The sequence below is a fragment of the Dyella sp. genome, from assembly GCF_035503745.1.
Taxonomy (GTDB): domain Bacteria; phylum Pseudomonadota; class Gammaproteobacteria; order Xanthomonadales; family Rhodanobacteraceae; genus Dyella_B.
Genome location: NZ_DATJTC010000042.1, coordinates 57672 through 115342 on the forward strand (window position 1 = coordinate 57672; position 57671 = coordinate 115342).

The window sequence follows — 57671 nt, forward strand, 5'->3', positions numbered from 1 at the left end:
CTGGTCATTTGCCGAAGTGCCCGCCGCGGACAGCCCGATCACCCAGGACCTGATCGCCCAGGGGCTGGTCACGCCGCACGATATTGCGACGTTCGATGACAGCAGCCCGGCCTGGCGCGACCAGCTCTGGACCGACGCCGCGATCGACATCCTGACCCGCCACACGCCGAACCTGCTGCTGTTCCATCTGTTGCAGACCGACACGCTGCAGCACCAGTACGGGGCGCTCTCGCCCGCCGCGTACGCGGCGTACGCCTACGCCGACAGCTGCCTCGCGCGCCTGATCGAGGCGGCGCGCGAGGCGGGGCTGCTGGACCGCATCACCTTCATCGTCGCCTCCGACCATGGCTTCACCGACTACACGCACATCATCCATGCCAATGCCGCGCTGGTGCAGCAAGGCCTGTTGCGCATGCACGATGGACGCTACGAAGGCAACGTATGGATCCAGCCGGAAGGTGGCGAGGCTTCGCTGTACGTACACGCTGCCGCGCAGCGCGCAACGCTGGTGCCCAAGCTCAAGGCGTATTTCGAACAACAGCCCGGCGTGGCGGCGGTCTATACCAACGAAGAGGCGCGCAAGTTCGGCATCCCCTCGACCGCCTCGACCGACCAGGCACCCGATCTTTACCTGGTGGCCAAGCCCGGCTACGCCTTCATGGATGGCACCGATCAGCCGGTGGTCGAAAAGGTGAACCCGGCGCGCGGCGCGCACGGCTACCTCAACAGCGATCCGGACATGCAGGCGCTTTTCGTCGCTTCCGGAGCGCACGTGCGCGCGGGCGTGGACCTGGGCACCATCAGCAATTTGCGCGTAGCCCCGACTATCGCGCGGATTCTTGGCGTCTCGCTGCCGGCCGCCAAACAGCCGGCGCTGACCGACATGCTGCAATAGTGCGGCCTGTGTTACAGATTTTTTGCCCGAAGTCGATAGCCTTGCATATTCCTTTTCACATTCGATTTCCAGTTAAACCGGCAGGTCTTGGTGTCGATTGCCCTCCAGGGTGTTAGTGCTCATGCAGAAGAAAACGCAGTTCTCCAACGTCCTGGCCCTGGCAGGACGCCGTCTCGCAAAAATCGTCGTGTGGGGTATCGGCATCGCGGCGATCGGCCTGGGCGGCCATGTTTCGCCCGCCCATGCCGACCAGATCCCCGCGCCCGCGGGCTGGACGCTGCAGTGGAGCGACAATTTCGACGGTCCCGCCGGCTCCCTGCCCTCCAGCAAGCGGTGGCGCTTCGACACCGGCCATTCGTACCCCAATGGTGCGCCCAACTGGGGCACTTCCGAGACCCAGTCGTATACCGACGACCCGCACAACATCCATCTGGATGGCCAGGGGCATCTGCTGATCATTCCCCAGCGCAACGCCGAGGGCCAGTGGACTTCCGCGCGCATCGAGAGCGTGCAGGACGACTTCAGCGCCCCCGACGGCGGCATGCTGCGCATCGAGGCACGCATCCAGATGCCCAACGTGGCAGGCGACCAGGCACTGGGCTACTGGCCTGCGTTCTGGGCGCTGGGCAGCAGCTTCCGCAACACCATGGCGTGGCCGCAAGCCGGCGAATTCGACATCATGGAGAGCGTCAACGGCCTGGACAGCGTGTGGGGCATCCTGCATTGCGGTGTCAATCCGGGCGGCCCCTGCGCGGAGCCCCAGGGCATCGGCAGCCGTCTGCCCTGCCCGCACATCTCCTGCACCGGCGCATTCCACACCTACACGTTCGAATGGAATCGCGGTGTCATACCCGAGCGCATGCGCTGGTTCGTCGACGGCGTGCAGATCAACCAGGTTACCGAGAACCAGCTTTCGCCCAGCGTCTGGCACAACCTGACCACCCAGCACGGCTATTTCGTGTTGCTTGATGTGGCCATGGGCGGCGGATTTTCGTTCGTGATGGCCGGCTGGCACCCCACGCCCACGGTGACCACCGAACCCGGACACGCGATGACGGTGGGCTACGTCGCGGTATGGACGCGCCCCGGCAACGGCAAGAAAGTGCCCGCCGCGCCGGAAATGACCGCCGGCAACGCCGAAACCGGCCCGACCAAGGCCACGCGAGCCACCGCGCCGCGTTGATGCTGCAGCGCGGTTCGATGAATACTCCGACGTCGCCACCGCCACGCACGGCCATGACCGAGTTACTTTCACCCGACGCACTCGCCCCGCAGCAACTCGACCGCGCACTGGCGCTGTCCGCCCGGTTCTATACCGATGCGCGCATGCCTTCGCTCGACGCCAGCGCCATCTTCACGCGCAGCTGGCAGCTGGTATGCCATCAGTCGCAGCTGGCCGGCGTCGGCGACCATGTGGTGACGGAGATCGCCGGCCTGCCGTTGCTGGTCGTGCGCAGCGATGCCTCCAGCATCCGCGCCTTCCACAACGTATGCCGGCACCGCGCAGGCCCCATCGCGACCTGCGACGGGCACGGCGCGCAGAGCCTGCGCTGCCGCTATCACGGCTGGACCTACGGGCTGGATGGCGTGCTGCGCGGCGCGCCGGAAATGGGCCGTACGCCCGATTTCAATCCTGCCGATATACGCCTGCCGCAGGTGCGCGTGCACGTATGGCAAGGGCTGGTGTTCGTCGCCATCGGCGATGCGCCGCCGTTCGAGGCGTTCGTGGCAGGGATCGATGCGCGCCTGGGACCGGGCCGTTCGCTGCATGACTACCAATGGCATCATCGCGTCAGCTACGACGTGGCGTGCAACTGGAAGGTCTACGTGGATAACTACCTGGAGGGTTACCACGTGCCGCACATCCATCCGGGCCTGAACGCCCTGCTTGATTACCGCAGCTACATCACCGAAACCGCCGAGTGGTATTCGTTTCAATTCAGCCCGCTGGAAAGCGGCGACGATCTCTACGGCAGCGGCGAAGCGCTGTATTACTTCCTGTATCCGAACGCGATGCTCAACATTCTGCCCGGCCGGCTGCAGACCAATCGCGTGCTGCCGCAAGGCGTGGATCGCTGCCGGGTCGAATTCGATTTTTATTACGCGCCCGACGAGAGCGCCCAGGCCCAGGCACGGCGCGCGAAAGACATCCAGTTCAGCGATGAAGTGCAGGACGAGGACGTCGCCATCTGCGAAGACGTGCAGCGCGGCCTGGCATCCGGTTCTTACGAAGCCGGCCGGCTGAATCCACTGCGCGAAAATGCCGTGCACCACTTCCATGAAATGGTGCGGCGGGCTTATCGCGACTTGCCGAGTCGTTCCTGACCGCAGCCGCATTGCATCGGGCCGCCATCGCGCGCCCGGATGCCGCTACCAGATTTTCACCCGCTGATCGGGCGACAAATAAAGCTTCTCGCCCGGCTCGACGTGGAAAGGCGCATACCAGCCGTCGATATTGCGTACGGCCTGGGCACGGATGTTGTCGGGCGCATGCACATCCGTCGCCAGCCGCTGGCGCAATTCCTCATCGCGAATTTTCACGCGCCAGCTTTGCGCATAGGCGAGAAAGAAGCGCTGGTCGCCCGTAAGGCCATCGATCACCGGCGCCGGCTTGCCGTTGAGCGAACGATGATAGGCGGCATACGCCACTGCGAGGCCGGCCACGTCGGCGATGTTTTCGCCCAGCGTCTGCTGGCCGTTCACGTACAGGCCGGGCAGCACCTCGTAATGGTTGTACTGATCGACCAGTTTCTGCGTGGTCGCCTTGAAATGCGCGGCATCCTGCGGCGTCCACCAGTTTTCCAGCTTGCCCTGCGCATTGAATTGAGCGCCGAGATTGTCGAACGAGTGGCTGATTTCGTGACCGATGGTCGCGCCCGTGGCACCATAGTTCACCGCGGCGTCGCCATTGGGAAAAAAGAACGGCGGCTGCAGCACGGCGGCAGGAAAATTCAGCGCGTTTTGCACCGGCAGGTTCACCGCATCCACCGTCTGCGGTGTCATCCACCACTCGTCGCGGTCGACCGGCCGGCCCAGTTTGGCCAGCTGATAGCGGTAGCGATAGGCCATGGCGCGCTCGTGATTGCCCCATGCATCGTCCGGCCTGATTGCCAGCGTGCTGTAGTCGCGCCACCGATCGGGATAACCCACACCCACGCGTAACGAAGCGAGTTTTTCCTTGGCCTTCGCGCGCGTGGCAGGCGCCATCCAGGCGAGCGTATCGAGCCGTTCGTCGAAGGTGGCGATAAGGTTTTTCACCATCGCCTGCACTTGCGCCTTGGCCTCTGGCGGAAAGTACTTTTTCACGTAGACCTGTCCCACCGCGTAGTCCAGATCGTCGCTGGTAGCATCGACCGCGCGCTTCCAGCGTTGCGGTTGCGCGGGCACGCCTTGCAACGTACCGGAATAGAAACCGAAACTGAGATCGGCGAATGCCTTGGGCAACAGCGGTGCCGCCGCGTCGATGGCGTGATAGCGCAGCAGTTGTTTCCACGCCTGGATCGGCTCGCTGCCCACCAGTTTGGCGATCGCCGTGGTCGCGACCGGTTGCCACGGACCGATCGCCTTCTGTCCGCCAAGCCCGGCCGCTTTGAAATACACCGGCCAGTTCATGCCCGGCGCCTTCGCCGCGAAATCGCGCATGCTCCACACTTGATTGGCCTTGTGGATGTCCTCGCTATCGACCAGGCTTTCCTGCGCCTGCGCGATCTTGGTTTCCAGCGCCACGATCGTGCGGGCCTGCGCATCGGCATCGGGCGTGCCGGCCAATTTCAGCAAGGCACTTACGTAGGCCAGGTATTTGATGCGAAACGCGGCCATCTGCGGATCTTGCGAGAGGTAATAGTCGCGGCTGGGCATCCCCAGGCCGCCCTGCAGGATGTACGCCATGTTGTGCGAGGGATCTTCCAGCGCCTGCGCCACGAACAGGCCAAACAGGTTTTCGGTCTGGAAGTTGGTGGCGTTGATCGGATCGACATCCGCACGCTGTTCGCTGCCAAGCACGCGCGCCAGATCGTCGCGCGTCTTGATCGCATCGATACGTGCAAGTTCGGGTTTAAGCGGATCGAGGCCGCGTTTTTCGGTACGTGCCTCGTCCATATAGGCAGCGTAGTAGTCAGCGATTTTGCGCTCATTGCTGCCCAAGGCAGGATGCGTCTTGGCCATGTTCTGGATCAGGTCCGCCGTGCGCCGGGCGGTGAGGTCTTCCAGCTCCTGCGTGGGGCCGGTACTGGAGCGATCGGCGGGAATCTGCGCCGTTTTCACCCACGCGCCATTGGCATAGCTGAAAAAGTCGTCGCCCGGCTTCACCGTATGGTCGATATAGGACAGATCGATGCCCACGTTCGCATCGCCGGCCGGCGCCGATGGGCCTGCGCCCCACGCCGCCGGGGTCGCGGCCAGGACCATGCCGGCACCGAGCATGGCCAAGCTAAGCGAATATCGCATGGTGGGCATGGGGCATCCTTGGGGTGAAGTGACCGAAGAAAGATAATCCGCCATGGCCTAGCTGCGCGCGTGGCTTTCGGGCTAGCGCGGCGCGGCATCCGCGTTACCCGATACCGCAACGCAACATGCACGCCCGGAAAAAAAGTCCCCCATCGCGGCCGTATTTAGGTAAAGTTCGCTCGTTCGGGCGCAATGGTCTGACCTGCGCCTTACGGTACTGCAACGCGGCACATGGCGTCTTCGCTTGACCGATCCGAACACTTGAAGGGAGGGACCATGTCGATACTGGTGCACATCCTTTCCACGACAGCACGCATGCTGCCGCGACGTAGCGGCTTTGGTCGCGCGCCCGCTCTTCACCTTCCATTGACGTAACCGCTCGGCTCACGGCCCGGCGGATGCCTCGGCCTGCGTTGCCGTGGCCATGGCGTTTGTCGGCACGAACGAGCAAATAAACCGCAAAAGCATGCAAGACATGGCTCGGATTGGCGTTGAGAATAGAAAGAGATAACCCGCCACGGACGACGCAGATGAGTTAGTCCATCTCACTTCGGGGAGGTTCTGCCATGAGCAACGATGAGGCTGTTGCGCGATTCTCCAATCCGGCCCCGCTGGGCCTGGCGGGTTTCGCGCTGACGACGTGGCTGTTGAGCATGATCAACGCCGGCTGGTTCAGCGCCGATGCGATGAACATGGTGCTGGCGGTGGCGCTGACTTACGGCGGCACCGCGCAGATCATCGCCGGCGTGATGGAGCTGCCGCGCGGCAACACCTTCGGTGCGACGGCGTTTGTGAGTTACGGCGCATTCTGGTGGTCGTTCGCCTTGTTCGTGTTGTTTCTGCACGACAAAGTACCCGGCGCTTTCGTGGGTTGGTATCTGTTTATGTGGGGCGTGTTCACGTTTTACATGTGGATCGCCTCGCTGCGGGCGCCTCGCGCGCTGCAGCTGATTTTTCTCGCCCTGTGGATCACCTTCTTCCTGCTGGCCGCGGGCGAATGGACCGGCATGAGCGGGTTGCACGTCGCCGGCGGCTATATGGGCTTGATCACCGCGCTGTTGGCGTTTTACCTGTCCGCGGCGGAGGTGATCAACCAGACGCACCAAAAGCGCGTGCTTCCCATCGGCGCACCTTGACGACATACGGCTTCAGCAAGGGAGTCTTCCATGAAACGACAAGCTCTGTTTCTAGCCCTCGCCACGCTTGGCCTGGCGTTCAGCGCTCCGGTACTTGCGCAATCGAGCACTTCATCGGACAGCCGGGATGCGCAGATCAAGGCGCTCAAAGCGCTGGTGGAAAAGCAGCAACAGCAACTCAACCAGCAACAGCAAGACTTGGCGTCCATGCACGCTGCGTTGACCCAGCTGCAAAACCAGCAGGCGCAACAGCAGACGCAGATCCAGCAAACGCAACAGGCGCAAGCCACGCTGGCCGCAACGCCACCGCCGGCGCAAGCGCCGGTCTTCACCACCTCGCCGGGCCTGTCGGTGGCGTTCCACGGCTTCATCGATGCCACCGCCTTCTCGCAGACCAAGAGCTACACCTACGGCAACGGCCAGAATGCGGAGTATCCGATCCCCGGTTCGAGCGGCGACCTCAGCGGCGTGGACGTACGCAACACGCGCTTCATGTTCGATCTGACCGGCGCGAAGATCGCCGGCGACTGGACCGGCGGCGCGCACCTGGAAATGGACTTCTTCGGCGGCAACAACGGCACCGGCGCGTATTCGCAGCAGCAGCCCCTGCCCCGGCTGCGCCAGGCCTACATGGTGCTGGACAATCCGGTCAGCGGCAGCACCATCAAGATCGGCCAGATGTGGGACCTCATATTCCCGCTCGACGACCTGCCCCAGTCGCTCAGCCACATTGCGTTTCCGTTGGGCTATGGCTCGGGCGTCATCGGCTGGCGTTACCCGGGCATCATTTATTCGCAAGCGCTCAACAAGGGTTCGGATGGTCCGCTGTGGCGCCTGGACCTGGGCGCCTTCTCGGGCAACTGGGACGGCCCGGGCAGCACCACCAACTACCTGACCGCCGGCAGCGCGGGCTTTCGTCCGCAGATCGAAGCCAAGCTGCACGTAGAGGTGGAGAAGGAGTGGCTTGCCTTCCTCGCCGCGCACTACTCCCAGATCAACCTGACCGGCGTAGGCGGCATCGAGCCGGCGCCGATCAAGAAGCAGTTCCAGAGCGTGGCCTATGAACTGGGCGGCGCCTGGACGCCCGGTCCATGGGTGTTCCGCAGCGTGGCCTACACCGGCAAGGGGATCGGCCAGATCTTCGGCGATCTTTCGCAGTTCGGCGATATCCGCGACAAGGGCGGCTACGTGCAGGGCGGCTACAAATTCACGCCGCACTGGAGCGCCAACTTGTTCTACAGCATCAGCGAACCCAATTCGCATGACGTCATTCGCTGGACAGGCAATGGCGCCACGGGACTGCTGAAGGTGGATTCGTATGCGTCGGACGTGGAATATTCGGTCGGCAGCTACGCGTTCGCGCTGGAATGGATCCATGCCGTGCTGGACAGCACCACCAACGGCACCAACCGCAAGACCACCAGTGGCAACCAGGTCAACTTGAGCGCGTTTTACAAGTTCTAGGGACTATCCACATCGCAGGCTGGGGTCCATACGCCCCAGCCTGACCATGGTTGCGTGCTCGACAACGTGCGCAGTCAGTGCGCGCGGGTCGAAGCCTGTGCACGGGTGGATGCATCGGCACCGTAACCGCCGCCCAGGGCGTCGATAAGCCGGATCGACAGATCCGCCTGCTGGCTTTCCAGCGTGGCCAGGCGCTGATCGGCGAGCAGCAACTGCTGGCGGCTGGCCAGTGGCGTCAGCGGGCCGCTCACGCCGGCCTTGTAGGCGGTCATCGCGTCCTGCCAGCTCTTCTGCGCATCCTGTTTGGCGCGTTTCTCCCATGTGATCTGCGTGCGGGTCCAATTCAATGCCGAGACCAGGTCCGACACCTCGTTGACCGCGCCGATCAGCAGGCTGTTGTAGTGCGCAACGGCTTCGTCGTAGCGCGCATCGGCGCCGGCCAGGTTGGAGCGGCGCTGGCCGCCGTCGAAGATCGGCAAGCTCAGCGCCGGCCCCACGCTATACGTACGCGCAGGCAGCTGGAACACGTTGGTGCTGTCGCCAACGGCCACGACACCCGCCATCGCGCTGAGACTGATGTTGGGCAGGAACTGTGTTTTGGCGGCCTTGATGTCCTTGGACGCCGCCTCGACCTGCCAACGCGCGGCCACCAGGTCGGCGCGCCGTCCGAGCAGATCCACGTTGAGCCGATCGGGGAGCGCCACCAGGCTTGATGGAAGCATGTGCGGACGCGTGATGCTCAGGCCACGATCGGGGCCCTGCCCCAGCAACACCGCAAGGCTGCTGCGCGCGGCGTCAATATCGCGATCGGCCTGCGCCTTCTGTTGCTCTGCGCTGGCGACTTCCGCGTCGGCAAATTCCAGTTGCTGCGAGGTGCCCAGGCCGCCCTGGAACAAGCGGCGCGTGAGGGTCAGGGTCTGGCTTGAGCGTTGCAGCTCGCCATCGGCGACATCGCGCAGCGCGAAGGCGTACCCCAGATGCACATACGCGCGCGCCACGTTCACCGACAATTCGATGCGCGCGGCGTACGCGTCGATATCGGCGGCACGGCTGCGTCCCAGCGCGGCTTCCCAGGCGTCGCGTTTGCCGCCCCAGATGTCCAGGTCCCACGAGAAATTGGCCGTCACGGCCTTGGCCCACGCAAACGAACCCAGCGCGTAGCTGGGATAGAGCGGATCCTTGTTGGAAAGCCGCGCGCCCTCGGCGAGTGCATCCAGCTCCGCCTGCGGCGCGCGCGCCGCATCCACGCTGTCGGCGACCGCCTGTGCCTGCTTCGCGCGCGCCTGGGCCTGGGCCAGGGTGGGATTATTCTGCAACGCCTCGTCGATCAGCTGGGTCAATTGCTGATCGCCCAAGCCGATCCACCAATCCTGCGCCGGCCATGCCGTAGGGCTCAGCGCGACACCGGCCAGGCTTTGCTGACTTTTGAGGCTGCGCGCGTCGAGCATGCTGCCGGTGGGATGCAGGCCGCCCGATGTCGCACATCCGGCCAGCAACACGCAAAAGGCCAGCGTGGGGGTCCCGATCAAAACCGGCTTGGAAAATTTGAGGGATCGCATCGCCATTTACCGTGAGGCCTGGACCGGCTGGCCGTGCTCGTGCGGGTGCACAATCAAGGTTGCGGTCTGCCCCGCCACCAGCACCGTCCCCGCCGGCATATGCGCGAAATCGATGCGCACGCGCACCGGCACGCGCTGCGCCAGCCGCACCCAGTTGAAGGTCGGGTTGATATTGGCCAGAAGGTCCGTGCTGGTCGGATTGGTGGCCTCGGCGATCGCGCGCGCGATGCCTTCCACCGTGCCATGCAAGTGCACGCCGCCGCTCATCAGCCGGATATCCACATCATCGCCGACATGCACCTGCGGCAGCTTCGTTTCTTCGAAATAGCCGTCTATCCAAAACGAATGGCTATCGATCAACGCGAGCCGTGGCGCACCCGCGGTGGCATAGTCGCCCACCCGCACGAGCAGGTTGGTGACATAGCCATCGACCGTCGCGCGCACTTCGGTGCGTTCGACATTGAGCTGGGCCGTGGCCAACGCCGCCTCGGCCTGTTTCTGGGCGGCCTCGGCCTGCTGCTGCGCCGCGGCAGCCTGTTCCTGGCCGGCCTGCGCCTTGCTCAAGGCAGCACGCGCCGCATCGGCGGTGGCCTGGGCGTTGGCGCGGTCCTCGCTGGAAACCACGTCGGCCAGGGCCTGACGGCGCTTGGACTGCGCGGCATACATGTCGTAGTTGGACCTGCTTTGCGCGATGCCCGCCTTGGCCGCATCCAGGTTGGCCCCGGCCGCCACCACCGCCGCCCGCGCCGCGGCCAGATTGGCCTTGGCCTGCCCGAGGGCGTCGACATAACGTGCACGATCGATCACGAACAAAACCTCGCCCTTCTTCACGACCTGGTTGTCGACCACGTTCACCTGGGTCACCAGGCCCGAGACGTCCGGCGCGATGCGTACCACATCGGCGCGCACCGTCCCGTCGCGTGTCCAGGGCGAGTACATGTAGTGCTTCCACAGCGCGCGAGCCAGCAACACGGCAATCAGCACAATGATGATTGTCAGGGCAACGCGGATATACAGGGCAGTTTTCATAACAGTCTCTGTTGAAGCATGCGCGATCAGTAGAACAGCAGCCCGACGCTGCTGAAAATGCAGACAAACAACGCGATCCGGAACAATGCCGGATGCCACACGAAGCGATACAGGCCAAAGCGTCCGATCGCGACGTCGATCAGCAGCAGCAGCGCCAGCGACAGCACGAACCAGACCAGCAACCCGGGGATCAGCGCGTCGCCGAAGGCGATTTCACGAGGCATGGGCACCCCCCGCAGACGGGCGTTTGGGCATGTATTGGGCCATCACCGATTCCTCGTCCAGCAGCGCCATGCGCAACAGATTCAACTGCACCAGCAAGGGCAATGTCGCATCCTCCTGCCCAAGCCGCTCGATCGCCGCAAACAGCGCATCGCGCGCCCGCACGTAGCCGTCGGCGCTGGGCTGCTCGTACAGGCGCGCGAGCGCGGCGACCGCCGGTTCAACCGCGCTGCGGATGTCGTCGGGCCAGGTGCGCCTTGCCATGGCGCTGCGCAGTTCGATCAGCGCACGTCCGCTCTCGTTCACCGCCAGCGCCCATGCCACCAGTGCCTTCGAATCCTGGCTGCCACGTGTGGTCTGCGCCACGATCTGGCCGAAAAGATCGTGATTGACGCTTTCAAAACGATGATGCAGGCCCGGCAGCGGCGCTTGCGCAGCCACACTGACCTGCCGGCGCAGCAACTCGAACTGATGGCGGCGGAACCATGGACTGCCGAACGTCGGCGGCACGAGCACGAAGGCAACGGCCGACCAGCCCAAGCCGATGAAGTCGGCGAGCGTATCGTTGGCGAAATGGACGATGTCGAACACCATCTGGTTTTTCGCCGCGAACGTAATGGCAAAACCCAGCGAGTAGCCCAGGCCTACCGGCATCAGGGCCGGCCACATGATCAACACCAGCCCCGGCATCAGGAACGGCGCGCTGCCCGCCACGAAAAGGCCGTAGCCGTCCATCTTCGTCAGCACGAAAAACTGGCACAGAAAGCTGGCCCAGGCGCCGAAGAAAAAGCCCACGACGTTCGCCCCGATCGCTTTGGTGGGATTGGGCGCCGCCGCGAACAGGCCGGCGAACACCGTGGCGATCAGCATGGCCGAGGTACCATACGGCCATTCCGACGTAATCCAGAATACGGACAACACGCCCATGGTCATGGACGTGCGCAACATGGCAAGCCCGGCGCTGTAGAAATCGTTGCCGCGCGTAAAACGCACCCTTTCCACCACGCCCGGCACGCCGCCCAGCGGCGACAGCAGCGCCGAGGTGGCGACGTAGTCACGCAACTCCTGGGTAAACCGATGCAGCAGGCCGGCACCGGTATCGAAATCGCGGACATCATCCCCAGGCGTCAGGCCGCCTCGCAACACCTGTGCGTGCGCGTCCATGCTGCGTTGCGCCGCATCCAGGCGCGGCATCACGGTACTGGCCGCGGTGGCCGGCTCCATGGGCACATCCAACGCGACTGCGATCGCCACATACAGCTCGATCAACGCATCGGCCGGCACCTTGCGGCCGTCGCGCTTCAAGCGATTGATCAGATGGTGCAGCGACTGCAGGCTGGTCGAGGCCGCCATGAACTGCTGGTTCATCAGCAGCATGTGGCCGCTGCGCGCGCGCGCCTCGGGATTTTCGAAGATGACGGAACTGCGCATGTCCTCCAGCGTCACCGCATCGCGCACAAAGCGCAGATGCGCAGCTTCGATGTCGCTGCGCGCCATGCGCCCGCACATGGCTTTGTGCACGAACTGGATGAAATGCACGAACTGCTCGCGCGCCGTGCGGCGCAGCACTTCGCGGATCTGCACCGGAAACACCGCATCGCTGACCACTGCCGAGACCAGGATCGCCAGCAGCACCTCGCTCACGCGCGCCACCGCGCTTTGGAACACGTCCGGCGGATGGTTGATCACGGGCAGCGCAACGATCGCCGCGGTGTAGCCGCCCAGTACGAAGCCGTAGGACTTGAAATTGCGGTAAAGCGACGCGCCCGCCGAGCACAGCCCCACCCACAGCGACAGCGCCGCCAGAAACAGTACGCGCTCCTGCGGAAACAACGCCACGATCAGAAGCGCCGCGGCGGCGCCGCCCAGCGTGCCCATGGCGCGATAAAAGCTCTTGGCCAGCACCATGCCGGACTGACGGTTGGCGACGATGATGGTGGTGATCATTACCGTCGAGGGCTGCGGCAGCGCCAGGCGCATGGCCAGCCAGCCGGCAATGAAGAACGACAGCAGCGTCTTGGCCACGAACAGCCAGGTATCGGCTTCGGCCCGCAGCCCGGCGATGACGACTTCGCGCGTGGAGGGTACCGCTGCATGGATGTCGGTTACGGACATGACCGCGATAACCTCAGTTTGCCAATCCGCTCAGGAACTTCTTCAACAGCTTATCGAGCTGGGTCTGCTCGGCCGCCGTCAGGTCGCGGACCTGGCGTACCAGCAAACTGCAAATATCCGGCAGCAAACGTTCGATCAAGGCCAGTCCTTTTGGCGTGAGACTCACATTCAGCTTGCGGCGGTCATCGGCGCTCGCGGCGCGGGCGATCAAGCCCTTGTCGCTAAGTTCGTTGGTGAGGCGCGTGATGTTGGCCGACTTTTCCCCGGCCGCATCGGCAAGCTCCGACGGTGACATGGTACCGCTGGGCGTACCGTACAGCATCATCAGAAGGTTGTACTCCGGATGGTTGAGACCGTAGGGTTTGAGCGTCGCGTTCGCGGCGTCGTGAACCAGCTTGTGGATGTGCCTGACCAGCCTCACCAGCGTCAGTGAACGCCGTGGGAGATCAGGATACCGGCGGCAGGTTACCGCCAATCGTTGTTCGGCGGAGGCAAAATCGGCCATGGCGCGCCCCATCTCGTTCAAGTCTATATATTATATTTATGTAATATATAGAAGTAAATAAATAGCCCCGCCGCCCCTCCTCAGGCGCCCGATCCAACGTTACCCGGTTTTACGAGCCGGCTTTCGCCAGCTCGTCGCGAGCCAGGGCCGCCAGTTCGAACGACCGCTTGCGCGCCGCGTGATCGAACACGTTGGCGGTGAGCATGAGCTCGTCGGGGCGATGCCGCGCCAGGAAGGCCGACAGCCCTTCCCTCACCGTCTGCGGACCACCCACGATGGCGCAGGCCAGCGCCTGTTCCACGCCGTATTTCTCGGTGACGGTCCAGTAGCTTTCGATGTCCTCGATCGGGGGCGGAATCAGCCCGGGCCGGCCCCGGCGAAGATTGACGAAGCTTTGCTGCTGGGTGGTGAACAGGCGTTGCGCCTCGCGGTCGCTCTGGGCGGCGACCAGGTTGACGCCAAGCATCGCGTACGGCTGCGCCAGGCGCGCGGAAGGCTTGAAGTCCCGGCGATAGATCATCAAGGCCTCATCCATCGCATCGGGCGCGAAGTGCGAAGCAAAGGCGAACGGCAGGCCCAGCTGCGCGGCGAGCCGGGCGCTGAACAGGCTCGAGCCCAGCAACCACACCGGCACTTCGATGCCCGCGCCGGGCACGGCGCGCACGGCTTGTCCCGGTGTCGCCGGCGCGAAGAACGCGAGCAGCTCGCGCACGTCGTCAGGAAACGTTTCCGCACCTTCGTAGTAACGCCGCAAGGCGCGCGCGGTCGCCTGATCGGTGCCCGGTGCGCGGCCCAGTCCCAGGTCGATGCGGCCGGGGTGCAGCGACGCCAGCGTGCCGAACTGCTCAGCCACCTGCAGTGGCGCATGATTGGGCAGCATGATGCCGCCCGCACCTACCCGGATGGTCGATGTCCCCGCGGCGATGTGCCCGATCAACACCGCCGTGGCCGCGCTGGCGATACCCGGCATATTGTGGTGCTCAGCCAGCCAGTAGCGCGCATAGCCAAGGCCTTGGGCCCATTGCGCCAGATCGAGCGAGTTGGCGAAGGCCTGCGCGGGCGTGCTGCCCTCGGTAACGGGGGCCAGGTCGAGTACGGAAAAGGGAATCATGCGGGAGCCTCGATGACAAGGCTCCCTATCTGGGGATTGCCGGCGCGATTCCCAGCCGCGTAGAGGTTAGAACCCCTGTTGCTGCGGATAGCTGCCGGTGAAGTCGTTGTCCCAGCGGAAATTGGTGAACGACACGGTCACCGAAACATCCAGCGCTTCCACGAAATGCCACCAACCCACGGGCAGGAACAGCACTTGGCCTGGATGAAGCACGCAAGACAGCATCTGCACATCGGCCATGCGCGGATAACGCGCCAGATCGACCTGCCTGCCGTCCACGTGCGTGAAGCAATGTTCGTGGTTATAAACCTGCGCCAGCTCGCAGGCCGGCATCAGCAGCACACGCTTGCGCCCCATCACCTGGGCCATGAAGTTGTTGGTGAGGTCGTGATGGAACGGCGTGATGGTGCCCGTCGGCCCAAACCACAGAAACCCCTGGGTGGATCCCGCGCCATCCAGATACTCGGGAATCTGCACGATGTCCTGCCATAGATCGGCCAGTGCCGTGCGATTCATGCCTTCGTTGTACGCGGTCATGTAGAAGTTGTTGCTTAGCCCCGCGTTGCGCACCAGCTCCACGTAATCGCCGAACAACATCGTTTTGCGATGCGCCGTCTTGCGCAACTCGTAGTGCTGGTCGGCGTCGCGGTTGAACTGAATTTCCACCTCGCGCTCGCCGCACCGTTGCTTGAAGTAGTCGAAATTCCAGCGTGTCATCGCCGGCCAGTCGTCCATCATGCCGGTGATGATCACGGGGCGGCCGGCGGTGTAGTAGCTATCGAAAAATTCATCGCGCGGGAGCTGGTGCCGCTGCGGCACGTGGCTATCACGCAGGCGGTTCATGCGGCACTGGGTGTCCAGGACCCAGTCGCGCTTGGCCAGGCGGTTTTTCAGCCGTTGTGCGCCGAGCAGGTAGGGGCTGGCCATGGCCTGCTGCAGTTCGAGCACGGCTTCTTCATGCGCAATGCCGGCGCGCAGCATCTGCTCATAGATGGCCTGCGGCAGCCCGTCCAGCAGCAGGTTTTCGGCAATCCAGCGGCGCCATTCGTTGTCGACATGGACGACCGGACGCAACTCGACATGAGCCATGACCTTCCCCCCTCGCCACGCTGCCAGCCAGATAGTGAGGGGCCGAGCTTAACGCATGCGCCGGCATGGAAATGCATACGCGGTCGCCAGGCCGGCGGTCGGCCTCGCCGCAGTGGCAGGCGGCGCATCCAAACCGGAAAAATATTTAAGAAGTCATCATAATTTATTGATTAAAATGGACAAAATTAGCCAGAAAGCGCCGCATCCACGATCTGCTGCGCCTCGCGCAGGATCTCCTTGAGGTGATCCTCGCCCTTGAAGCTCTCGCCGTAGATCTTGTAGATCTCCTCCGTACCTGACGGACGGGCGGCGAACCAGCCGTTGGCCGTTATCACCTTGATCCCGCCGATGGCGGCCTGGTTGCCAGGCGCGCGGTCCAGCACCTGCTCGATCGCCTCGCCCGCCAACTCGGTGCTTTGCAACTGCTGCGGCGACAGTTTGGAAAGCCGCGCCTTCTGCTCGGCGTTGGCGGCAGCTTCCACGCGATCGGAATAGGGCCTGCCAAGCGACTGGGTCAATGCCACGAACAGTTCGCCCGGATCCTTGCCGCTGCGGGCGGTCATTTCGGCCGATAGCAATGCGGGCGCGATGCCGTCCTTGTCGGTAGCCCAGACGCGTCCGTCATGGCGCAACAGCGATGCGCCCGCGCTCTCTTCGCAGCCGAAGCCGAGCGAACCGTCGAACAAGCCATCGGCAAACCACTTGAAGCCCACGGGCGATTCGTAAAGTCTGCGGCCAAGGCGCTTGGTCACGCGGTCGATCAGCGAACTGCTGACCACGGTCTTGCCCACGCCGGCCCGCTCGCTCCATTGCGGCCGATGGCGAAACAGGTCATCGACGAGCACTGCAAGATAGTTGTTGGGCAGCATCAAGCCACTGCTGCGCGTCACGATGCCGTGGCGATCATGGTCCGGATCGCAGGCGAAGGCGACGTCGTAGCGATCCTTCAACCCGATCAGGCGCTGCATGGCGTAGGGCGAAGACGGATCCATGCGGATCTTGCCGTCCCAATCGACGCTCATGAAGCGGAAGGTCGGATCGACGTCTTCGTTGACGACGGTCAGGTCGATGCCATAGCGCCTGGCGATCGGCTCCCAGTAATGCACGCCCGCGCCGCCGAGCGGATCGACCGCCATATGCACGCCGGCGCTTCGAATCACGTCGAAGTCGACGATGTTCTGCAGATCCTCGACATAAGTGTTGATGTAGTCGTGCTCGTGCACCAGGTTCGAGCGTCGCGCCTGCGCATAACTTATGCGTTTGACCCCATCCAGCCGGCCCTGCAAGTACGCATTGGCGCGCTGCTGGATCCAATGCGTGACGTCGGTGTCGGCAGGGCCGCCGTTGGGCGGGTTGTACTTGAAACCGCCGTTGTCGGGCGGATTGTGCGACGGGGTGATGACGATGCCGTCGGCCACGCTATCGCGATGATCGCGGTTGTGCACGAGGATGGCATGCGAGATGGCAGGCGTCGGGGTGTAGGCGTCGCCCGCGGAAATCGCGACGGGTACTTCGTTGGCGACCAATACTTCCAGCGCGCTCTGGAACGCGGGCCTGGACAGCGCGTGCGTGTCAAAGCCGATGAACAACGGACCGCCGATGCCCTTGTGCCGGCGGTAATCGCAAATGGCCTGGCTGATGGCCAGCACGTGCCATTCGTTGAAGCTGCGTTCGAAGGAGCTGCCGCGATGGCCGGAGGTACCGAACGACACCCTTTGCGATGCTTCGCCTGGATCGGGCTGCAACGCCGCGTAGGCATCCAGCAGCCTGGACACGTCCACCAGCAAGCTTTCAGGTGCCGGTTTGCCGGCGTATTCATGGATTTTCGCACTCACCCGCCGATGCCCTCGATAGTCGATGTCGGCGCATTATCGCAACGGCACGTCGATGGCAGGTACAAAAAACCGTAAGCGGACGGTTGTAGTCGCCGTCCGTTCAGGACACCGATTCAGTGCGCGCGCGCATCAGTTCATCGGCAAGCCGCGGCAGGTCGCCGATCCGCTCGATGCTGTAATCGGGTGCCGGCTCGATACTGGCCAGGTCGGCCTTGGCGGCGTAATGGCCTTGGCGCACGAATACGGTGGTGAGCTTGTCGCCGAGCACGCGCTTCATGGCCGCCAGCAGGTTGGGCTTGTCGTCCACCATCACGTAATGATCGGCCGGATAACGCGCCTGCATCGCTTCCAGCGAACGCTCCTTGTGCACGAAGATCAGCACGCGGCCGCCCAGCGCGCCATAGATGCCGGCCGATTCGACCTTGTACGGCTGAAGCACGATGTCGCCGTCGGAAAGAATCACCGCCGAACCAAGCTTGTTCAGATGTTTGATCGTTGCCAGTGCATCGTCGAACAACAGGTTCTCGAACGGATAGTTGAGCAGCCACGCCGACATGGCGAGCAGACCGGGGCGGGCATCGCTCTCCAGCCGGAAATGCTGCAAGGCGCCCAGGTAATCGGCATAGCCAACCGTATCGCGCAGCTGTTCGTAGACCGACCAGTAGCGATCGCATTCGGCCTGCCCGAACTGGTAGGTCAGGCAGGTACGCAGGTCGGCGGCGAAACGGTCGTTGTCGAGCAGTGTGTTGTCGACGTCCAACAGGAATACGGTAGAGGCTGTCGCTGTCACTTCGTTCACGAAATAATGTCCACATCGTGCAGGCATGGCCACCGTCAGTGGACGCCACGCCCGTCATGTTGCCGCAACATAAAACCCGGTCTCCGGCCGGCCCGGGCAGTGTAATCGCTTTCAGCCGGGAATTCCGGCCGACGCCCCGGCGCTTTTCGCTTTTGCCTCAGGCCACCCCGGCCGGACTTGCGCCAAGCCCTTGGGTGGACTGAATATCGGCCTGGAGATCGACATCACGGCGCGCAGCAATCTAGGGGAATACCTATGCGATGGTTCCGTCTGTTGGGATGTTTAGCATCTTTCGTTCTAGCCGGTGCGTGGCTTCACGCACCTGTGGTTTCCACGGCGTGGGCCTCACCGGGCCATGCTGCACACAACGCGTCGCCAGCGGCGGACGACACCCTGGCAACCATTCAAAAGCATGGCGTGATCCGCGTCGGCGTGGCACTCAACGCGCCATGGGCGCTGCGCGACAAGAACAACCAGTGGCTGGGATTGGACGTCGATTTGGTCCAGCAGCTTGCGCAGGACATGCGCTGGAAGATCGAGCTGGTGCCCACCACCTGGGCCACCGCCATCGACGACCTGCGCGCAAACCGTTTCGACGTGCTCGCAGCAGGGCTCAGCGTCACGCCCCAACGCGCGCTGCTGGTGAAATTCAGCCGGCCTTACGGCACGTATGCGCTGGGCCTGGTGGTCAATCGCAAAGCCTTGGGCAAGGACGACCTGCTGACCCTGGAAACAGGTAGCGGCAAGCACAGCATCGCCGTGCTGGCAGGCACGGTGACTGCCGCGACGGCCAAGGAACATCTGGGCAATAGCGACCTGATCCAGATCAACGATGAAAGCCAGGCCATCCAGGATCTTCGCGCCGGCAAGCTGGACGGTTTTCTCGCCGAACAGCCCCTGCCTACCGCCCTCGCCCATTCCTATCCGGACCAGTTGCAGATGCTGGACGTGAGCACCTACGGCAAGACCGCACATGCCTTGGCCGTGCGCCGCGGCGACCAGGATCTGCTGGACGTGATCAACGCCTGGCTGATCTATCAAGATGCCGCCGGCTGGATCCAGCAGCGTGAACAGTTCTGGATCCACAGCCCGGCATGGATAGAGTTGATGTGAAGAACGGCGATCGGCAACCCAAAGCCCCAACCGGGCGGTGAACCGCACCCCAGGAACTGGACGGATGTCCAACTGCTGGGGGCGGTTCAACGGCCGGGGCTTTTCAAACGCTTCGCGCGAACGCCCACCGCGCTATAGATGTCCCTGGGTCAGCTCGTCGGCCAGACGCGGCAGCTTGTAGACCTTGCGCACCGCTTCCACCAACGCGGCGGTGTCGACCGCAACGGCGCGGTTGTTGCTGCCGTCGTAGACGAAGTCACCTCCGATCGAGTGGATGTTGCCGTCGAAGATCAAGCCCACCGCGTGTCCCTGGCGATCGATCACAGGACTGCCGGAATTGCCGCCGATGATGTCGTTGTCGGTGACAAAGTCCATCGGCGTGGACGGGTTCAATGCGCTCTGCGCCTTGATCCAACTATCGGGAAGCTTGAATGGATCGGCGCCCGTGGCGCGCTTGTAAAGGCCCTCGAAATGCGTAAACGGCGGCACCGGTTCGCCGTTTTCGTTCCAGCCGATCACTTTGCCGTAGGACAGGCGCAGGGTGAAGGTCGCGTCCGGATAGCTGGACGTCCCATCGCGATCGAAACGCGCCCTCGCGATGGTTTCATTGGCCTTGTCGGTGGGCGCCTTGACCTCGTCTTCATAGGCCTTGCGGATCGTGCGCGACTGCGCATCGACCTTGCGAGCGAGCACGATCATCGGATCGTTCGACGCTTCGATGGCTTTCTCGCCGCCTTCCCATAGCTGCTTGCGCACCTTGGCATCGCCGAGTTTGCTGCCACTGACCAGCTGCTGCGCAAGCTGCTCGGGCGACTGCTTGCCCAGCACCTCGTGCACGGTAGGGTCATCCGCGCCGAGGGCCTGGCGCAATTTGCCCAGCGACCACGCGAGCAGACACTCTTCGTACTGCGGGTAATACGGCACATCCGATTCCACTTCCTGCTGCACGGCGGGCAGATTGGCCTGGCGGTATTCGGGCAGGCGTTGGCCATCGGGCCGGTTGCGCTCGGCCGCGGCGCGCACCAGCGTGCGTGCGTCATGGAACAGCTGGCCGAACTGGCCAAGACCAATGCCGCGTTCGAGCATCATGAAGCGCACGCTCAGGTCCTTGCTGCGTTGCTGCGCGCGCTCCAGGGTAGACCACGGATCGCCATATTTGGCGCGCCGCTCGGGCGTCGCGGCCATCCATTGGCGCAAGGCCTCATCCTGTTGCTGTTTCTGCTCGATAAACTTCTCATCGTTCAAGGTTTGCAACCAGCCGTTGTATACCTTGATGGAATTTTCAATGTCGAACTGAAGCTCTTCCGATTCCTTGGTCTGCTGTTCACCGGCGCGCCCGTATTGCCACAGTACGCCGCGCAATTCCGACAGCAGCGCATACACGGGCACAAGCTGGTTTTCCCGCAGCGCGGCCAATTGACCCCAGGTCAGGCCGCGCCGGGTCGAGCCGGGGTTACCCACCACGAAGGTCATCTCGCCCGCTTTGGGCCCTTGGGGGTCGAACTTGAAGAATTGCGGCGTGTTCGCCGGCTTGCCGTCCACATACGCGCGGAGAAAGGTGACGTCCAGATCGTAGCGTGGAAAGTTGAAGTTATCCGGATCGCCACCGAAGAACGCGATGCTCTGTTCCGGCGCAAAGACCAGGCGAACATCCTGATAGCGGCGATACTTGTACATCGCATAACGCCCGCCGTTGTAGAGCGTGACCATGTCGCAACGCCAGGTCTTCGCATCGCCGTTCACGCAGGCTTCCTCCAGCTTGCTGCCGATTTCGCGCTCGGCCTTGATGCGGTCGGCGCCGCTCTTGCCGGCGGTGGCGGCGTTCACTTGCGCGGTGACGTCGGTGATCGATTCCAGCTGGTTGAGTTCCACGTCAGGGCACTTGGGCTCGTCTTCCTGCTTGAGCGCGACATAGCCGCTGGACATGTAATCCTCATGCCCTTTGGAAAGCTGCGACAGGCAGGAATTGGCGCAGTGGTGATTGGTCATCACCAGACCATTGGCCGATACGAACGAACCCGAGCACCCTTCGGCCAGCCGCAGCGCGGCATGCTGCACCAGGTCGATCCATTGAGCGCTCGGCGTGAATCCATAGCGCTGCTGCATCTGCTTGATCGGCAGATGATCCATCGTCCACATGCCCTCGTCCGCCATCGCCGCCCCTGCTCCGGCAACCAGCAGGCCCGTCAGTGCGAAACAAATCACTTGCTTCATGACGATCTCCCCGTGATGCGAGGGACTCGATGCGGCCCTCCGCGGTAAGTCCGGAGTATGGGAGCCTTGTTACAAGGTAACAACGTGACTGATGGCAGAGAGGCCGCGGTCCGGGCCCCGGCCCCAAACGAGCAGGCCCGGGAACGACCCGGGCCCGTCGTTGGCCGTCCGATGCAAACGCCGGCCGCCGTCAGTGGGCGCCCGACGCGGTGGCCGCGTCGCCACCGCCGCCGGCCGCGCCCGGCCGTCTGGCAATCCAAACCAACCCGACCAGCACCACGAACAGCATCGCGGAGAGGTAGAACAAATCGTCCACGCCCAGCAACGCGGCCTGCTGGTCGAGCACGCGATTGAAGACACCGTAGGCTTGTTCGGAGCTGTTGCCCGCCGCCTGCACCTGATGCATGAATTGCTGAAACACCGGGTTGTAGTCGGTCGTTACTTCGTTGAGGTGCGCGTGATGGAGGATGGAGCGGTGATCCCACGCCGTCTGGAAGATCGAGGTACCAATGCCACCGCAAAGAATGCGCAGGAAGTTGAACAAGCCCGACGCCGCCGGAATGCGCGCCGGCGACAGGCCGGCATAACCGATGCCCAGCAACGGCACGAAGAACGTGGCCAGCCCCACGCCCTGGATCAGCGTGGGCATCACCAGCGACCAGGGATCGACGTCGCTGGTGTAGCCGGCCCGCCAGAAGAAACATGCGGCAAATGACAGCAGCGACGCCGTGGCCAGCCAGCGCGGATCGATGCGCCCCACCAGCTTGCCCGTGAACGGCGTCAACAGCACCGCTACCAGGCCCGCCGGCGCCAGCACCAGGCCCGCATCGGTGGCGCGATAGCCCACATAGGTCTGCAACCACAAGGGCAATAACACGATGTTGGCGAAATACAAGCCGTAACCGGTGGACAAGGCAATCACCGCGGCCGAGAAATTGCGATTCCGGAACAGGCTCAGGTCGACGATGGGATGGCGTTCGGTTAACTCCCACGCCACGAAGTACGCAAATGCCACGACTGCGGTTACGCCCAGCGCAATGATCGCCGGTGAGCTGAACCAATCCAGGTCCTTGCCTTTGTCCAGCATGATCTGCAAGGCACCGACCCAGATCACCAGCAACACCAGGCCCCATGTGTCGATCGGCAATTTATGCGTGGCCGATTCGCGATCGCGGAAGATCAGCCAGGTGCCCGCCACCGCCAGTACGCCCACCGGAATGTTGACGTAGAAAATCCACGGCCAGGTGTAATTGTCGGAAATCCAGCCGCCGAGGATCGGGCCTGCCACCGGCGCGACCAGCGTGGTCATCGACCACAGCGATAGCGCCAACGACGACTTGCTGCGCGGAAACGCCGCCAACAACAGCGTTTGCGACAGCGGGATCATCGGTCCGGCCACCGCGCCCTGCAGCACGCGCGCCAGCAACAGCAACGGCAGATTCGGCGCCGCGCCGCATAACCAGGATGCGATCACGAACAGTATCGTGGCGCCAAGAAACAGCCGCACCTGTCCCACGCGTTGCGACAACCACCCTGTCAAGGGCAACGCAATCGCATTGGAGACGGCGAACGACGTGATCACCCACGTACCTTGGTCCGACGACACGCCGAGGTTGCCGGAAATGGTCGGAATGGAAACGTTGGCGATCGACGTGTCGAGCACATTCATGAAGGTCGCCAGCGATACGGCAACCGCGCCGATAGCCAGCTTCGCCCCTTGCAAGGGGGGATGTTCGATGTGTCCCTCGCTCATGGCACTGCCCTCAACGTACGGCTGCCACGCGCGGCGTGTCGCGCAAGGCATGCGTCACCGAAGCGACATGCGCCAGCGCATCGCCCGCATTCTGGGCGATGATCTGCGCGATCCGCGCATCGGCCTGCGAACCGTAGTCGGCGAACACCGGCGTCTGGTAAACCGTGTCCGGCACGTCGTTCAAGTTGGCGCCGCGTTCGTCGTGCAGGTCCACTTGCGCCACCACCGACAAGCCGATGCGCAGCGGATGGGCCTGCAGTTCTTTCGGATCCAGCGCCACGCGTACCGGCAAGCGCTGCACGATCTTGATCCAGTTGCCGGTGGCATTCTGCGGCGGCAGCAGCGAGAAGGCCGAGCCGGTCCCGGCGGAAAAGCCCGCCACCCGGCCGTGGTACGTTACGGAGGAACCGTATACGTCGGCATGCAGTGTCACCGGCTGGCCAACGCGCATGTGTTCAAGCTGTACTTCCTTGAAGTTGGCATCGACCCAGATTTCGTTCAACGGCACTACCGCCATCAGCGCCGTGCCGGGCGCCACGCGCTGGCCGACCTGCACGACGCGCTGCGCGACATAGCCCGTCACCGGCGCCGGCAAAGTGTCGCGCGCATAGGCCAGATACGCGGCGCGTACCTTCGCCGAAGCCGCCAGCACGTCCGGATGATTGGCGATCGAAACGTTCCAGGTCAGCGCCTGATTGGACGCCAGTTGCTGACTGGCCGCATCGTAGGCGGCCTGCGCATTGCTCAGCGCATCGCGGGCGTGAGTGATTTCCTCGGTCGAGATCGCGCCGGTTTTGGCGATGTCCATGCGGCGGCGATAATCTTCCTGGGCGCGGGCGAGGTCGGCCTTGCGCTGCTCCAGCACTGCGCGAAACTGCAGGTTGTTGACATACAGCGTATGCACCTGGCGCACGGTCTGCGCCAACGCCGCTTCCGCCTGCTGCAGGGCGATCCGCGCGTCGGCGGGATCGAGCTGCACCAGGGGTTGTCCCTGCTTGATGGTCTGGGTGTTGTCCGCGTTCACGGCGATCACCGTGCCTACCACCTGCGGCGTGACCTGCACCACGTTGCCGTTGACATAGGCATCGTCCGTGGACTCGTAGTAACGCGCCACCAGCAGGTAATAGGCCGTGGCGGCAGCCGCGATAGCGGCGACGCCAAGCGTGATGAATGCAAGGGCGCGGCGACGACGGCTGCGGTTGGCCGATTGGCCATCGTCGGCGGAAGTACTTGTAGCTTGAACGTTCATGGCTGATTCCGGGGAATGGGGAAAAAAATGGGGGAAAGAGATGAAACGGACAAATAGCGCTGCATGTCAGGGCGATGCGGCAACGTGCCCGTTGACGGCGAGATCATCGGTGGCGGCATAACCGCCGCCGAGCGCCTTGATCAACGACACCTGCGCGTCGAGACGCTGCAGGCGCAAGGTGGCCACGCGCTGGCTTTGTTCCAGGCGCGCAACGTCGGCCGACAGCACTTGCAACTGCGGATCGAGCCCGGCCTTGTAACGAATGATTTCCAGGTCATACGCACGGCGGCTTTCGTCGTAGGCGTGCTGCGCGGTGACTTGCTGCTGCTCGATCGAGCGGATGTCGGCGACCTGGGTCGCCACCTCGTTGAGCGCTCCGATCAGGGTCTGGTCGTAAGCCTCCACGGCGCTGTCGTAGTTGGCATAGCGATCTTTCAGTTGCGCGCGCAGCGCGCCGCCGTCGAACAGCGGCAAGTGAATCGCCGGCCCCGCCTGCAACTGCCGGCTGCTGGCGTTGAACAGCCGGCCCCAGCCGAACGCGTCGTAACCGAACGCCGCGGACAGATTGATGTCCGGGAAGAAATCGGCTTTCGCCACCTTCACGTCATGACCGGCCGCATCGATGCGCCAATGGGCCGCGACGATGTCGGGCCGGCGCGAGAGCAGATCCGCGGGGAGATTGTCCGGCAGTGCGGCGTCAGGTGTGTCAAGAAGCTCGGGGCGCGTAATCTGCAAGCCGCGATCGGGCCCCTTGCCGAGCAGCGCGGCCAACTGGTAGCGCGTGGTGGCGATCTGGCCATCAAGCTCGGACACGTCGGTCTGTGTTGCATCGATGGTGACGTTGACGGTGCGACTCTCCACTTCGTTGTCGAGCCCGGTCTTGACCCGCTGCTGCGTCAGCAAACCGATGTTCTTGCGACTGGCCACCTCGTTCTGCGCCACATCGCGCAACGCGTACAGCAGCGCCAGATGCACATAGGCATGCGCCACCGAGGTCGAAAGAATCAGGCGCGCCTGCTGCGCTTCCGCTTCCTCGGCCTTGCGCTGGGAGATGGCCGAGCGCAACGCTTCGTGGTTTTTGCCCCAGATGTCCAGATCGTACGAAGCGCCCAGCATCAGCGAATTTTCGTCCTGGGTGCTATTGCCGACCGGCGGCGGCAGATAGGTGTTGCCGCTAAGGTGCTCGTGCGAAAAGGCGTACCTGACATCGGCGTTGGGTCCGGTGGCGGCGTTGGCCTGTTGCACATAGGCCGAGGCTTTGGCAACACGCACCTTCGCTTGCGCAAGCGTTGGATTGTTGGCGATGGCTTCCTGGATCAAGGCGCTCAGTTGGGGATCGCCCAGGCGAGCGGGCCAGTCCATCGCCGGCCATGCGCCACCTTGCGTTGGAATGCTGACGGCTGCCGGGTAATCGGCTGCCGAAGCGGGATGGCTGTCGCTGCGAATGCCACGATAGTTCACGCACGCGGCAAGCGCGGCAGCCATCAAAGTCACCGCCATGACGCGCAAGGAACGACGCGGCGGTGCAATGTTGCGAAAAATCGAACGGTTCATGAGGGCAATACCTGAAAAGGGGAGCGAAACGGGGCCGAGCGCGTCATGGTGTCCGCGCGGTGCGGGCATCGCGGCGTTGCCGGGGGGATGAGGTGTGCGTCTGGCAGTTGTCGGCCATGCGCTGAAGGGCGCGTTGCAAGGCTTTCAGATCCGCAGCGCTGATGCCGCTGGTGATGGCATCGAGAATGTGCCGGGTAATATGGAGCGTGCGGCGCGCCATGCGCTTGGCCGGTTCCGTCAAGGCGATGCGTACGACACGGCGATCTTCCGTGCAGCGTTTGCGCGTGAGCAGGCCGGACCTTTCCATACCGTCCAGCGCATGGCTGACCGTGCTGGCGTTGACGCCGACCACCGCGGCAAGATCGTTGCCCAGCATCGCGGGCGCCGTTGCAAGCAGCATGAGGATTTCGGCCTGGATGCCGGTGATGGCCAATTCGTCCTTCATGCGTTGCGTGGTAAGCCGCTTGAAGGCGGATGAGGTGCGCACCAGCGCATGCGCAACGTGCTCGTGCTGGCTGAGCGAAGCCGGGCGGCGTGCGCGGGCTTTCCGCGCGGTGGCACCGCGCCCGGCGGCCGGCGCGGGTGCTTCAACAAGCTGTTTGCGGGTGACTGGGGTATCCACGGCGGCGTATCGGCATGCGTGCTATGAGGCGGCCGATTGCACGGCGGCCAGGGCGGCGCGGCGGCCCGCTTGCAGGAAGCGCTCGGACATCTGCGCATCGTCCGTGGCACGCGCCATGATCATCGCGCCGACCATGCTTGCCACCACCGCCGTCGCATCCATTTCGCGCTGCGCCGGCTTGAGCGATGGGTCCAGCACCGAGCCGACCAGCTTGACCATCTCGCCGATGCCATCGGTGAGTTGCTCGCGCACGGGTCCTTCGCAGCGGCCCGCTTCGATGGCGAGTGTGGTCAGCATGCATCCGCGCCCGACGTTGTCGCGGTGGCGCGCGCTCAGGTAGCTATCGAGCAGATCCTGCAGCCGAACGTCCTGGCTTTGCCCGCTTGATTTGCGCAGCCGTTCGCGCGTGGCTTCCAGACCCGTCGCCAACGCCTCGCGGACGAGGTCCTCTTTCGATGCAAAGTGGTTGTAGAAACCGCCCTGGGTCAGGCCGATGTCGCTCATCAGGTTGGCGACGCCTACCGCCGCGATGCCCTCTTTGCGAAAACGCTCGCCAGCCACGTCGATGATGCGGCGGCGCGTGGCTTCTTTATGTCCTTTTTCATAGCGCATGGGCGGCTCCCGGAGTGTTGAAACGGCAAAGGTTGCAATTGAATTATGGTCATCATATTGTATTATGACCATAATGTAAAGACCCCAGCCGCACTGTCGGCCGGGTTTTCCCTCCCACCCACGATGAGACCCCAAAATCATGAACATCCAAGGCAAAATCGCTCTTGTGACCGGTGCCAACCGCGGCCTCGGCTCGGCTTATGCGAAGGCACTGCTCGCCGCCGGCGCGGCCAAGGTCTATGCCGCCGCACGCGATCCATCCACCGTCACCCTGCCCGGCGTGGTGCCGATCAAGCTCGACGTCACCTCTGCCGCCGACGTCGCTGCGGCGGCGGCGCTATGCAAAGACGTGGAGATCGTCGTCAACAACGCCGGCATCGCGCTCGACAGTACGGGCCTGCTCGGCGCTGAGGGCGAAAGCGCGTTGCGCGCACAGCTCGACACGAACCTGTACGGCATCCTTAACGTGAGTCGCGCGTTCGCGCCCGTGCTGCGCGCCAACGGCGGCGGCGCCATCGTCAACATGCTGTCGGTGTTGAGCTGGCTGAGCCTGCCTCAGACGCCCACCTACTCCGTTTCCAAGGCTGCCGCGTGGGCACTGACCAATAGCTTGCGCAACGAACTGCGCGACCAGGGGACGCTGGTGGTCGGCGTGCATGCCGGGTTGATTGATACCGACATGGCCAAAGGCTTCGATGCCCCCAAGAGCCGTGCCGAAGACATCGCGCAACGCATGATCGAAGGGCTGCAAAACGGGGACGAAGAAGTGCTGGCGGATGAGACGTCCCGCCAGGTCAAGGCGGGCTTCGGCCTGTCGCCATCGGTCTATCTGCGCGACCAGCGCGCATGATTTGACCGGATGCGACAGTTCCAGGGTGCTCCTGCTGAAAACAGCCCAGCGGTCGCCGTCATCGGCGGCGACCGCATCCCCTTTACCCGTCACTGCATGGATGCCGATCGACCGCGGCTGCCTGAACGCGGCGGGTGGCGTGGTGGGTTTGGGTCGCCGATTTGCGCCAACGGTGCGCTTACATCACTGCTGCAACGAGGCGGTTGAACGCACATCGCGCGGGAACCGCGTGCTTGGGACCCAGGCCGGCCCGGGCAAGCATCGCATGCGGCCTCAATGTCACCGCCATGCTTATATGGCTAACTCGCGTTACCCGGTAACGTTATCGCGCATGTCCGGACGCTATCGACATGTTCGCCATGCCCACGCTCTCGTTCACCGCCAGCGCCTGGATCTCATAGCCGGCATCGGCCCAGGCATCCAGCCCGCCCAACAGCGGACGCACGCGGCGATATCCGAGCATCATCAAGCTTTTGGCCGCCTTCGCCGCCGACACCTCGTTCGGGCAGCTGCAATAGATCACCACCGGCCGATCGATGGGCACGTGGTTGAGTTCCTGGTCGATCCCGCCGAGGTTGGCCATCAGGGAACCTGGGATGATGCGGTTGTCGATCAAGCGGTTGGCCTGCGACCGCACGTCCACCACGACCGGCTCCTCGCCATCCTCGATCATCTGGTGCAACTCATCGACCGTGATGCGCGCCAGCCGAAGCGATAGCAGCAGGCGACGGCGCTGCCACCATTTCACCAGGATATAGGCGACCAGCAGCGTGGCCAGCAGTTCGATGGCGACCACGCCCGCGCTTGCCAGCATCATCAGCACGTGGTCGATCTGCTGCGCGAACGCGTAGCCCAGCCCGATCATGACCCCGGCCCAGATCAGCGAGCCGACCCCGTCGAGAAAGACGAAGATATGCGGCCTGAGCTTCAACGCGCCCACCATCGGCGGCGCGATGGTGGAAAGCCCCGGCACGAATTTGGCGATCAGCAGGATCTGCCCGCCCCAGCGCTGAAAGCGCAGCTCCGACTGTTTCACGCAGGAATCGGGGGAAAGCGAAATGCGGCACAGCGTGCGCAATACCGCCGCTCCAAAATGACGCCCCGCCCAGTACCAGACCAGATCCGCGAGCAAACAGGCGATCACCGCCACCAGCACGAGCACCGCCAGCGGCAGTTTGCCGGCCGAGGCCAGCGCCCCGGCGACAACCAGTGTCGGCACCGCCGGAACCGGAGCGCCCGCCTGCTCCACCAGCACGTTGAGGAACACCAGCAAGACGCCGTATTCGGCAATCAACTGGATAATCGTGTGCGTCACGGCCATGCCTCTCTGGCGGAATGCTTGCGCTAAATGGGCGCCACGTTGGGGCACCTTGCAGCTAATGCAAGCAGTGTACGCCGGTCGGCGCGAGGCAGGTGAACCGGGCGGCCACCTGCCTCGTTCCCTTCGCAGAGAATCAGGCCTCCTTTGTGGCGCTCTCGGCCAGCAAGGACCTGAAGATTAGACCGCCCACCGCGCCGCCGATCAGCGGCACCAGCCAGAACATCCAAAGCTGCTGGATGGCCCAGGTGCCTTGGAACAGCGCCACGCCGGTGCTGCGTGCCGGGTTGACCGAGGTATTGGTGACCGGAATGCTGATCAGGTGGATCACGGTCAGGGTCAGGCCGATCGCCAGGGGGCCGAACCCGGCCGGCGCGCGACGGTCGGTCGCGCCGTGAATGACGATCACGAACATGGCGCTGAGCACGAATTCGCTGACCATGCAGGCCTGCAGCGAAAACCCGCCCGGCGAGTGATCGCCGTAGCCGTTGGAAGCAAAGCCGCTGGCCGTGACATCGAAGCCCGGCTTGCCGCTGGCGATCAGGTAAAGCACCGCCGCCGCCGCGATGCCGCCGATGACCTGCGCAACGATGTAAGGAACGACATCCTTGCCGCCGAAGCGGCCGCCGGCGAACAGGCCGACCGTGACGGCCGGATTGAAATGTGCACCCGAAATGCCCGCGCACGCATAGGCCATTGTCACCACGGTAAGGCCGAAGGCCAGCGCAACGCCCAGAAAGCCGATGCCCAGGGCCGGAAAGGCAGCGGCGAGGACGGCACTGCCGCAACCGCCCAATACGAGCCAGAAGGTTCCAAAAAACTCAGCAGAAAGTCGCTTGAACATGGTCGTCTCCCATCAATGAAGTAACTAGCGAATCGCACAATGAGGATTGCTGCGGACTTCCCTCGTCCGACGCCTTGCCGCCACAGGGCCCTTTCATGCCCCACCCCCCGACACTCAATCGCGAGTGCTTAAATAACATGCGTTTTACCCTTACGGAATAGGAAAACTACGGTTTTAGCGACAAATGCACGCAGACCTAACGAGGCCGCAAACGGACGGCTAAACATCCGTACCGTTGCACCGGGCCACGAAGTACGAAAACGGGGATGTCGTACGCGCTGTCAAGTACGCGACGCGCGCGTGCCGCGCGTCGCGTGCGCCATCAGCGTGGATGCCGTGCTGTAGCTAATTGCCCAGGCGAATCATCGTATGCGGCGACCGGCCCCATGACGATGGATGAAGGCGGGAAAACTGGCGGCGATCCGGCGACGCATTCCCTGCGCCAGCGCCGGGGGTACTTTCGGACATCGCCCAGTTGGGGGGTATTGTTTGTGCGTTCGGGCTGGCAGTTGTACGAGCCGCGCGGACCGTTGCACCCGGGCAACGAACACCCTGCACCGGTGATTTTCGTCTTACGCTGCCATGCGGCGGCGTGAATATTTATTGTGCATCAGCACAAAAACGGGATGCGCACGAAAAGTGACGCATCCCGCGGTTTACAGGCCAGTTCATCGAACCGGCCCGTAGCGAAGATCAGAGCGCAGCGTCCTTGAGCTTCTTCAGCGGACGAATCTTGACCTTCACGGTGGCCGGCTTGGCGGCGAACCACTGTTCTTCCTTGGTGAAGGGATTGATGCCTTTACGCTTGGGCTTGGCCGGAACGTTGACGGCGGTGATCTTCAGCAGACCAGGCAGGGTGAACATGCCGGCGCCCTTCTTATGGATCGAGGCGTGAGCAGCACCCTCCAGCGCGCCGAGCACCGCACGCACGTCCTTCGATGCAACACCTGTCGCTTCGGCCAAATGGGCCACCAGACCGGACTTGCTCAAAACTTCCTTGATCGGCTTCGGAGCGGCGGCGGCTTTGGAAGCCGACTTACCTTTTGCTGCCTTCTGCGTCTTTGCCATGGACTACCCCATCGTTTATTGGTTGTTGAAATGCCTCTCGGCGAGCAGAAATGTAGGGGAAATTTGCGGTGGCGCCAACTAGCAAATGCAAAAAAACGCATAAAAGATGCATCTGACGGCGCCCAGACCGTCCCAAAGCCTAGCGGGGCAAGCTTTTGACCAGCATAAACAGGGCTACCGCGACGATCACCGACGCGAACAGGACAGTGAGCGCACCGCGTGTTTTGGACAATTTTTGAGCACTCGCCATGCCAAGCCAGCCTCCGACGACGCCGCCGGCGATGAACTCCAACGCCAACGGCCATTGCACCAATCCCGACGCGGCATAGCTGAGCGCCGCGGTGGCGCCGAACGCACCCACACAAAACAAAGAGGTGCCAATCGCCTCGATCATCGCCATGCCACTGGCCAGAACCAAGCCCGGCACGATCAGGAATCCGCCGCCGATGCCAAAAAAACCGGCCAGCATGCCCGCCCCCAATCCGACCAGCCCAAGGCGGGGAAACATGTGTTCGCGCGGATAGCCCGTGCCATCGTGGCCGCGCCTGCCGCGCAACATCAGGGTGGCGATCACCAGCATCAGCACCGCGAACAACGTCAGCAAATGCCGGCCATCGACGACTTTGCCGAGGCTGGAGCCCAGGAACGCTCCGATCACGCCCGCCGCGGCGAACGTGAAAGCGGCAGGCCAGCGCACATTTCCCGCACGCGCGTGCGCAATCAGGTTGGCAAAGGCATTGCAGGCGACCGCCAAGGCACTGGTGCCGATCGCCTTGTGGGGATCATGCAGGCCGACCACATAGAGCAGCAACGGCACGGCCAGGATCGAACCGCCCCCGCCGATCAAGGCCAATGAAAAGCCCACCAGGGACCCGCACAGCACCGATAGCAAGTCTTGCATGGGAAACAAGGGCGTGTGCCGGTCATGGCGGGATGGATGCGCACATTAAACCTTAATCGGACACGCGGCATCCCACTTTCCAATACGTCCCCGGAGCGGCTACATGAAACTGCTGCATGGCCTGTGGCTGGCCCTTGGCATCGCCTCAACCTGTCCCCTCGCCAATGCGCAAACCGTCCCCGGTTCCATGAACGTGCACTGGAACGAAGGCGCCACCGACTGCAGCAAGTCGCCACAGCCTCCCCTGCAGGTGCATCGCTACAACGCGCAGACCTACATCCTGCGTGAAAATCCCTGTGCCACCTTCGAAGCGCCCTTCATGTATCTGCTGATCGGGTCCCGGCGCGCGTTGCTGATCGACACCGGCGACGTGGCCGATCCCAGGCTGATGCCCTTGGCCAAGACGGTGATGGACCTGCTGCCGACCGATGCCGGCGCCAAGTTGCCGCTGCTGGTGGTGCACACGCATGGCCACCTGGACCACCGGGCCGGCGATCCGCAGTTCCGGTCACTGCCGCGCGTGCAAGTCGTTGCGACCGATCTGGCACACGTCAAGCAGTTTTTCGGCTTCCATGAGTGGCCCCAGGGTATTGCGCAGATCGATCTGGGCGATCGCATCGTCGATGTGCTGCCCACGCCGGGGCATTACCCCTCACACGTTTCCTATTACGACCGTAACACCGCGCTGTTTTTCTCGGGCGATTTCTTCATGCCCGGACGCCTGATCATCGACGATACCGCCAGCGACGTCGCAAGCGCGCGACGCGTGGCCGATTTCATCAAGCATCGGCCGGTGAGCTACGTACTCGGCGGCCATGTCGAACTGGATGCCGCCGGCGATACGTACACATGGGGTTCGACCTATCATCCCAACGAACATGTGCTGCAACTGACCAAGCAGGATCTGCTGGGCTTGCCCGCCATGGTCGGCAAGTTCAACGGCTTTTATACCGAAGACGGCATGTTCGTGATGTTCAACCAGTTCCGTCTGCTGGCGGCCGAGTTGGCGGCGGCGCTGCTTGTGCTGGCGGCGCTGGTGGCAGGCATGTGGCGTTATCTGCGCCGCCGTAAACGAGCACGCCTGGCGCGCGCATGAACCCATCCCGCACCTGCGCACATTGGCGCTTTCAATCGGCTTGCGCGTAACGGTCCAGCAGCGCGCGCATCTGTCTTTCAAAATCGCGCAGCATGCCCGAAGCGGAAGCGATGTCCGAGGCGTCGATCCGTTTCTCCAGCGCCGCACATTTCGCGGCGACATCCTGCTCGCCAAGCATCAACAAGGCGCCCTTCAACGAATGGGCGCGCGCCAGCAATGTCTCTTTGTCGCCAGCTTGTTCGGCTTCCAGAATGGTGTGCAGGTCTCGGGTACCGGACTCGACGAAGACACGACGCACTTTCTCCGGAAACTTTGCCGCCCACGCGGCCTTAAGGGGTGCCGCTGCCGGTCGGCCGGCGTTCGCAAGATGGCGATTCAATGCTTCTTCAAGACGCTCCAGCGACAGGGGCTTGAGCAGCAGATCGTCGATGCCTGCGTCTTTGCAGTGCACCTTTTCACTGGCCAGTGCCGTGGCGGTTACCGCAATGATGGGCACCCTCGCGCCGCGCTTGCGCAGCTCCTGCGTCAATTCGTAGCCATTCATTTGCGGCATGTTGATATCGGTAAGCACGATCCCGTAGCGACCGTCCTGCCACAGTTGCAACGCCACCGTGCCGTCTTCCGCGGTATCCACGCCGTAGCCGAGTGCTTCGAGCTGTTGCTGGATCAGTTCACGGTTGACCGGGTTGTCATCGGCAAGCAGCACCCTCGCCCGCTGTTTCGCAGGGGGCTCCGCCTGCTCGTCCCTCGCGGCCACGCCAGGCCGCTGCGCGTGCCCGGGCTCGGCTTCGGATATGGCTGCCTGCAGGGCGGCGCTGGAATAGCAGGATACAAACCAGGCTCCATCTTGCAGCTGCGCAAGCAAGGGGCCATCGATGGTCGCGCGCACGACGCGCCTTGCCCGCTTGACCAGTGCCTGTTCTTCATCGTCGGACCATTCCCGCCATGCACCGAAAATAACCAGCGCATCGACACTTGCAACACTGTCCGAATCAAGCTCGGACGGCTGCCCGGCCACGGTGACGTGTGCCCCCCATCCCGCCAGGAGCGCCTCCACTTCGGTACGCCATTCCACCGTCGCCGAAAGCAAGGCGATGGTGCGGCCGAGGAGCGGTCCGCGTTCGGCACCCGACGCGTCGTCATGTTCCATCACCGGCACATCGAACGTAAAAACGCTGCCTACGGCAGGCGTGCTCTGCACCTCGATGGAACCGCCCATCAGTTCGCTGATTTGCCGACACAGGGCCAGACCCAGCCCGCTACCGCCGAAGCGGCGCGAAATACTGGCGTCCGCTTGCGAAAACGGCTGAAAAATGAGCGCGCGCTGCTCTTCGGTCATGCCGATGCCCGAATCGATGACTTCGAACCGCAGCCGCGTGGTGCCCCCAGGTGTTTCTGGCGCGTGCCGCACGCGCATGACGATGCGCCCTGATTCGGTGAACTTGACGGCGTTGCTGACCAGGTTGTTGAGCACCTGGCCAATGCGATGCACGTCGGCTACGTAGGTTCCCGCCAGGCTGGCGTCCACGCCGTAATAAAGCCGCACGCCCTTGCGCTGGGCCGCCGGCGCATACAACAGTGCCGTTTGCTCCATCAGCGGACGCAGTTCGAATGGTGTGGGATCGATATCCAGCTGCCCCGCCTCGATGCGGGAGAAATCGAGCACGTCGCTGATGATGGCCAGCAGCGTGTCGGCGGATATGCGGATGCGGTCGAGCCGTTCGCGCTGGAAAGCCTCCAGCCGCGAGCGCGCCATCAGTTCGAGGTGGCCGAGGATACCGTTGAGCGGCGTGCGGATCTCGTGACTCATCATGGCCACGAACGACGACTTGGCACGGCTGGCCGACTCCGCCGCCAGCCTGGCGGTTTCCGAATCCTGCCGGGCACGGCGCAGGTTTTCCTCCAGCTCGGCGCGCGCGGTAACGTCGCGCAGCACGCAGAACAGTGCGCGATGATCCTGATAGACGATCGGCATTGCGGCGATCAACAAGTGGCGGCGCCCTTCGCCCTGGTCGTTGGCCAGGATCAGGCCGAATTCGCGCGCCTCCGGACGGCCCTCCAACTGTTGCACGGCCTCGCCGTAGCCCTGCAGGAGTTGGCGGTAGAACGTGGTTTCGGGATCGGGAATGTCGGCCGCATAGCCACGCACCAGGTCGTTCTGCAGCAATGGCGCGGCGGTATCCATGGCGAGGACGCACAGTCCCACCGGCGAGGTTTCGATCATCGTGCGATTGAGCAGTTCGCTTTGGTAAACACGCTTGGCGCGCACCAGCGCGGGTGCGAATACGCTGCGATCCTGGTGGATCAGCAAAAACCACAGCAGCGCCAGCAGTACCGCCGCGACGATGACGGCCGCCAGGATGGGCATGCTTTCGTAACGCAGGACGTCGATCCAGGTGTAGGCCCGCACCAGCGTCCACGGCGTACCGGCGATGCGCTCGCCGATGAAAAACTGGCCGTGCGTTCGATAGTACGCCGTGGCGGTTCCCTCCGGTTGGCTCTCCAGCCAGGGCTGGACTGCCGCGGCGACGGCGCGGCTCTCGCCGGGCGGCGCGGTACTTAGAACCACCTGGCCATCGGGCGCAACCACGGTCAGGGCATTCTGCGCGGCCTTGCGCAATTGATTGAGGAATCGCTCCAGCGGTTCGTAGATGACGAAGGCACCGATCGGCGTGTCGCCATCCATCGCTACCAGGGAGCCAACGATCGATGGCTGGCCGGTGGACGGATTTTTTCCAAACGAGGAGACCACCTGCGGCAGGCCTGTGCCGAAGAACGGAAGGGTCGGATTGCCCCGCCGCAAGTCGTGCAGGGCCTGCAGATCGTTGAAGTCGATGTCCGGCGATTTGAGCTTGGAGAAAAGTGCGGCCCGATCCGATTGCTCCGCCGCGGCATGCAGTTGCGTGGCGGTCAATCCGCTGCCGAAAGCGAACAGCGCTTCGCCGGGATCGTAGAAATAACCCAGCGTACCCGGCTCCTTGCCACGCTCGACGATGGAGGTGCCGCTGATGACCGACAGCTCCTGGACCAGCCCCAGATAACGCTCGACCCTGTCCTGGGGCCAGGCACTGAGATCGCTGCCCAGCACGAGCCATTGCATGGCTTCGGGGCTGGCTTGCACTACTGCCTGGTCCGCGTGCGCGGCAAAGCCTGGGTAGTGGGCCTTGCCCATGGCCTCAAGCTCCGCGGATTTGTTGCGCCAGACGTACTCGATCATGTTCAACGTGCGAACGTAGCCCGCATCGCGTTGTATGAATGCCGAATCGAGTGCCAGCTTGGCGCGCCGGAAATCGTCAAGCTGATCGGACCGGTAATCGTTGATGCTGAGCACCACCCACGCCAGCAGCACCATCAGCATGAGCAGCGACAGGATCGTGCCGCCGCCGTACAGCAACCGGTGCTGATGCCTCTGAAGCTCAGCGATGTCCTGCTGGCCCGTCGGGGTTTGCGAATGAACACGCTCTGACATCGTTATCTCTTCAGTCCGACGATCCGCAGGACACCCAGGGTGCCCCGTGAAGAAAGTGAAATACGGCAAGACAGTGAGAAACGTCGACGCCCTGGCATTTTAGACGCACTACCCACAAGCCTGACTCGGTACCGGCATCGAAGGCACTCTGACGAGGGGGATACCCTTAACATCAGAAAAATCCTCGACGCCTACCGGTGTGTTGACTCCCTGGGAAGGGCGAACGCCGGCCGTAGGATCGTAAGAGTTGTATGACTCAGGGGATATCGGACTAACCTTAAAAGTGATGGTCAAAATAACGACAACAGGTTTCCGACGATCTATATTCGAAGCCCCCCGTTGCCCCCGCCCCCACGATGCAGCAAGGCATTTTCACCCTCGACACCGGGTTCGTCCGGCCGCGCTTCGACGCCGCTTATCTAGTCGTCCAGGACGGACACGGCGCCTTCATCGACTGTGGTACCAACCACTCGGTCCCTGCCCTGCTCAAGGCGGTTGCCGATGCAGGCATGAAGGCATCCCAGATCGACTGGCTGATCCTCACCCATGTTCACCTGGATCACGCCGGCGGCGCGGGTGAATTGATGGCGCAATTGCCCCATGCGCACCTGGTCGTGCACCCGCGTGGGGCGCGGCACATGATCGACCCCTCCCAACTGTGGGCCGGCGCCGCCGCGGTGTATGGGGAGACGGTCATGGAACAGGCCTATGGCCGCCTGCGGCCGGTGCCGCCTGAACGCGTCGTGGAGGCGCCTGACGGCCATATCGTTGATCTGAACGGCCGTCCCCTGCTCTGCATCGATACGCCCGGCCACGCCCGGCACCACATGGCCATTTACGACCGCCACGCCAATGTCTGCTTTACCGGCGATACCTTCGGCCTGTCCTATCGCGAACTGGATACGGAAAACGGGGCCTTCATCCTGCCGACCACAACGCCGGTGCAATTTGACCCCGATGCCTTGCACGCATCGATCGACCGCTTGCTGCGGCTAAAGCCCGAGGCGATGTACCTGACCCACTTCGGCCGGGTCGAACAGGTTGAGCAGCTGGCGGCTCGCTTGCATGAACTGATCGACGCGATGGTCGAGGTTGCCACGCGCAGCGCCGATGCCACGGATCGGCATGCGCAACTTATTCAAGGCCTCACGCAATTGTATGCCGATCGCACCGCCGCACACGGCTGGCGTGGCGGCCGCGACGAGCTGCTGCACTGGCTGGGCAACGACATCGAACTTAACGCGCAAGGGCTTGGCGTCTGGCTGGATCGCGCGCGCGGTTAGGTCTGGCGCAGCGTCAGGCCAGCCGGGTTCCATTGGGTACCGGCCGCTCGATCGCCGTCACCACCACGCCTTCATCGGTGTGGAAGCCCGTCAACAGAAATTGGGAGCGAAACGGGCCAATTTGCTTTTCCGGAAAATTGATCACGCCCACGATCTGGCGCCCGACCAGCGTCTCAGGCGTATACAGCGCGGCAATCTGGGCGCTTGTCTTGCGTTCGCCGTAGGGGCCGAAGTCCGCCCATACTTTCAGGGCCGGCTTGCGCGCTTGCGCAAAGGCTTCCACGCGCGTCACGGTGCCGGCGACGATAAGCACTTTTTCGAAATCGGCCCAGCTGATTTCCTGTGCGATGGCGGTTTGCTCGTTCATCCTTCCACGCTCGTCTTGAACCAGTCGTTGAATTCCTGCCACCAATAGCTGGCTTGCGCGCCCAGGAAACCGAACGGTTTATAGGCACGGGCCAATCCGTAGCCGGCAAATTGCTGCCATCCGGTATCGCCTTCGGCGATCGCCGCGGCCAGTAATTCACCCGCCGCGCAGGTCGGCGCCAGACCATGGCCGCCGAACGCCTGCGCCCACCATAGCCCGTCGCCGCTGCTGCCGATCTGCGGCATCTGGTGGCGCGCGTAGCTCATCAAGCCCGACCACGCGTAGGCGACGCGCAGGCCCTTCAGGGTGGGAAAAACACGCAGCAGGTCGCGGGTCAATAGGCGTTGCACTGCCTTGGGCGAACGATTGCGGATGGAGATGCGTCCGCCCCAGAGCAGGCGCCGGTCCGGCAAGGGGCGGTAATAGTCGAAGGCGAAACGCGTGTCGTAAATGGCCGAACGCGTTTGCAGGCAATCGTCCAGGCGCTCGCCCAAGGGCTCGGTCACCATCACGTACGTGGCAATGGGCAGCACCGCACGATCGATCTGCTTGCGCAATCCCGCAAGATAACCGCCACAGGCAAGTACCACGTGTTCGGCCTGCACTTGGCCCTGCGGCGTGCTTACCAGCCAGTGTTGGCCTTCGCGCCGCAAGCGCCACACATCGGTATGCTCATGCAGCCGCACGCCCTGCCGTGCCGCCGCGCCGGCCAGGCCGATGGCGTAATTGAGCGGGTGCAGGTGCAAGGCGTTGCGTTCGTACAAACCGTCGTAATAGCGCTGGCTGCGCACGCGCTCGCGCAGCTCTTCCTGCGGCATCCATTCCCAGTGCACGCCGTAGTGGTCGGCCAGCAGCCGCTGGCGCCGGCGCAACACATCCGGATCGCGGAACCAATTGGCCCAGATGACGCCCTGATCGACCATGTCGCAGGCAATCGCGTAGCGTGCCACGCGCTCACGTATGCGCTGCACCGCCGCGGTAGTCAATTGGAAGATCTCGCGCGCACGCTGCTCGCCGAGTTGCTGGTGCAGTGCAGCTTCGCCCAGGGAATAACCGCCGAATACAAATCCGCCGTTGCGCCCGGATGCGCCAAAGCCCACCTGCTCGCGCTCCAGCACGACCACGTCGCGAACGCCGCGTTCGGCCAAGCCCAAGGCAGTATTCAAGCCGGCGAAACCGCCACCGATGATCGCCACGCGCGCTTCCTGCCGTCCCTGCAGCGGTGCATGAGGCAGGTAAGGCGTTGCGGTGGCACGGTAATAAGAGGGAACCGAGGGCTGCTTCATGCCTGGCCATAAGCGAACGGATCGGGCGGTTTGGACGCCGAGCATAGCGCGGTTGCGCCCGTTGCTGTCATTCGACCAGGATAATGTCCAGCAAGCGCTGGTCCGCGTGGCCGTGGTCGTCAACCACGCGGACGTTGTATTGTCCCACCGCGCGGGGTTGCCAGTACAGCAATTGGTTGGGGGCGCTGCGCCCGACGTAGGCATCGTCGACGAACCAATACAGCGCGTGCACGCTCGCATCGGTGGTGGCGGTGAAAGGTATGCGCTCGTCGGCCAGTTGTTTCAGGCGCAACGCATAAGTGCTGCCGCGCAGGGGCGAGGTAATGCTTGGCGGGGTGCCGTCCGCGCTCGCATCGCTGCAGCCGGGATTGACCGGCGGCTTGCGCCGGGGCATGCCTGCCTGCTGGAACACGCGTTGAAGATCCGATGGCCAGAACTCGTACACCTCCACGTGCGTATGCTTTCCATCGAAGGGTGGGCACGCTTGCATTCCGGTGGCATCGTCGATCACCACCGGCCGGTAGATGTCGTCCACCCGGATCGGCGACTTGCCCGGGATGAACCAGGTAAACCCCTTTTGCGGACACCATTGCGTGGGCAGGTTGCCGCTGGCCAGGCAAATCTGCACGCGCTTGAGCTGGGCCGGCATGTGCCGGATGGGCTGATCCATCGGCACGTGTTCGGCGCGCAACGCATCGATGACCTGAAAGAACAACGGCGCCGCGGCATCCACGCCCACGAATGCGGGATTGCCCGAGCCGTCGAAGTTACCGACCCAGATCACCAGCACATATGGCCCGAAGCTGCCGGCCGTCCAGGCATCGCGAAACGCCCATGAGGTACCGGTTTTCCAATACACAGGCATGCGCATGGACTGCATGCCAAGCGCGTCATCCGGGCGTGGATTCTGCCGCAGGATGTCCATCACCATGAAACTGGCTTCTTCGCTGAGAAGGCGCGTGCCCTGCACTTGCGGGTCGCTCGCGCGCAGACGCAGCGGACGCAGTACGCCCTGGTTGTCCAGCATCGCATACAGCCCGGCAAGCTCCTGCATGGTCACTTCGCCGCCGCCCAGCACCAGCGACAGGCCGTAATGCTGTTCGCTGGCCATCCGGCTCACGCCGGCCTGCTGCAGAAAATCGTAAAGGCTGGGCTGATGCAATTGAGAGGCCACCCACACCGCCGGAATGTTACGGCTGCGTATCAAAGCCTGCGTGGCCGTGATCGGGCCCAGGAAGTTGCCATCGAAGTTTTCTGGCGTGTACGGGCCAAAGGACGTAGGCACGTCGCGCAACACCGTCTGCGGCTGCAACACGCCCTGATCGAAGCCCAACGCATAAATGAAAGGCTTGAGCGTGGAGCCGGGCGAGCGCTTGGCCAGCGTTCCGTTTACCTGCCCCTGGATCGTCGCATCGCGATAATCGGCCGAACCGACCATCGCCTTGATCCCCATATCGCGCGTATCGACAAGGATGGCGGCGGCATTGCGAATACCGCGCGAGCCGTTGCGCTTGACGTACAACGCAACCTGCCGCTCCAGGCTGTGCTGCAGGTCCAAATCGATAGTGGTGACAAGCGGCGCGCCGCGGTTGTCGGCGTCCAGCGATGCGCCGGCGAGCGCCTGCTCCACCGCGTGCGGCGCTTCGAACGGCATGCGGTTAAGCGGCTGCAGCGTCAACGGCAACGCGAACAACGGTTTCAGCGCGGCATCGCGCGGGTGGCTTGCCAGCCACTGCGCATACAGCCGGTTGCGTGCATCGGCCAGGCCCGTGCTGATCAGCGCGTTGGCGCCGCGCCCGTCTTGCAGGCGCCGCGACGGATCCTGCGGAATGACCGCCAGCGTCAATGCCTCCGGCAGCGTCAGCTGATCGGCGGGCTTGCCGAAATAGATCAGGCTGGCGGTACCCACGCCCTGCACGTTGGCGCCGTAGGGCGCGTCGTTGAGATACGCCTCCAAAATCTGGTGCTTGGAATAAAACAACTCCAGTTGCAATGCACGCGCGATCTGTCGCAGCTTGCCCACCGGCGTGCGTGTATTGAGCCCCCACAGCAGCCGCGCCAACTGCATGCTGATGGTCGAACCGCCCTGCGGCGCGGCATGCCGCACGTAGGTCATCCAGGCGCCACGCAGCAAGCCATAAGGATTGACCCCGGGATGCCAGCGGTACCAGCGGTCCTCGTGCAGCAGCACCGCGTCGATCAGTTGCGGGGAAATGTCCTTGAGCGGCACCCACAGGCGATATTGCTGGTCGCTGGCCAGCGTCAGTCGCAACAGATGCCCTTTGTCGTCGTACACGGCGGTCGAGGCCGGCAGCCAGCCGCGCAGCGGCGAGTGCGGCCACAGGCGGCAGCCCACCAGCACGGCAACCACCAGGGCGATGGCCGCCAGCCAGTTCTGCCAGCGCCATAACCCGTGTGTCAACGCATGGGCCAGTGTGCGAATGAATACCGGCATATCGCAGAACGATGCCCTCCCGTCGGCGACGGGAGGGCATGGACGTACCTCAGGGTTTGTCTGTCACGGTCAGCACGCTGCCACCGGGCGAACGTGCCTGGATGCTGCGGTCGTACATCGATTCGGCGTACGCCGGCGGTATGGCGAACTTGCCGGCATTGGTGGCGCGGATGCGATAGACGAATTCGTGCACGTCAGGCGTTGCCGTGCCGTAGATCACCACGCGGTCCTCGCGGATGTCGGCGTACTCCAGCTGCCAGTTCGATTGCGACAGGCCAATAGGCGAACGCCAGGCCGGCGTGGCGGTCTGGTTGTCGCTGCCGCCGGACGCGTTGTCGCCGCTGTTGTTGTCGCCGCTGCCGCTGTCGCCGTTGGAGGCATTGGCGACCGGCGGGGGCTGGATCACCGGCTCAAACCCGCCGGGCAGCAGATCGACCATGGCGACGTTGCCCACGCCCTGCTCGCCCGTCGCGCGGATGCGCACATGCACGTCGATCTCCTGTCCAAGCGCGACGGTATCGACCGGCTTGCCTTGCGCATCGGTGTAATCGCGCACGACTTCGATGCCGTTCTTGATCGCGGCGGTCGGCTGCACGCGGTCGTAGCCGCCCTGGCTGGCCACATGCCATGCCGGCAGAGTGCTCTGGTTGATGAAACGCAGTTTGCTGGCCGCCGCACTCCAGCTACCTGCCTGCAGCAGATCGCCCTGGATGCTGGCGATGGACTTGGCGCTGCCATCGGCGTGCACTTCCTGGATGCTCAGTTTGTCGAGCTGGCTGGCGTTCTGGTTGGCATAGCTGTCCAACGCAAGGATGGTCATGGCCGAGGACAAGGTGTTGAAGTCGTCATGGGCAAGCGGCCAGGCGATGTTTTCGAACACCCGCGGCGGCAAGGCATTGGCCCGCTCGGGGAAATGCTTGGCCAGCAGATAAAGCACGGTGGCATCGCGAACCAGCGGATCGTAGTAATAGCCGTAGACGAAGTCCTCGCTCGCCTGCGAACGTTCCAGTTGTTTTTCCGGTCCGGCGATCAGGCGGTTCGCTTCGTCATCCTGCTTGAGCAGCTTGTAGGATGCCGCCAGCCATGCCGCGGCCAGGTCGTTTTTCCAATCCTTTGGATAGGCGTCCTGCAGGCGTCTCTGGATCGATGCCAGCGCGTTGGTGGTGACATTGCCCTGCCGCGTCAGCAGATAGGCCGCATACGCGCGCTGGCGCAGCAGATCGAGCGAGTCCATGCCCTCGTTGCTGGCCAGCTGCTGCAGGTACTTGTTGCCGGCATCGAGCATGTCCTGCGGCACCGCCGTGCCGCGATCGCGTGCTTCGAGCAGGAAATTCATCGCATAGTTGGAGACGAACGGTTCGGAGTCGGGCGTCGCCGCCCACAGGCCGAAACCGCCTTCGCTGTTCTGGCGCGCGTGCAGCACGTCGAGCAACTTCGCCATCGCATCGGCGTTGCTGATCTTCTTGTTGTCCTCGCCGCCGAACGCGGGCTGCAAGGCGTGCGCGAACACCGGCACCTGCGGCCACTTGGCCACGATCAGGCGCGGCATCAACATGCTGACGACCTGTTCGCTGCAGTAGTTCTGGTAGTTCACCAGGTAACTGGTAAGGCCCTGCGCAAGCACCACCGGCAACGGCGAGATGGCCGCATCGCGCGAAGCGTAGGCATCGAACATCGGGCGCAACGGCGACAGCTCGACCTGGCTGCGCGTAGCCACCTGCCCCACATCGACCTGGGTGCGGTACGCGGCGGCCGGCCGCACCGAGACATCCACCGCCTGGCTGGCCGACTTGCCCCCGTACGCCGCGGTGAAAGCCAGGTGGCCCGAACCGAGCTGATCGGTGGCCTTCAGATGAAAGCGCACCACCCCCTCGCGCATTTCGCCAAGGCTAAGGCTTTGCGTAGCCCCGCCTATGATCTGCAGCTGCGGCCCGGCCTTAAGCGTCACCGTCACCGGCACCTGCTTGCCGCCAAGGCCGGTGAGGTTATTGGCCACGCCCACGCTTACATACACCTCATCACCAGGCGCCAATGTCGTGGGCGCATTGGGCGAAAGCACGAAATCGCCACGTACCGTGGTGCTGCCTTCGAAGGTACCGATACGATCGGACGACACCGCCACCGCCATCACGCGCAGCTTGCCGTTGAAGTAATCAGGCACGGTATAGGTGAAATCCTTTTCGCCATCGACATCCACCACGCCCGACCAGAACACCACCGGTTTGTCGCGCTTGCGCTTGAACGGATTGAGCTGGCGGCTGATCGCCGCGTCCGCATCGCCGCCGGGCGCGGCAGCGGAGGCCATCAGTTTCTCGAAGTCGGGCAGGATCAGGTCGAGAATCTGTGAGGTCTGCACTTCCAGCATCTTTTTGCGGAAGAAAAAGCCAAGCGGATCGCCCAGCTTGTAGCGCGCCACCTGCAAAATGCCCTCGTCCACCGCAAACACCACCGCTTTGGCAGGGTGATCGGCGTGCAGCTTGAAGGTGACCGTGTCGCCGGGCTTCACCAGCGCCGGCGATTGGACCGTGATGGGATCGCGGCGCGCATCCAGGTTCACCGAGAACGGCACCACGCCATAGCTCAGCGGACTCATGAAGATCTCGTCCGACGACGGATCGCGCACGAACTGCACGTTGATATAGCCGTTGCCTTCGAAATCCTTCGGGATGGTGATCTGCTGCACCGAACTGGTGGTATCGGCGTGGAACCAGGCGTGCGCGTAGACCTTGTCGCGCTCGATAGTGATCAGGCCGCTGCCGACGTACGGCGCATGGATCGAAATGTTGACCGTATCGCCGGGCTTGTAATCGGGCTTTTCCAGGCTCAACTGCAGCTCGGCGTTGCGGTCCAGCGAACGCGACAGGTTGGCGGCGCCCGCCACCGAGTACGTCACGCGATTGACTTCGATGCGATCGCTGCCACGCAGGATGACCAATGCGTAATTGCCCGGTTTATCGGTGGGCAGGGTGTAATCGAGACCGCCTGCCGGTATCGCCAGCGGTTGCTCGTTGACCGGAATTTCCTTGAGCTTGGATTCGTATTTGTAGACGCCCGAATCCTGCTTGGTGAGCACGGAAACATAACGACGCTCGATCAACTGCGCCTTCAGTCCGTCGAGCTTGATCGACTTCGCCTGCGGGTCGATCGCCACCAGGTGCACTTTGCGCACGGCGTTGCGATTCACGTAGTCGAGGTCGTCCTCACTGCGGTAGCCGATCAGCCAGTCGTTGCTGGACACCAGCGTTTGCGCCGCAGCGGCAACGGTGCGTCCGCTATCGGCTTCATGTGCCTTGGCCAGGAAGTACAACTGGTAGGTGGCCTGGGCGTATTTTTTCAGGTCCAGATCGAATTCGGCATGGCCCTTGTCGTCGGTCTTGCCGTCCTGCAGGGCTTCGTCGTAACCATCCTTGGCGCGATGTACGTCGTAGAAGTGGTAATCGGGCCAGCTGCGGAACGCGGGCCACGCCGGGCGCAACGTAAGCGACGCTTCCACGCGCCGATCCGCCGCGGGGGTGCCGAACAGGTTTTGCACGTCCACCACGCCCTTGAGGCCATCGGGCTTGACCCACCCCTCGGTCACCTGGCTGGACAGCTTGGCTGCCACTTTCATGCGATCGGGCAGGAACTCCTTGACCTGCACCGTGGTGTTGCCGATCTGCGTATCGGCCTTGCCGTCGCGCACGATGTAGAGGTTCACCGCCCAGGTGCCGGTGGGCGCAGTCTCGGCCGTGGTGTAGGCCAGTTCGCCGAAGCCGGAATCGTCCATCTTCAGCGGCACCTGTTTCACGGTGACGCCGCGCGGATCGACAATGTCGGCTTCCAGCGGAATGCCGGCGACGTCGCGTAGCCAGCTCGCCGCCCTCACGATCAGGCCAATATGGATGTCATCGCCCGGGCGATAGATGCCGCGGTCGGAGAACAAGTAGCCCGACAGCGTGCCTGGATTGACCGAACTGGCGTCGCCGCCGATGTCAAAGCGCGAGTAGTCGAGCTGGCGGTCGTAGCCGCCGACGGGCAGGAAGGAAAGGTCTTCGCCCTTGCTGACGATATATAGCGCGGGGCGTTTCTCGCGATCCAGGCCTTTGAACGTGGGAAAATGCACCACGCCATCGGCGCCAGTGGCTTGTGTGTAAAGCGTCTGCCCGTTCACCGCCAGCACCGACACACTGGCATCGGCCACCGGTTGCCCGGTGCGGATGGACTGGACGAACACGTCCTGGCTGCCGTCAAGCGCACGCTTTACCAACAGGCCCAGGTCGGTCACCACGATCAGGCGGCTGTCCTGCGCGGCGTCGTCGCTGTCCGTATCGGCGTTGGCATCATCGCTGGACACATCCGCATCCGCCGGCGCGCCGGGCGGTGGCGGAGCGACGCCTTGCTGCTCACGCGCCCTCGCCTTGGCTTCCCGCTCGGCGCGCTTTTTTGCCGCCGCGGGATCGAATGCATACAGATGAAGCAAAAACACACCGCGCTTGTTGCCTTGCAGGTACTGGCTCAGATCCACGCCCTCGTAGTGCGCATGCGCGGGATCGTCGGTAGGGAAGGAGCGCTTGACCTCATAGCGTTCCACGATGTGTTCCTCGCCAAAGCCTTCCATCAGTTGCGGATGGCTGTAATCACCCTGGTTGAGGCTGACCAAGTGCTGCAGCTGGTCAGGCAGCACACGGCCCACTTCCAGCCGCATGCCGCTCATGTTGCGCGACACAATGGAGATGCGTTTGCTGCCGCTAAGCGAGAGCAATGAACCGCTTGCCATGAAGTGCAGCAGTTTCGGATAGTCGGGCACCGTGATCACCTGCGCCACCGGCTCGCCGAGCACGTAACCGCCGAACGATTTCAGCCCCTTGTCGATGCGTACGTAAATGCGCTGGCCGGGGTTGGCGTGGAACTTGAAACTTTGCAGCGCTTGGTAGTCGTTTTCCGTAGGTACCACTTCCAGCGGAAGCTGTTGCGATTTGCGCAGGGTGTCGTCGCCGACTTCGTCCACGCTCCAGTCGTAATTCGCGTTTTGCGGCTGGCTGGCCGAATCGCCGTCTTCCCCGCCGTGGTCTTGGTCCGGCGCTTGCGCGTTGTTCGCTCCCGGCTTTTGCGCCGGCAACACCCACGCATGGACCAGGCTCGCCAGGTCGCTGTCGCGAACGGCGCCACCCAGGTTGACCACCATCACCTGCTCGGGCTCGTATTTGTCGTTGTCCACCAGGGTGGGACTGATGTCCTGCACGGTAAGGCTGTACAAACCCGGTACGCGCACGCTGGTATTGATCGCAATCTGCGTGCCCTCGCCGCCGCGCGAGCTGCGCACGCCGCTGTCGAGGTTTACCGCGACCGAGCCGTCGTCGCGCGGCAGGTCCAGCGGCTGGGAATGGATCCACGCGTGAAGCTTGAACTGATCATAGGTGACGCTGAATTTCAGCGGCGCACCCGAATTGTCGCCCTTGCCGGCCAGGATCAGCGCAATGCGTTTTTCAAATTGGGCGGTGTCGACCGGATAGTTGAAGTTGACCGGAACGATCGTTTTCTTCGCGGTGGGATCCTGCGGATCCTGATAGAACTCGCCGGTGCCGAAGCTGGCGGTGAACGGCTGCGTATCGAACTCGAAGCGATCGTTGGCCATCAGCACGTGATGGGCGAAGGCCTGCCGCGTGTCGAAACGGACCTTGTAGTGCTGCCCTATCGGCCAGTCGGCGGCCGGCGTGAAACGCAGGGTGCGGTCATCCACCCAGGTCCATTGTCCCTTGGTATCGGGCTGCATGGTGATGCCCGCCGTCACCGGCTTGCCGACCAGCTCGATGGGCGCGGCGGAGCCGGAAAAATCCACCTCCAAGGGGTGAATGACCAGCGGGAGTTTGCTGTAGTCGGTGATATCGGGCGCACTAACCTGCCAGCTGATTTTCTGCGGCTCCCTGGGGCGCGGACGGTGCTTGTACCACTGCCATCCAAACCATCCGCCGCAAACCAGCAGCGCCACGGCCAGCACGGCGGCAGCCGATTGCCGAGGGCGCCGGCGCACCACGTGCACCCATGCGGGCGCCGACCAGCGGAGCTGGCCTACCAGCGGCGCAAGCATCCATCCCAGGGCGTTGAGAAGTCCGGCGACAAGGCGCACCGGCAGCAGTAACAGAAAGCGCAGCAAATCCATAATGCCTTCCGATGTTCAATCCGTTAAATAACCACGCCGTTTTGCACGTCGTGGCGTTCGTCCACCTGCGGGGACGCGTCACGCCTCCCGGGCATGACCGCATTTGGATCAGGATTCCCCATGCACAGACTGCTCGAAAAAGATGGCAGCCTGCGGACACGATTCTGACACGGCCGGCCCACGTAGGGCAGCGCCATGACAAAAAAGGCGCCGGTTGCCCGGCGCCTTTGGCATAGAGCGGTGTTTGCCGCTTAGAGCTGGCTGGAAAACTCGCGAACGGTCTGGGCCAGCACCGGATCTTGCATGGCCATATGCATGGTCGCGCGGACCAGGCCCGCCTTGTTGCCGCAGTCGAAGCGGGTGCCTTCAAAGCGGTAGGCCAGCACCTTGCCTTGTTCCTTGAGCAGGGCCTCGATCGCGTCGGTCAGCTGTATTTCCCCGCCCGCGCCGGCCCTGGTGTGCTCCAGCAGATGGAAGATGCGCCCCGGCAATACATAGCGCCCCACCACCGCCAGGTTGGATGGCGCGTCGGCAGGCTTGGGCTTTTCGACCATGAAACGGATACGCGCACTGCGCTCGTCGATCGTCTGGGCGTCAACGATGCCGTATTTGTCGGTCTGGTCGTGCGGAACCTCCTCGACGGCGATCACCCCGGCATTCTCGGCCTGGCTGAGTTCGGCCATCTGGCGCAAGGCACCCTTGCCGCGGTTCCAGATCAGGTCGTCGGGCAGCACCACGCCGAACGGCTCGTCGCCCACCACCGGCTTGGCGCACAGCACGGCATGGCCAAGGCCAAGCGCTTCGGGCTGCGTCACGAAGATGGCGCGCACATTGCGGGGCAGCGTACCTTGCACCAGCGCCAGCAGCTCGTCCTTGCCCTTTTCCTGCAGCTTCGCTTCCAGCTCGTAGGCCTTGTCGAAGTAATCGGCAATGGCGTGCTTGTAGCGATTGGTGACGAACACCAGCGTGTCCGCACCCGCATCGACGGCTTCGTCGACGGCGTACTGAATGAGCGGCTTATCCAGCACGGGGAGCATTTCCTTGGCGACAACTTTCGTGGCCGGCAGGAACCGCGTACCCAGCCCCGCCACGGGAAACACTACCTTGCGCAATGGCTTGCTCACTCACTTTTCTCCGATTTCGTTACGGCGTATTGAAACGACATTGTCCGGCTGCGACGCATCGGTCCAGCAGAACGAGGGAAGCAGATTGGAAACGCAGCGGCGCAGTTCGTCTTCATCGTAGCTGCGGACCGCATCGGCCGCCTTGGCGATTTGCGCCTGCAGGAGGTCCCAGGAAACCGGACGATGCTGCGCCAGGAAAATCTTGTTGTGCCGGGTAGCGCTGTAGTTTTCCAGCGGATGGAACAGCTCCTCGAAAAGCTTTTCGCCCGAACGCAGCCCCGTGTAAACGATAGGAATCTCGGTGCCGGGTTTCTTGCCCGCCAGCCGGATCATCTGTTCGGCCAGATCGCGGATCTTGACCGGCTCGCCCATGTCCAACGCGAAGATCTCGCCGCCCTTGCCCAGCGCAGCCGCCTGCAGGATCAACTGGGTGGCTTCGGGAATGGTCATGAAATAGCGCGAAATTTCCGGATGCGTGACCGTAACCGGGCCACCGGCCTGGATCTGCTGGCGGAACCGCGGCACCACGGAGCCGGCCGAATCGAGCACGTTGCCGAATCGCACGGTGATGAAGTGCGTACTCGAATGCGCGTTGAGGTTCTGGCACCAGATTTCGGCGATGCGCTTGCAGGCCCCCATCACGCTGGTGGGGTTGACCGCCTTGTCGGTGGAGATGAGCACAAAGCACTCCACCCGCGTTTCGCTGGCAAGATCGGCCACCGTGCGCGTGGCCAGTACGTTGTTGCGTACGGCCGTGCGCAACTGGCCCTGCAGCATCGGCACGTGCTTGTAAGCCGCCGCGTGGAAAACCACCTGCGGCCTGGTTTCGGTGAACAGGCGGCGCATGGCGATCGGATCGCCGCAGTCGGCCAGCACGCCGTTGAGCAGCAGCTCCGGATAGGCGGCGCGCAGCTCCTGCGAAATCTGATAGAGGTTGTATTCGCACGACTCCACGATAGTGAGCGCATGCACACCCAGTCGCGCCACCTGGCGGCACAGCTCCGAACCGATCGAACCGCCGCCGCCGGTCACCAGTACGCGGCGACCGGTCAGCGTCTCGCGGATCTGGGTCCAGTCCAGTTCCACCGTATCGCGACCGAGCAGGTCTTCGATGGAAACTTCCTTGATTTGATTGAATTGCGCACGGCCTGCGACCACGTCCTCCAGCTTGGGCACGGTGCGGTACGGCAGGCCGGTGCGATCGCAAAGTTCCACCACCTGCCGCATCTGCCGCGCACTGGCACCGGGCAAAGCAATCAGCAGCATCTGCACGGCGGCTTCCTTGGCAACCTCGGGAAGCTGTTCAAGCGTGCCGAGCACGGGCTTGCCGTTGATGCGCGCGCCGCGCAGCGAACGCTGGTCGTCCACAAACCCGACCACCACATAGCTGCTGTCGCGATGCAGATCGCGCGCCAGCGCTTCGCCGGCGCGATTGGCGCCGACGATCAGGACGCGTTGCGTCTTGATCTGCATGAACAGGTCGATGCGGCTGTCCTTCCAGAAACGATAGGCCAGGCGCGGCGTACCCAGAAACAGGGCCAGCACGAACGGATAGAGCAGCAGCACCGAACGCGGCACGCCGTCCAGACGGCCATACAGAAACAGCGCCACGCCTATGGCCACCGTGCCGACGATGGCGGCGCGCAGGATGTTCCACAAATCAGGCAGGCTGGCGAAACGCCAAACACCCTTGTAGAGCCCGGTCCATGCGTAGATCAGGCCTTGCACGGCCAGCACGATCGGGAACTCGAAAAATCCGAACGTCACCAGCAAGTGCGGATCGAGCGCGTAGCGCAATTCCTTGGCCACCCACCAGGCCAGCGCCGTGACCAGCAGGTCGTGCACGACCACCGCCACGCGTGGATGAACTACCCCGACCCATTTACGTATGGACATAACGAACCTTGTATCGATCTCGCCGGATCAGACGACGTTTGGCCATAAACCAGACCACCGTCGCGACCGCATAGGTAACGATGCAGGCAAACAGCCCCATCCCTGGCCTATTGAATGCCAGCGCCGCTAACGGCGCCGCCACCAGCAGGTTCCACCCCACATACCAAGCCGCTCCTGTTGCATGCGTGCCACCCCTCCGCACGATCCATTGATACAGATGCTCGCGGTGTGCAGTGTACCAGCGCCGCCCCCGCCACATACGGTTCAGCAGAGTAAGGCTGGCATCCGTCACGAATGCTGAACTGAGGATCACGGCCGGCCATACCAGCCCCTCCCGCACCCGCCAGAGCATCGCGCTGAGCGCGAAAACCAGGAGGCCCAGGCTGCCGCTGCCCACATCCCCCATGAAGATCCGGGCCGGCGACCGGTTGTAGCACCAGAACCCCAGGCAGGCGGCCGCCACGCACAGCGAGGCACCCGCCAGAGCCACTTGCCCCGCGCACCAGGCCAGCACCGCAAGCCCGCTGCCCACGAAGATGGCTTGCTGGGCCAGCAATCCGTCGATGCCATCCATGAAATTATGCAGATTGATGCTCCACGCGCCGGCCACCACCAGCAGGGGTAGCCAGAGCCAGCCGGGACCGTCGATCAGGAGCGCGAAGGAAAAAATCGCTGCCGCCAGCACCTGGACTCCGAAACGGGGAAGTACCGGCAGGGAATGGTGATCGTCCCACCAGCCGATCAGCGCTACCAGCGCGGTCGCAAGAAGCAGCGTGACGATAGCGTGAAAAGGCCATGGCGCAGGCAGATAAAACAGGCATGCCGCCATCGTGGGCAGCACCGACACGACGATGCCGATGCCCCCGCCACGCGGCGTGGGCAGCTTGTGCGAGCGCCGCTGGCCGGGCTGGTCCAGCATTCCGCGGCGGTTTGCATAGGCGATCGCCGCCCGCACCACGCCCAGCGCGATCAAAAAGGCAACCAGGACAACGAACGCGATCGGGGCAAGCCTAGCCACGACGGCTTCACTCATTGGCTACACCATGGATCGGCCGGATGGTGCTCCAGCCTTTGCAGCTGGGGCATTGCCAGTGGTGCGCCTTGGTACCGAAGCCGCAATGGCTGCAGCGATACATCGCCTGCCCTTCGAGCAGCTTCCTGGTCAGGTCGCGCAGGATCAGGAAATTTTCGCGCGCCTCGCCTTCGATCTTGTCCATCGTGGCATCGATCAAGGCCATCAGGCCGCGTACCGACGGACGCTGACGCAACTGCGAGGTAAGGAATTGGATGGCGGGCTTTTCGCCATCGCGTTTTTCGTAAAGGTGCGTGAGGGCCAGTACCGGCGAAATGCCGTGATAGCGCGCCAGGATATCGCGCAGAAAACCTTCGGCGCGTTCCATCTGGCCCGAGCGCGCATAGCTGTCCAAGAGCGGCGGCAAGATCTCCGGCACGAAGGCGATGTCCGCATCCACGGCGCGCTCATAGATATCCACCGCCTGGGCGTGACTGCCCTCCTCCGCATGCAGCCGCCCGGTAAGCATGAATGCACGCACGCAATCGGGCTGGCACGCAAACGCCTGCTCGAGGTATTCGCGCGCCTCGGCGCGCGCACCATGCTGGCGCGATTGCTCGGCGAGTTCGCAGTAGAACTGGGCGATGGTGGTTTCTTCCTCTTCGCCCGTCATGGTTTCCAGCCGGCGCGCATGCTCGATCGCCTTGTGCCAATCACGCTCGTGCTGATAGATGGCGATCAGGTGACGCAGGGCCGACGGGGCATGCGCATTCATCGCCACCAGATCGGAGAACAGCGCTTCGGCACGATCGAGCAGGCCGGCGCGCATGTAGTCTTCGCCCAGCTCCAGCAGCGCCACGGTCTTCATCCCTTCGGACAGGCCGGGCCTGGAGACAAGATGCTGGTGCAGACGGATAGCTCGGTCCACTTCGCCGCGACGCCTGAAAAGGTTGCCTAACGCTAAGTGCGTTTCCACCGTGTCGCGGTTGTATTCGGCGAGCTTGAGGAATACCTCGATAGCCTTGTCCTGCTCCTCGTTGAGCAGGTAGTTCAGGCCACGGAAGTAGTCAGAGGACAGTTCGCTGACCTGTTCGCCCGAACGGCGAACGCCCGCCCGCCGAGCGGTCCACCAGCCACTAAGAAAGGCCGCCGGTATGAGTAAGGCCAGCAGCGAGTAGAAAATGCTCATGGTGTCTTCGAAGCTTTCGCGCCCTGGGCTTTTGCCTGGCGTCGCACCTCGCGGCGATGGCGAGTGGTGACGCCCAGCCAGGCAGTGAGACCGCCAAGAATCCAGCCTATCGCCAGCACGGCGAGCAAGGCGGCTCCCTTGGGAATCTGGACGTGTGCAAAGGCCAGGTCGTAGCTGACGAGGTCCGCGTTGAGCGCCCCGAGTACCACTCCCCCGGCGATGAACAGCAGCAATAGCAGCATGACGATCAGTCGCATGCCGCGACTTTACCCGATTGGCTGTAGGCGGCACAGACGTGGATGAAGATCGATTCAGCCGAAGTGGCCATTATTCCCCCGCCCAAAAAGAAAGGCAGGTTCAGCCATCGGCCGCCTGCCTGTCGGAATAAGGATCGAGCAAGGAACGTCAGCCGTCTTTTTGCTCCAGATGCATGTTAACGCGCTCGCGCAGCTCTTTGCCGGGCTTGAAGTGCGGAACATGCTTGCCGGGCAGTGCCACGGCGTCACCGGTCTTGGGATTGCGGCCCATGCGCGGTGGACGGTAATGCAAGGCGAAACTGCCGAAGCCGCGCACTTCAATGCGCTCGCCGGTGGCCAAGGCCTGACTCATCTGTTCGATGACGTTCTTGACTGCCAGCTCGACGTCGCCAAACGCAAGATGGGTCTGGCGCCTCGCCAGCGCCTCAATCAGCTCGGATTTGGTCATGGGTCCCCAATGTCCGTGACGTGGAACGAGTTGGGGCGGCGTTGCCGCCGCCCCACTGCAAGCACTACTTAGTCAGCCTTGTTGAGCTGCTCTTTGAGCAGCGCACCAAGCTTGGTCGTGCCACCGGACGCGGACGAGTATTCCGCCATCGCGTCTTGCAGCTCTTCCTCGTCCTTGGCGCGGATCGACAACGACAGCTGGCGACCCTTACGGTCCATGCCCGTGAACTTGGCTTCCACCTTGTCACCCAGCTTAAGATGCTGCGTGGCATCGTCGATGCGTTCCTTGGCGATATCGCTGGCGCGCAGGTAACCTTCCACGCCATCGCCCAGGTCGATCACGGCACCCTTGGCATCGACTTCCTTCACGGTGCCGTTGACGATGGAGCCGCGCGGATGGACGGCCATGAAGTGGCCGAACGGATCCTGTTCCATCTGCTTGATGCCCAGCGAGATGCGCTCGCGCTCCGGATCCACCGCCAGCACCACGGCCTCGATCTCGTCGCCCTTCTTGAAGTTGCGCACGAGGTCTTCGCCGGAAGCCTGCCAGGAGATGTCGGACAGGTGCACCAGGCCGTCGATACCGCCATCCAGGCCGATGAAGATGCCGAAGTCGGTGATCGACTTGATCTGACCGGAAACCTTGTCGCCCTTCTTATGCATGGCGGCGAAAGCTTCCCACGGGTTCGAACGGGTCTGCTTGATACCCAGCGAGATGCGGCGACGCTCTTCATCCACGTCCAGCACCATCACTTCGGTTTCATCGCCAACCTGCACGACCTTGGCCGGATTGACGTTCTTGTTCGTCCAATCCATTTCGGAGACGTGCACCAGGCCTTCGACGCCCGGCTCGATCTCGACGAAGCAGCCGTAATCGGTGACGTTGGAGACCTTGCCGAACAGGCGGCTGCCGACCGGGTAGCGACGCGAAATGTTCACCCACGGATCGTCGCCCAGCTGCTTGAGGCCCAGCGACACGCGGTTGCGCTCGCGGTCGTACTTGAGCACGCGAACGTCCAGCTCGTCGCCGACGTTGACGACTTCGGACGGATGGCGCACGCGCTTCCACGCCATGTCGGTGATGTGCAGCAGGCCGTCGATGCCGCCCAGGTCCACGAACGCACCGTAATCGGTGAGGTTCTTGACGGTACCCTTGACCACCGCGCCTTCGGTGAGGCGCTCAAGCAGCTTCTCGCGCTCTTCGGAGAACTCGGTCTCGACAACGGCGCGGCGGCTGACCACAACGTTGTTGCGCTTGCGGTCGAGCTTGATGATCTTGAATTCCAGGTCCTTGCCTTCCAGGTAAACCGGATCGCGGACCGGACGCACGTCGACCAGCGAGCCCGGCAGGAACGCACGGACGTCCTTGATGTCGACGGTGAAACCGCCCTTGACCTTGCCGGAGATCTTGCCGGTGATGGTCTCTTCCTTGTCGAAGGCCTGCTCGAGGTCGTCCCACACCATGGAACGCTTGGCCTTCTCGCGGGAGAGCTTCGTTTCGCCGAAGCCGTCTTCCAGGGCATCGAGGGCAACCTTCACCTCGTCGCCAACGCGCACTTCCAACTCGCCGTTCTCGCTCTTGAACTGCTCGATCGGGACGATGCCTTCGCTCTTGAGGCCGGCGTTGATCACGACGACGTCGTTGCGGATCTCCACAACGATACCGGTGACGATGGCACCCGGCTTCAGCTTCGAAATGGCCTGTTGGCTCTGTTCAAACAGCTCGGCAAAACTTTCAGTCATGTTGATTCCAGAAATAAGAAAAGGCCCTTGACCCCATGCGCGCCGTCGGATGTTTTGCGCAAGGGCGAGGCCCACCGGTTGTGGGTGCGTCGGGATTGCTCCCTGACACCGTTGAACCAAAACTCCATGCCGCGGCATGAAGCACCAAAGCCGCCGCAACCGTGGTTACGGTTTTACGACGGCCAAAACCTCGGCGACCACATCCTCGATTCCCATGCCGGTGGTATCCACCAGCACCGCATCGCGGGCGGGCTTGAGCGGCGCTACGGCTCGCGAGGCATCGCGGGCGTCACGCGCTTCAATTTCGCTCTGGAGGGAACTAAGTGTAACGCTTAGCCCCTTTTCCTTCAACTGCTTATAACGCCTTTTCGCCCTCTCGGCGGCGCTGGCGGTCAGGAACACCTTATAGGCCGCATCGGGGAATATCACCGTGCCCATGTCGCGCCCGTCGGCCACCAGGCCCGGTCCCTTGCGGAAGCCCAGCTGCAGGGCGACCAGGGCCTGGCGCACCGAGGGCACCGAGGCGATCGCCGAGGCCGCCGCCCCGGCCGTTTCGGTGCGCAGCTCGTCGGTGGCGTCGTGACCGTTTACAATCACCCGCGTTTCGCCGCCGTCCGGTGCGGCGCGAAACTGGATCCTGGTACCTGCCGCGCAGCGGGTCACCGCTTCGGTATCGGACAGATCCAGGCCGGCCATGCCAGCCGCATAGCCGACCGCCCGGTAAAGCGCCCCAGAGTCCAGCAGCCGCCAGCCCAGGTGCTCGGCGACCAGCCGGCTGATCGTGCCTTTGCCCGACCCGGAGGGTCCGTCGATGGTGAGAACGGGCACAGGCGCACTTGTTCGCATGGACTGACCTGATGGCACGGGAAGTGCTTAAGCTTATCGTGTTTCAAGGGGTTCCAGGCTCATGCTTAACAGCTCTCTCTCTGCCACATCGTCGTACCAGCTATCCGCCATGAACGATCTCCAGCACGAGTTCGAACAGGCCGCCACGGACATCAAGCGGCTTGGCGAACGTCCCGACAACGACACCCTGCTTCGCCTCTACGCGCTCTACAAACAAGGCCTCGATGGCGATGTGCACGGCGCACAGCCCGGTTTCTTCGATTTCATCGGCACCGCCAAGCAGGAGGCCTGGGCGCTGCTCAAAGGCATGTCGCAAGACGATGCCATGCGCCAATACATCTCACTGGTACGACAATTGCTGCCCTAAGGGTCACCTGCCCCGCATGGGCCACTTGCGCCCACGGGGACTAGTCAGGCACATTCATACGATCGTTTGAAGACGGTCGGTTCATGAACTATCCCCACTTGTTCGCCCCGCTCCCGCTGGGCCACGTCACCTTGCCCAACCGCATCCTGATGGGCTCGATGCATACGGGCCTGGAAGACAAAGCGTCGGATTTCGACAAGCTTGCCGCCTATTTCGCCGAGCGCGCCCGCGGCGGGGTCGGCCTGATGGTGACCGGGGGCATCGCTCCCAGTATCGAGGGATGGCTGAAGCCTTTTGGCGGCCGCCTGACCCTGCCCTGGCACAAGCCCAGGCACCGCAAGATCACTCGCGCGGTCCACGCCGAAGGCGGACGGATCTGCATGCAGATCCTC

General features: G+C 63.3%; 43 protein-coding genes and 1 pseudogene (2 of these 44 cut by a window edge). 11 read left to right on the top strand and 33 right to left on the bottom strand.

Going from position 1 to position 57671, the window contains the following annotated elements; translation table 11 throughout:
* The 3 genes from VME63_RS15960 to VME63_RS15970 all read left to right on the top strand — a co-directional run.
* Nucleotides 1-895, top strand: the 3' portion of a protein-coding gene (locus VME63_RS15960; protein WP_325434346.1) for an ectonucleotide pyrophosphatase/phosphodiesterase. It extends 473 nt beyond the left edge of the window; the window shows 895 of its 1368 coding nt (coding positions 474-1368); its start codon lies off the left edge, out of view; the stop codon is at nt 893-895.
* A 121-nt stretch (nt 896-1016) separates the two neighbouring features.
* Nucleotides 1017-2078, top strand: coding sequence for a glycoside hydrolase family 16 protein (locus VME63_RS15965; protein ID WP_325434347.1), 1062 nt, complete (start codon nt 1017-1019; stop codon nt 2076-2078).
* Between the two features lie 53 nt (nt 2079-2131).
* Nucleotides 2132-3220 carry an aromatic ring-hydroxylating oxygenase subunit alpha gene (locus tag VME63_RS15970; protein WP_325434348.1) on the top strand — a complete coding sequence of 363 codons (1089 nt, stop codon included), beginning with the start codon at nt 2132-2134 and terminating at the stop codon, nt 3218-3220.
* 45 nt (nt 3221-3265) lie between these two features.
* Here the strand turns inward: VME63_RS15970 and VME63_RS15975 are convergent, their stop codons facing one another.
* Nucleotides 3266-5350 (bottom strand): M13 family metallopeptidase, encoded by a 2085-nt coding sequence (locus VME63_RS15975; RefSeq protein WP_325434349.1) that lies wholly within the window; start codon nt 5348-5350, stop codon nt 3266-3268.
* Between the two features lie 557 nt (nt 5351-5907).
* On the opposite strand from VME63_RS15975, the gene VME63_RS15980 reads away from it, so the two are divergent.
* Together VME63_RS15980 and VME63_RS15985 are read left to right on the top strand one after the other, a co-directional pair.
* Nucleotides 5908-6477 carry an acetate uptake transporter gene (locus VME63_RS15980; protein WP_325434350.1) on the top strand — a complete coding sequence of 190 codons (570 nt, stop codon included), beginning with the start codon at nt 5908-5910 and terminating at the stop codon, nt 6475-6477.
* Between the two features lie 30 nt (nt 6478-6507).
* Nucleotides 6508-7941 (top strand): hypothetical protein, encoded by a 1434-nt coding sequence (locus VME63_RS15985; protein ID WP_325434351.1) that lies wholly within the window; start codon nt 6508-6510, stop codon nt 7939-7941.
* Nucleotides 7942-8015: 74 nt separating this feature from the next.
* Here the strand turns inward: VME63_RS15985 and VME63_RS15990 are convergent, their stop codons facing one another.
* From VME63_RS15990 to VME63_RS16030, 9 genes are all read right to left on the bottom strand, one after another.
* Nucleotides 8016-9500 carry an efflux transporter outer membrane subunit gene (locus VME63_RS15990; RefSeq protein WP_325434352.1) on the bottom strand — a complete coding sequence of 495 codons (1485 nt, stop codon included), beginning with the start codon at nt 9498-9500 and terminating at the stop codon, nt 8016-8018.
* 6 nt (nt 9501-9506) lie between these two features.
* Nucleotides 9507-10529, bottom strand: coding sequence for an HlyD family secretion protein (locus tag VME63_RS15995; protein ID WP_325434353.1), 1023 nt, complete (start codon nt 10527-10529; stop codon nt 9507-9509).
* A 26-nt stretch (nt 10530-10555) separates the two neighbouring features.
* A complete protein-coding gene (locus VME63_RS16000) occupies nt 10556-10753 on the bottom strand; it encodes a DUF1656 domain-containing protein (protein WP_325434354.1) in 198 nt (65 codons plus the stop codon).
* A complete protein-coding gene (locus VME63_RS16005) occupies nt 10743-12866 on the bottom strand; it encodes an FUSC family protein (RefSeq protein WP_325434355.1) in 2124 nt (707 codons plus the stop codon). Before VME63_RS16005 ends, VME63_RS16000 begins: the two co-directional genes overlap by 11 nt.
* A gap of 13 nt (nt 12867-12879) precedes the next feature.
* The gene (locus VME63_RS16010) at nt 12880-13371 is read right to left on the bottom strand and encodes a MarR family winged helix-turn-helix transcriptional regulator (protein ID WP_325434356.1); all 492 of its coding nucleotides are present in this window, start codon (nt 13369-13371) and stop codon (nt 12880-12882) included.
* A 109-nt stretch (nt 13372-13480) separates the two neighbouring features.
* Complete coding sequence (locus tag VME63_RS16015; RefSeq protein WP_325434357.1) at nt 13481-14482, bottom strand: LLM class flavin-dependent oxidoreductase; 1002 nt, start codon at nt 14480-14482, stop codon at nt 13481-13483.
* A 66-nt stretch (nt 14483-14548) separates the two neighbouring features.
* Nucleotides 14549-15571, bottom strand: coding sequence for a cupin-like domain-containing protein (locus VME63_RS16020; protein WP_325434358.1), 1023 nt, complete (start codon nt 15569-15571; stop codon nt 14549-14551).
* 185 nt (nt 15572-15756) lie between these two features.
* Nucleotides 15757-17406 (bottom strand): phosphoglucomutase (alpha-D-glucose-1,6-bisphosphate-dependent), encoded by a 1650-nt coding sequence (gene pgm / locus VME63_RS16025; RefSeq protein ID WP_325434359.1) that lies wholly within the window; start codon nt 17404-17406, stop codon nt 15757-15759.
* Between the two features lie 100 nt (nt 17407-17506).
* Complete coding sequence (locus VME63_RS16030; protein WP_325434360.1) at nt 17507-18205, bottom strand: HAD family hydrolase; 699 nt, start codon at nt 18203-18205, stop codon at nt 17507-17509.
* A 417-nt stretch (nt 18206-18622) separates the two neighbouring features.
* Between VME63_RS16030 and VME63_RS16035 the strand changes: the two genes are divergently transcribed.
* Nucleotides 18623-19318: a transporter substrate-binding domain-containing protein gene (locus VME63_RS16035; RefSeq protein ID WP_325434361.1), complete on the top strand. Its 696-nt coding sequence runs from the start codon at nt 18623-18625 to the stop codon at nt 19316-19318.
* Between the two features lie 132 nt (nt 19319-19450).
* Here VME63_RS16035 and VME63_RS16040 read toward each other — a convergent pair whose 3' ends face one another.
* The 6 genes from VME63_RS16040 to VME63_RS16065 form a co-directional block, all read right to left on the bottom strand.
* Entirely contained in the window at nt 19451-21532 is a 2082-nt protein-coding gene (locus tag VME63_RS16040) for a S46 family peptidase (RefSeq protein ID WP_325434362.1), read from the bottom strand.
* Nucleotides 21533-21722: 190 nt separating this feature from the next.
* Nucleotides 21723-23285 carry a DHA2 family efflux MFS transporter permease subunit gene (locus VME63_RS16045; protein WP_325434363.1) on the bottom strand — a complete coding sequence of 521 codons (1563 nt, stop codon included), beginning with the start codon at nt 23283-23285 and terminating at the stop codon, nt 21723-21725.
* Between the two features lie 10 nt (nt 23286-23295).
* A complete protein-coding gene (locus tag VME63_RS16050; RefSeq protein WP_325434364.1) occupies nt 23296-24534 on the bottom strand; it encodes an efflux RND transporter periplasmic adaptor subunit in 1239 nt (412 codons plus the stop codon).
* 66 nt (nt 24535-24600) lie between these two features.
* Complete coding sequence (locus VME63_RS16055; protein WP_325434365.1) at nt 24601-26088, bottom strand: efflux transporter outer membrane subunit; 1488 nt, start codon at nt 26086-26088, stop codon at nt 24601-24603.
* A gap of 43 nt (nt 26089-26131) precedes the next feature.
* Entirely contained in the window at nt 26132-26710 is a 579-nt protein-coding gene (locus tag VME63_RS16060; protein WP_325434366.1) for a MarR family winged helix-turn-helix transcriptional regulator, read from the bottom strand.
* Between the two features lie 21 nt (nt 26711-26731).
* Nucleotides 26732-27322 carry a TetR/AcrR family transcriptional regulator gene (locus VME63_RS16065; protein WP_325434367.1) on the bottom strand — a complete coding sequence of 197 codons (591 nt, stop codon included), beginning with the start codon at nt 27320-27322 and terminating at the stop codon, nt 26732-26734.
* Between the two features lie 139 nt (nt 27323-27461).
* Between VME63_RS16065 and VME63_RS16070 the strand changes: the two genes are divergently transcribed.
* Entirely contained in the window at nt 27462-28172 is a 711-nt protein-coding gene (locus tag VME63_RS16070; RefSeq protein ID WP_325434368.1) for an SDR family oxidoreductase, read from the top strand.
* A 322-nt stretch (nt 28173-28494) separates the two neighbouring features.
* On the opposite strand, the gene VME63_RS16075 is transcribed toward VME63_RS16070, so the two are convergent.
* From VME63_RS16075 to VME63_RS16090, 4 genes are all read right to left on the bottom strand, one after another.
* A complete protein-coding gene (locus tag VME63_RS16075; protein ID WP_414648279.1) occupies nt 28495-29487 on the bottom strand; it encodes a DedA family protein/thiosulfate sulfurtransferase GlpE in 993 nt (330 codons plus the stop codon).
* Between the two features lie 139 nt (nt 29488-29626).
* Entirely contained in the window at nt 29627-30334 is a 708-nt protein-coding gene (gene aqpZ, locus VME63_RS16080; RefSeq protein WP_325434369.1) for an aquaporin Z, read from the bottom strand.
* Between the two features lie 693 nt (nt 30335-31027).
* Nucleotides 31028-31402 carry an HU family DNA-binding protein gene (locus VME63_RS16085; protein ID WP_325434370.1) on the bottom strand — a complete coding sequence of 125 codons (375 nt, stop codon included), beginning with the start codon at nt 31400-31402 and terminating at the stop codon, nt 31028-31030.
* 139 nt (nt 31403-31541) lie between these two features.
* A complete protein-coding gene (locus tag VME63_RS16090; RefSeq protein WP_325434371.1) occupies nt 31542-32303 on the bottom strand; it encodes a sulfite exporter TauE/SafE family protein in 762 nt (253 codons plus the stop codon).
* A gap of 103 nt (nt 32304-32406) precedes the next feature.
* On the opposite strand from VME63_RS16090, the gene VME63_RS16095 reads away from it, so the two are divergent.
* Entirely contained in the window at nt 32407-33399 is a 993-nt protein-coding gene (locus tag VME63_RS16095; protein ID WP_325434372.1) for an MBL fold metallo-hydrolase, read from the top strand.
* Between the two features lie 31 nt (nt 33400-33430).
* Here VME63_RS16095 and VME63_RS16100 read toward each other — a convergent pair whose 3' ends face one another.
* Nucleotides 33431-36868 (bottom strand): hybrid sensor histidine kinase/response regulator, encoded by a 3438-nt coding sequence (locus tag VME63_RS16100; RefSeq protein WP_325434373.1) that lies wholly within the window; start codon nt 36866-36868, stop codon nt 33431-33433.
* 356 nt (nt 36869-37224) lie between these two features.
* Here VME63_RS16100 and VME63_RS16105 point away from each other — a divergent pair, with 356 nt between their 5' ends.
* Nucleotides 37225-38151, top strand: a complete 927-nt coding sequence (locus VME63_RS16105; RefSeq protein WP_325434374.1) for an MBL fold metallo-hydrolase — start codon at nt 37225-37227, stop codon at nt 38149-38151.
* Between the two features lie 13 nt (nt 38152-38164).
* Here the strand turns inward: VME63_RS16105 and VME63_RS16110 are convergent, their stop codons facing one another.
* The 12 genes and pseudogenes from VME63_RS16110 to cmk all read right to left on the bottom strand — a co-directional run bounded on the left by VME63_RS16110 (nt 38165) and on the right by cmk (nt 56912).
* A complete protein-coding gene (locus tag VME63_RS16110; protein WP_325434375.1) occupies nt 38165-38518 on the bottom strand; it encodes a tRNA-binding protein in 354 nt (117 codons plus the stop codon).
* Nucleotides 38515-39804 carry an FAD-binding oxidoreductase gene (locus VME63_RS16115; protein ID WP_325434376.1) on the bottom strand — a complete coding sequence of 430 codons (1290 nt, stop codon included), beginning with the start codon at nt 39802-39804 and terminating at the stop codon, nt 38515-38517. The genes VME63_RS16110 and VME63_RS16115 overlap by 4 nt, the downstream gene beginning before the upstream one ends.
* Before the next feature lie 67 nt (nt 39805-39871).
* Nucleotides 39872-42259, bottom strand: a complete 2388-nt coding sequence (gene pbpC / locus VME63_RS16120; RefSeq protein WP_325434377.1) for a penicillin-binding protein 1C — start codon at nt 42257-42259, stop codon at nt 39872-39874.
* A gap of 49 nt (nt 42260-42308) precedes the next feature.
* On the bottom strand, nt 42309-48398 hold the full coding sequence (locus VME63_RS16125) for an alpha-2-macroglobulin (RefSeq protein WP_325434378.1): 6090 nt from the start codon (nt 48396-48398) through the stop codon (nt 42309-42311).
* 251 nt (nt 48399-48649) lie between these two features.
* Nucleotides 48650-49522 carry a UTP--glucose-1-phosphate uridylyltransferase GalU gene (galU, locus tag VME63_RS16130; RefSeq protein ID WP_325434379.1) on the bottom strand — a complete coding sequence of 291 codons (873 nt, stop codon included), beginning with the start codon at nt 49520-49522 and terminating at the stop codon, nt 48650-48652.
* Nucleotides 49523-51418 (bottom strand): nucleoside-diphosphate sugar epimerase/dehydratase, encoded by a 1896-nt coding sequence (locus VME63_RS16135; protein WP_325434380.1) that lies wholly within the window; start codon nt 51416-51418, stop codon nt 49523-49525. It lies immediately after the preceding gene.
* A complete protein-coding gene (locus VME63_RS16140; protein ID WP_325434381.1) occupies nt 51405-52451 on the bottom strand; it encodes a glycosyltransferase family 4 protein in 1047 nt (348 codons plus the stop codon). The genes VME63_RS16135 and VME63_RS16140 overlap by 14 nt, the downstream gene beginning before the upstream one ends.
* Nucleotides 52444-53619, bottom strand: coding sequence for a lipopolysaccharide assembly protein LapB (lapB, locus tag VME63_RS16145; protein WP_325434382.1), 1176 nt, complete (start codon nt 53617-53619; stop codon nt 52444-52446). Before lapB ends, VME63_RS16140 begins: the two co-directional genes overlap by 8 nt.
* Nucleotides 53616-53876, bottom strand: coding sequence for a LapA family protein (locus VME63_RS16150; protein ID WP_325434383.1), 261 nt, complete (start codon nt 53874-53876; stop codon nt 53616-53618). The genes lapB and VME63_RS16150 overlap by 4 nt, the downstream gene beginning before the upstream one ends.
* Nucleotides 53877-54024: 148 nt before the next feature.
* Nucleotides 54025-54351: pseudogene (locus tag VME63_RS16155) on the bottom strand (integration host factor subunit beta); the annotation flags it as partial.
* A gap of 41 nt (nt 54352-54392) precedes the next feature.
* Nucleotides 54393-56066, bottom strand: a complete 1674-nt coding sequence (rpsA, locus tag VME63_RS16160) for a 30S ribosomal protein S1 (RefSeq protein ID WP_325434384.1) — start codon at nt 56064-56066, stop codon at nt 54393-54395.
* 165 nt (nt 56067-56231) lie between these two features.
* Nucleotides 56232-56912, bottom strand: a complete 681-nt coding sequence (gene cmk, locus VME63_RS16165) for a (d)CMP kinase (RefSeq protein WP_325434385.1) — start codon at nt 56910-56912, stop codon at nt 56232-56234.
* A gap of 109 nt (nt 56913-57021) precedes the next feature.
* Here cmk and VME63_RS16170 point away from each other — a divergent pair, with 109 nt between their 5' ends.
* Nucleotides 57022-57279 (top strand): acyl-CoA-binding protein, encoded by a 258-nt coding sequence (locus tag VME63_RS16170; protein ID WP_325434386.1) that lies wholly within the window; start codon nt 57022-57024, stop codon nt 57277-57279.
* An 83-nt stretch (nt 57280-57362) separates the two neighbouring features.
* A protein-coding gene (locus tag VME63_RS16175; protein WP_325434387.1) for an NADPH-dependent 2,4-dienoyl-CoA reductase crosses the window boundary here: on the top strand, nt 57363-57671 show its 5' portion. Its footprint extends 1710 nt past the window's final position; only the first 309 of its 2019 coding nucleotides appear in the window; the start codon lies at nt 57363-57365; its stop codon lies beyond the right edge, outside the window.

Coding starts and splice junctions, on each gene's coding strand:
- VME63_RS15965 (WP_325434347.1), top strand. CDS start 1,017: ATGCAGAAGAAAACGCAGTTCTCCAACGTCCTGGCCCTGGCAGGACGC.
- VME63_RS15970 (WP_325434348.1), top strand. CDS start 2,132: ATGACCGAGTTACTTTCACCCGACGCACTCGCCCCGCAGCAACTCGAC.
- VME63_RS15975 (WP_325434349.1), bottom strand. CDS start 5,350: ATGCCCACCATGCGATATTCGCTTAGCTTGGCCATGCTCGGTGCCGGC.
- VME63_RS15980 (WP_325434350.1), top strand. CDS start 5,908: ATGAGCAACGATGAGGCTGTTGCGCGATTCTCCAATCCGGCCCCGCTG.
- VME63_RS15985 (WP_325434351.1), top strand. CDS start 6,508: ATGAAACGACAAGCTCTGTTTCTAGCCCTCGCCACGCTTGGCCTGGCG.
- VME63_RS15990 (WP_325434352.1), bottom strand. CDS start 9,500: ATGCGATCCCTCAAATTTTCCAAGCCGGTTTTGATCGGGACCCCCACG.
- VME63_RS15995 (WP_325434353.1), bottom strand. CDS start 10,529: ATGAAAACTGCCCTGTATATCCGCGTTGCCCTGACAATCATCATTGTG.
- VME63_RS16000 (WP_325434354.1), bottom strand. CDS start 10,753: ATGCCTCGTGAAATCGCCTTCGGCGACGCGCTGATCCCCGGGTTGCTG.
- VME63_RS16005 (WP_325434355.1), bottom strand. CDS start 12,866: ATGTCCGTAACCGACATCCATGCAGCGGTACCCTCCACGCGCGAAGTC.
- VME63_RS16010 (WP_325434356.1), bottom strand. CDS start 13,371: ATGGCCGATTTTGCCTCCGCCGAACAACGATTGGCGGTAACCTGCCGC.
- VME63_RS16015 (WP_325434357.1), bottom strand. CDS start 14,482: ATGATTCCCTTTTCCGTACTCGACCTGGCCCCCGTTACCGAGGGCAGC.
- VME63_RS16020 (WP_325434358.1), bottom strand. CDS start 15,571: ATGGCTCATGTCGAGTTGCGTCCGGTCGTCCATGTCGACAACGAATGG.
- VME63_RS16040 (WP_325434362.1), bottom strand. CDS start 21,532: ATGAAGCAAGTGATTTGTTTCGCACTGACGGGCCTGCTGGTTGCCGGA.
- VME63_RS16045 (WP_325434363.1), bottom strand. CDS start 23,285: ATGAGCGAGGGACACATCGAACATCCCCCCTTGCAAGGGGCGAAGCTG.
- VME63_RS16050 (WP_325434364.1), bottom strand. CDS start 24,534: ATGAACGTTCAAGCTACAAGTACTTCCGCCGACGATGGCCAATCGGCC.
- VME63_RS16055 (WP_325434365.1), bottom strand. CDS start 26,088: ATGAACCGTTCGATTTTTCGCAACATTGCACCGCCGCGTCGTTCCTTG.
- VME63_RS16065 (WP_325434367.1), bottom strand. CDS start 27,322: ATGCGCTATGAAAAAGGACATAAAGAAGCCACGCGCCGCCGCATCATC.
- VME63_RS16070 (WP_325434368.1), top strand. CDS start 27,462: ATGAACATCCAAGGCAAAATCGCTCTTGTGACCGGTGCCAACCGCGGC.
- aqpZ (WP_325434369.1), bottom strand. CDS start 30,334: ATGTTCAAGCGACTTTCTGCTGAGTTTTTTGGAACCTTCTGGCTCGTA.
- VME63_RS16085 (WP_325434370.1), bottom strand. CDS start 31,402: ATGGCAAAGACGCAGAAGGCAGCAAAAGGTAAGTCGGCTTCCAAAGCC.
- VME63_RS16090 (WP_325434371.1), bottom strand. CDS start 32,303: ATGCAAGACTTGCTATCGGTGCTGTGCGGGTCCCTGGTGGGCTTTTCA.
- VME63_RS16095 (WP_325434372.1), top strand. CDS start 32,407: ATGAAACTGCTGCATGGCCTGTGGCTGGCCCTTGGCATCGCCTCAACC.
- VME63_RS16100 (WP_325434373.1), bottom strand. CDS start 36,868: ATGTCAGAGCGTGTTCATTCGCAAACCCCGACGGGCCAGCAGGACATC.
- VME63_RS16105 (WP_325434374.1), top strand. CDS start 37,225: ATGCAGCAAGGCATTTTCACCCTCGACACCGGGTTCGTCCGGCCGCGC.
- VME63_RS16110 (WP_325434375.1), bottom strand. CDS start 38,518: ATGAACGAGCAAACCGCCATCGCACAGGAAATCAGCTGGGCCGATTTC.
- VME63_RS16115 (WP_325434376.1), bottom strand. CDS start 39,804: ATGAAGCAGCCCTCGGTTCCCTCTTATTACCGTGCCACCGCAACGCCT.
- pbpC (WP_325434377.1), bottom strand. CDS start 42,259: ATGCCGGTATTCATTCGCACACTGGCCCATGCGTTGACACACGGGTTA.
- VME63_RS16125 (WP_325434378.1), bottom strand. CDS start 48,398: ATGGATTTGCTGCGCTTTCTGTTACTGCTGCCGGTGCGCCTTGTCGCC.
- VME63_RS16135 (WP_325434380.1), bottom strand. CDS start 51,418: ATGTCCATACGTAAATGGGTCGGGGTAGTTCATCCACGCGTGGCGGTG.
- VME63_RS16140 (WP_325434381.1), bottom strand. CDS start 52,451: ATGAGTGAAGCCGTCGTGGCTAGGCTTGCCCCGATCGCGTTCGTTGTC.
- lapB (WP_325434382.1), bottom strand. CDS start 53,619: ATGAGCATTTTCTACTCGCTGCTGGCCTTACTCATACCGGCGGCCTTT.
- VME63_RS16150 (WP_325434383.1), bottom strand. CDS start 53,876: ATGCGACTGATCGTCATGCTGCTATTGCTGCTGTTCATCGCCGGGGGA.
- rpsA (WP_325434384.1), bottom strand. CDS start 56,066: ATGACTGAAAGTTTTGCCGAGCTGTTTGAACAGAGCCAACAGGCCATT.
- cmk (WP_325434385.1), bottom strand. CDS start 56,912: ATGCGAACAAGTGCGCCTGTGCCCGTTCTCACCATCGACGGACCCTCC.
- VME63_RS16170 (WP_325434386.1), top strand. CDS start 57,022: ATGAACGATCTCCAGCACGAGTTCGAACAGGCCGCCACGGACATCAAG.